This is a genomic window from Paenibacillus sp. ALE2 (assembly GCF_054113385.1).
Genome location: NZ_CM134213.1, coordinates 5,243,529 through 5,301,199, shown reverse-complemented (window position 1 = coordinate 5,301,199; position 57,671 = coordinate 5,243,529). Strand labels below are relative to the sequence as shown.

Here is a 57,671-nt window from a genome sequence, read left to right as displayed (position 1 = left end):
TCAATACAATGGTAGAGTTAGCCCCTCATGATGAGAGGTTTGAAATTTTAACCAGAGAACATCAGATGTATCTTTCTGCTGTCTTTCAGGCGACCCTCGAACGTGGTATTCAATCTGGGGAGCTTGAGGTGACTATGGATGCACGAGCTTTGGCACATACTTTAGTCTCTTTGTTAATCGGGATAACTGTGATGATGAAGTCACGCCCAGCGCGTTCTTTTGTGGATCATGCGGTTGCGACCGCACTTATGTTGCTGGATGGAAAATAATTTAGGACAGGAGAACACTTGGATGCCACACATAAAAGCTATTCAAACACCGCTTGGTGAATTGCATGGACGGGATGCGGTCTATTTGGATCAGGTTCATATGAATTATGTAAAAAAAGAGCTGGTTTTGAAGGGAGAGATTAATGGGAGTTTAGCGCCGGAAGCAGTAGACGATTTTGTACCCTATGAGCTCATATTTACAGGAGTCTATTACTTTAATATGATTGAACTGGATGTGGCTCTAGACATGTCTGAGCAGAAGTATGCGCAAGGTAGCAGTTTTGACGAGCTTACAGATACGCCAATATTAGCGACAATAGCTAGTGCACGGGGGAAAAATCTAAGACACTTTCTGTTGAAAACCTATGACGATATATTAGAAATCGCTTGTAGAGACTATAAGATGACTATATAACAAAGCTGGTTTTTAGAAGAGAAGGAGGATCAATGGATACCCAAATTGAACGATTTAACGTGATCATACGTGTGGTGCAAGGGGATATTACCCGTTGTAAGGCGGATATTATCGTCAATGCAGCAAATACAAGCTTGCTGGGTGGCGGTGGTGTAGATGGTGCGATTCATAGAGCTGGTGGTCCGGCTATATTGGAGGATTGTGTCCGTATCAGAAACAAACAAGGGGGATGTCCGGTAGGAGGCGCGGTTTATACGACGGCTGGCAAGCTGGATGCCCAATATGTTGTTCATACGGTCGGCCCAGTCTGGAATGGTGGCGACCATCAGGAAGAAGAACTATTGGCGACATGCTACCGTCATACACTGCAATTGGCTCTAGAATTGAATGCAAGCAGCATTGCTTTTCCCAATATCAGCACAGGCATCTACCGATTCCCAAAAGAAAAGGCGGCCGAGATTGCTATACAGGAAGTGACATGTTTTGTACAGGAACATGCTGGGTTGAATGAGATTATTTTTGTTTGTTTTGATGCGGAAAATGCTCAGTTATATAGCCGTAAGCTACAGTCACCTAAAGATTAATTTTTTAGTATACATACTTAAGCTCCTCATTTACCTTAATCCAACGAATGAGTTGATGTAAGAGTGCTCAACTGGAGGTGTGTTATGCTGGCTAAGCTGGTAAATAAGATCCCGCGGGATTGGCTTGTATTCATGTATAAGCATACGCCGTTTACTCGATTGAAAAATGCTTTGGTGTACCGGGCACAACATAAATTTTTAATTGCTGTGCTGGGCATTTTCACGAATGAGGCCGGGGAAGTGCTGCTATTAAAGCACGTATACCGGAAGCAGCCGTGGGGGATTCCCGGCGGCTGGATGGAGCTAGAGCAGCCGGAAATTGCCCTGCGGCGCGAAGTCCGGGAAGAAACCGGGCTGGAGGTAGAGATCACCTCATTGGCGCAAGCCCAGTTTGGCCAGTTGCCGAACCGTGTGGATCTTATTTTTACAGGCCGGGTGATCCCGGGCACCTTTCGACCAAGCGCTGAAATCTCCGACATTTGTTATTGCCGCGTAGGGGAATGGCCGGAAGGTTTGCCAACACACCAGAAAAAGCTTATTCAGAAGTTGCTGAAGTAAATGTTCACCCCATGCTCATGTTCAGTCCATGTTATGGAAAATCGGGTTTACAGGCGTTTCAGGAATACGCTGATGCGTTCCAGAGCCATTTCCAACTGTTCACGCGATGACGCATACGAGCAGCGGATAAAACCTTCGCCGCCTGGGCCGAATGCAGAACCGGGAACCGTAATAACTCCTTCTTCTTCCAACAGTCGCTTGGCAAACTGTTCTGAGCTTAACCCTGTGTGCACAATGGAAGGAAAAGCATAGAAGGTACCGTTTGGTTCATGACATGGAAGTCCTGTCTGACATAGGCCGGCAACGAACCATTTTCGACGTTGATTATAGGACTCCATCATACGATCTTTCTCCTCTAGCCCGTTGCGCAGGGATTCAATCGCGGCAATTTGCCCGATAATAGGAGCGCACATGGCTGTATACTGATGGATTTTCAGCATGGCTGAAATCAATTCTTTCGGACCGCATACATAGCCTACCCTCCAGCCTGTCATGGCAAATGCTTTGGAAAAGCCGCTGATGAGCAGGGTGCGTTCTTTCATTCCTGGCAGAGAAGCGAAACTTACATGCTGCTGTCCATAGGTCAATTCAGCATAAATTTCGTCCGATATGACAATAAGATTATGCTCCTCAACCAGACGGGCAATGGGTAGCCAATCCTCATAGGTCATCACCCCGCCTGTCGGGTTGTTCGGATAACAGAGAATAAGCACTTTGGATCGTGGAGTCAGCTTGGATTTGAGCGCCTCAGCTGTCAGCTTAAACTGCTGGTCGGCAGACGTTTCAACCGTTACGGTATGTCCTCCGTTCAAAAATGTGATAGGCGAATACGAAATATAACAGGGTGCTGGTATGAGTATTTCATCGTGTGTTGTGATGAGGGCGCGTAGCGCCAAATCCAATGCTTCACTGCTGCCAACAGTGACCATGATTTCATCTGCCGGGTTATAGGATGTACTGAAGCTGCTCTCCAGATATCCGGCAATTTCCTCGCGAAGCTCAGGGAGACCTGCATTGGGTGTGTATGAGGTTTTACCATTTTCCAGTGCTGTGATACAGGCCTTTCTCACATGTTGAGGGGTTATAAAATCCGGTTCACCGACACCAAGCGATACGATATCTTTTCTGCCTGCACTATATTCAAAAAACCGACGGATACCTGAAGGCGGCATTTCCCGTACAGCCGGAGTCAAAAAATCAGTTATAGATACTGCTGTCGATACATTTGTCATGTTGATTCCTCCTTATTGAAAAACAAAAAAACCCGCCCCTGTAAAAGGGACGAGTTTATACCCGTGTTACCACCCTAGTTTCATTCCATAGGAAATGACACTCTGTTCACGTATCCATCAATACGTGTTCCGGTTAACGCTGGAAAGGCGGCAGAGCTTACTTCAGGTTCAGCCCGCTTCTCAGAGATGGCGTTCAGCTACCCTCGGAATGTTGGCTTTCACCTGCCCCAACTCTCTGCAAATCCGCTGTATAGCTTACTCGTTCTCGTCATTGAAATTTGTTGCCGTATCAATTTAGGTGTAATTATAAGCACAACATTTCAGAATAGCAAGTCTTTTTTTATAATTCTGGAAGACAGAAGCATCATCATTGACGACTGGAAGATTACGTATATAGTGGTATCATGGGGAATTCTGCCCCAAAATTTCACTGCGTTAAGACTATATTGGCTAGAGAGGGATGGTGTCCATATGAATGTATTTGAAGGCTTTAACGAAAAGGTTTTGCCTCAAGGATGGAGGTGGATCAACGAACCAACTGTATGGAGCTTCGATGAATCCAAGGCTTTACAAGTCTCTGCACCTTCACAGGCAGATTTTTTTAGAGATCCGTCCGGCGGAGTTATCAAATCGTCCGCTCCTTTTTTGCATACCACCCTACATGGAGATTTTACAATCTGGACGAGGGTTCGTGTCGATATGAAGCAGCCCTATGATTCAGGATGCTTGATGGTGATGGCGGATGATACTCATTGGGCTAAGGTATGCTTTGAATACTTTGAGAATACCCCCTCGATCCTTAGTGTGGTCACACGGGATACATCCGATGATTGTATATCGGGGGCGATGGATGCTTCTAATCCATATTTGCGAGTAACACGAGCTGGAAATTGCTTTGCCTTTCATTATTCCTCGGATGGTCAACATTGGAAACTGGCCAGATATTTTGGCATGAATGTTCCCAGCCAGCTAAAAGTTGGGGTTGTCGCACAGTCTCCGGTAGGGGAGGGGTGTAATGTTACCTTTGATACTTTGACGATAACAGATCATGTGTTCGAGGATATACGAAACGTGGAATAAATAAAAGCCCTCTTTCTAAATGTGAAAGCGCTATAAGAGAGAACTGAAGAGACGTAAATACGCCGTTATTAGGCAGGAGGTAGATGGAAGTTTGCTGTTAAGAAGGAAGGGTTACAAGCTGCCCGGTTTGTTGGGGGTGATGCTTGTAGCTACGTTGGGCTGTTTCGGACTCATTATGTATCTACAGTCCACAAGCGGGACGAGAATATATCAATTTCTGTACTGGGATATATTCCTGGCATGGGTTCCGGTGTTTATTTCATTGTTCATGGTGGCGTTATACAGATTGCGAAATGCAAAAGTAAGAAATATTCTTTTATTTTTCGCCGCATGGGTATGGTTGTTTTTTCTGCCGAATGCTCTTTATTTAGTGACCGAACTACTACATGCATTCCGTTTGTACGATGTGAATCCTGGTACGCGTTTTTGGTTGAATACTCAATTTTGGCTAATCTTATTTACGTCCTTTTCGGCCGCTGGAATTGGTCTTTTTCTTACATCCCTTTGTGTATTGATGATCCATCGTATGTTGAGGAAGATTTGTTCAGGTTGGCTTGCATGGGCTGTAGTTTTTGTGATGTTATGGCTGGCCAGCATAGGTGTGTATATAGGCAGATTTGCCCGCTGGAATAGCTGGGATGTGTTGCTGCAACCGCTGGTGCTTTTTGCGGATCTTTGGAGATGGGCAGTACATGCAGGGGAGAAGCTTCATTTGCTGTCCTTTAGCTGGCTGGTGTTTGGGATGGCAATCATCTTTTATCTATTTATTTATATCTCTTTAAGTGAAGATTAGGATTTAGGCCGAGGACATGTATTCAATGAATACAGACTTCGGCCTTTTATCTGTGGCGAATTAGGAGTTGGAGTTATCTTCTTCGTGTACATCGTAAAGCACGCGCACAAGCAAATCTTGGCCGAAATTTCCGAATCTTTTACCAAAAATAGTGAGTCCTCCTTTGTTTTGCGATTGATCAGATACGGATAAACGCAGTGTAATATCGCTTTTGTAATCAAGTCCAATATCGTCTATGGTGACTTCTGATATACGGCACCCGTCAATGAAGCTTCCATGCTGGTTGATGCGAATTAACTTCAGCATGCCGTATTGATTCAAGTGTGGGGGCCACCAATCAGGATTGAGGACCCCGGGAACAGCTCCAAAATCGCCTGGGCTCGTCCAGTGACCGATAGCAATATCATTTATATGAAAACAAATATCAGACGGATAGTCCTCACAATAACACGGTGCTTCTGATCCCAGCTCTGCGGAAAATTGAATTTCGGTAAAGGATTGATTCGCTTTTAAGTAGTTAGGAATGCGGTATTCCAGAAAGCCCTCTGCCATCCAGATCATTTCAGAGTCCAGTCGCGCGGGATCTGCAAAATAGCGTGGATCATCAAAATCGCCGATAATGCTGTCTTTGGTCACTAATCCACAAGTAGGAACCGCCTGGTAGTTACTATAATGACCGATACGAATTTCTACCTCATACACATTTTTTTGTTCTCTGCTGCGCAGATCTACCATTAGCTTTTCCTTATTTAAATAGCACATTTTTCGGGTCCCGTGTTTACCGCTTACCGTATTGATTTCCACAAGCCCGCATTCTTCCAGTTTGCGAATATGCATCGTAATGGTGCCGTTGCTCAAATTTAGCTTGCTCGCAATATCATTCATACTTTGTCCTTGAACAGCAAGTAACTCAAGAATTTGAATGCGAATTTCCGAGCCCAGTGCTTTGAAAATATCTAACCCCGACATTAAGTCCTTAATATAAATCATAGCTATAGCCCATCCTTATCTATAAAAAATGTAATGTAAGCGCTTATATTTTTACTTTGATTTATGTTAAAATAAAATCAAAAAGAAGTAAACTGCTTTTCTGTAAATTTTTTTTACTAAAAGAAGAAGAGAGGAAATGGTGTTCTAAAATAAAGCCTTTTTTATAAAATACATCGTATTTAAGTTTTTTAATTAGTATTAATTGCAAAAATATACTTAAAAATGATTTGATTTTGCTTTTTAAGTTACTCCAATCTATGTTTTATAATTATTTAAAAAGATTGAAAAATGCATTGACGAACCGTAGAATGGCGTGCTATATTTTATTTGTAAACGAATTCATTATTGATAAAGGTAAATGTTAATTATATGGTACATGAGAGGGATGATAATCACAGCGGCAATCAACAACGGGTTGTGTACCGCACAGTTAAAGATTAGGCCGAGTGGTATGAAGTTATTTTAACACTTAATGTATGCGGTTTCATTTTAATTTTAGGAGGGGTCGCGTTGACAAAGAAAAAAGGTTTTGCACTAACAATGGTTGTTCTGTTGTTGATGGTTGCTGCACTGGCAGGCTGTAGTGGAGGAAGTTCCAGTAGCGATGGAAGCAAGGAATTGACTTTCATGTTCCGTGGAGGAACGGATGAGCAGAAGGCTTATAAGGATGTTATCAAGAAATTTGAAGAAGAACATCCTGGTGTAAAGGTTAAAATGGTCGTGACGGCAGCAGACCAATATGCTACAAAGCTTAGAGCTGCAATTACAGGTAACAATCTTCCAGATATCTTCTATTATGCCCCTGGAGATTTGAAAGCTTATGTTAACAGTGGGGTGTTGAAGGATCTGACACCTTATATTGAGAAGAGCAAGGATATAAATCTGGATAACATCTGGAAATACGGTGTGGATTTGTATCGCTATGACGGTAAAATGGCCGGTCAAGGAAATATTTACGGTATGCCGAAGGACTTGGGTCCATTCGCTTTGGGTTATAACAAAACCATGTTTGAAAAAGCAGGTGTTCCATTGCCTGACAAAGACAAACCTTATACATGGGATGAGTTCATTAAGGTTAACCAAGAGCTGACCAAAGATACTAACGGTGACGGCAAACCAGATCAATACGGAACAGGCTTTAACGTTCAGTGGGCATTGCAAGCCTTTGTATGGAGTAATGGCGCTGATTGGCTGGATGAGAGCAAAACTAAAGTAACGATTGATGATCCAAAATTTGCGGAAGCGCTTCAGTTCTTTGCTGATATGCAAAACAAATATAAAATTACACCTGGCATTGAACAATCACAAACATTGGACACATATCAACGCTGGATGAAAGGCGAAATGGCGTTCTTCCCAGTAGGGCCTTGGGATATGAGTACATTTGAAAAACTGCCATTCGAATATGATTTGTTGCCTTTCCCAACTGGATCGACTGGCAAACCGGCAACATGGATTGGTTCTCTGGGTATCGGTGTTTCCTCTAAAACAAAATATCCGGATGAAGCTGTAGAATTGGTTAACTATCTGACCACTTCCAAAGAAGGCATGAAGCAGCTCGTAGATGCTAAGGTACAGATTCCGAATCTGCTGGATATGGCTGATGAATGGGCCAAAGATACAAAAACCAAGCCTAACAACAAACAGGAATTTATTGATATCGTAAATGACTATGGACGTTCATTACCAGGTAACTATACGTATAACGCAGAATGGTACGATATTTTCTTCACAGATATCCAACCTGTGCTGGATGGCAAAATTACGGCAGCAGATTATGTGAAGCAAGAACAACCGAAGATGCAGAAACTGCTGGATAAAGCGGTGGAGCAAGAGAAAAAATCACAGAAATAATGCGTAAATAGAGGAAAAAGGATGATGTTAGTGGCTGAATATCATGCTGCTAACATCATCTTCATTCCAAATCAGAAACAGAGGTGAGCCCTGTGATAACCAAATCTAATCTCTACCGCAAAGAGAAGATATATGGATACTTATTTATTCTTCCACCTATTCTCGGTCTGCTAATCTTTACGTTGTTCCCGTTTGTCTATTCGTTATACGGCTCTTTTACAGACTGGGACGGATTAGGACAAATGAACTTTATTGGGTTGGATAATTTTAAGGATTTATTTAGCGACGAACTCTTTTACAAATCGATGTACAATACTCTTTTCTTAATGTTGGGTATTCCAATCGGTCTTGTACTAGCTTTACTGCTGGCACTGGGACTGAATCGCAAGATTCCAGGTACGACAACATTTCGTGTGATCTATTATATTCCGGTCATTTCTTCGTTGGCTGCCGTTTCTATTATGTGGAACTGGGCCTACAACGGAGATTATGGTTTGGTGAACCAATTCCTTGAATTGTTCGGTATTAAAGGACCTAACTGGCTGATGGATAAGGATACAGTCAAACCGGCCCTGATTCTCATGACTGTATGGAAAGGTCTCGGATATACAATGTTGCTGTATCTGGCCGCACTGCAAAGTGTATCTCGCTCTTATTATGAAGCAGCAGAGCTGGACGGAGCTAGCGGATTCCAAATGTTCCGCAATATTACATGGCCAATGGTAAAACCAGTAACCTTCTTCCTGGTCGTTACCAACATTATTGGTGGTTCGCAAATCTTTACTGAAATGAACATTATGACACCTACAGGGGGTCCAGAATATTCATCCGCCTCAATTGTCTTCTATATTTGGGATAAGGCATTCAAAAACCTGCAAATGGGATATGCCTCCGCGATGGCTATGATTCTCGGCATCTTCATTTTTATCGTAACTTTGATTCAATTTAAAATGAATGAAAAATCATCCTTTGATGGGGATTGATTTTCGCGGAAAGGAGTGAGGCTGATTATGTCCCATAGTCAAAAAACGAAAGTTACCAATATCATTATCTTTATTGTACTGGCGATTGGAGCGATTGCGATGATCGCACCGTTGCTTTGGATGTTGTCCACTTCGGTAAAAGAAAAGCAGGATGTCTTTGCACTCCCACCAGTATGGATACCAGAGGTGTTTCAGTTTGGTAAGTACAAGGAAATTTGGGAAGCAGGTCCTCTATTAAGCGGGATCAAGAACAGCGTGATTGTGGCTGTAAGTGTCACGGTTGTGGGTACCTTCACATCTAGTGTAGCTGCTTTTGCATTCGCAAAGCTGAGATTCCCTCATAAAAATAAACTGTTTTTGGCACTCATCGCATCCATGATGATTCCTTACCCAACAGTTATGATTCCACAGTTTATGATGTTCTCCAAACTTGGCTGGATAGATACGCTGTTGCCTCTGATCGTTCCCGGCTTGTTCGGTAATGTAGTCATGATCTTTTTCTTGCGGCAATATTTGCTCAGTATACCAGATGCTATTATCGAAGCTGCTAAAATTGACGGAAGCTCTTACTTCCGACTTTATTCGTCGATTACGTTCCCGCTCATTAAGCCGGCAGTGGCGGCACAGCTTATTTTATGGTTTATGGGAATTTGGAACGATTACTTGGCACCGATTATTTACTTGAACTCACCAGAAACGCAGACATTGCAGCTGGTTATCGCGAATTTTAATGCGACTTACGCCATTCAGACGGACTATCCGCTTATTATGGCAGCTTCCATAATAGCCTTGTTACCTGTGTTGATTATATTCCTAATCTTCCAGAAACAAATTATTGAGTCGGTTGCCATTTCTGGTGTCAAGGGTTAATTGAAACTTGCACTTGGACAATTCGGATGAATGATGTAACGCAGTCACCCTATGTACTGAGTAAAGGAAGGAGGAGAATTACAGTTATGGTTATGCTGCTAATGCTGGGTCTATCCGGCTGTGGGGATAACACTCCGGACCCTGTATATCCGCAGGCTCCGCCTCCTGATCACTTGTATGATCAAAGTACGATAGACGATGAACAGCGCTGGACTATTAACAATGCTCATGACCCAGCGATTATCAAAACTGATCAGGGATATTATGTCTATTCGACGGATGTAAAGACAGGTGGAGAATTGAGGCCGGGTGTTATGGTGCGCAAATCGACCGACCTGATTCACTGGAGCTGGGTTCAATATGCTTTACCCGGCATTCCAAAGGAAGCGGGGGCATGGTCATCAGCAACGAATCTGTGGGCCCCGGACATTATAAAGATGGGTGATACCTATCGAATGTATTATTCTGCTTCCACATTTGGCAGCACACGATCAGCTATTGGGTTGCAGACATCCAACTCCCCGGAAGGTCCTTGGAAGGATGAGGGGCTGGTTATTAAAACGGATGAGCATGACAAGCTGAATGCAATTGATGCTAATCCAGTATTGGATGCCGATGGAAATCCATGGATGGTATACGGATCCTTTTTCGGCGGGATTTATGTCACACCGCTTGATCCGCAGACTGGAAAGCTCAAGGAATCTGGCTATGGTAAAAATATCGCTGCCAGAGATCGGGCAACCGAGGACGGAGCTGTGGAAGGACCGTACATTGTGTACAATCCTGTGTTCCGTAAATACTACTTGTTCGTCTCGTATGATTCTTTATTCGAGGACTACAATGTTCGCGTAGCCCGCTCGGATTCTATCACAGGTCCGTACGTGGATATAAATGGACATGATATGGCGGATACCAGTTATTTGCCTCAATATGAGATTGGGAACAAGGTGCTGGGTGGTTATCGTTTCAGCGAAGGAGAAGGCTGGGTTGCGCCAGGTCATAATTCCGTGCTGAAGGACGGAGACGATTACTACATTGTTCATCATGCACGGGGAGAAACGGATAAGAGCTGGCCTTACTTGCATGTGCGCAAAATATTATGGACGGCTGATGGTTGGCCTGTCGTATCGCCGGAGCGGTATGCGGGCGAAAAGGAGCAGGATATACCCAAAAGGTTATTATCCGGCAACTGGGAGCGCATCGTGATAAGGCAAGAAGTAGACGGTCAGGTGGAAGCTGAACCGCTTCGTCTGGAAGCTGGAGGGCGGGCAACCAGTGGTTCTCTGGAAGGTCACTGGAGTTTTGATGGTAGACGTACGCTAACAATGAATTGGAGCAATGCGTCCGAAGGGTCAAAGGAAGAATTGCTTTTGCTTCCTTCATGGGACTGGGAGCTTGGTCGTCCTACTTTAATTTTTACGGGTATGAATGAAAAGGGAATTTCTATTTGGGGAAAACGTATCAGCGATTAATCATATGAACTACATATTACACATAGAGGAGAGAAAAACCATGAATCAACCTGTATCTTTTAATAATCCGGTCATTGAGCAACGTGCAGACCCTTGGGTTTACAAGCATAGTGATGGGTATTATTATTTTACTGGATCTGTGCCAGAGTATGACCGCATTGAGGTTCGGCGGGCACGTACTATTCAAGGCTTGAATACAGCAGAACCAGTGGCAGTGTGGCATAAATATGAAACGGGTCCGTTAAGCGCGAACATTTGGGCACCGGAAATTCATTATATTAACGACAAATGGTACATTTATTTTGCAGCAGCTCGTACTACAGAAACGAAGGAAGGTCTGTTCGACCATCGGATGTTTGTGCTGGAAAATGCTTCAGCTAATCCGCTGGAAGGTGAATGGGTGGAAAAGGGACAGATCAAAACTCGCTGGGAGACGTTTGCTCTCGATGCGACAACCTTCCAGCATAATGGCGTTCTATATTATGTATGGGCTCAGAAAGATCCGGACATCGTAGGTAATTCCAATTTGTATATATCAGAAATGAGCAATCCGTGGACGCTGCGTGGTGAGCAGGTCATGATCTCAACACCAGAATATGACTGGGAAGTTATCGGTTTTAAGGTAAATGAAGGAGCAGCCGTTCTGAAACGGAACGGAAGGATTTTTATCAGCTATTCAGCTAGTGCTACAGATCACAATTATTGCATGGGCCTGCTAACGGCAGACGAGAATGCCAACTTACTTGACCCGAAATCGTGGGCAAAGTCTCCTGCGCCAGTATTCTGCACGAATGAGGAGACAGGTCAATTCGGACCTGGTCACAACAGCTTTACTGTTGCTGAGGATGGTAGTGACGTTATCGTATATCACGCTCGTAATTACAAGGAAATTACAGGTGACCCGCTGTATGATCCGAATCGTCATACACGTGTTCAGCGTTTGAACTGGAATGAGGATGGAACACCTGACTTTGGTATCCCGGTACCAGATGGCGTTTCTGTTGGTTAATCCAGTCGAAATATATGCTAGATGATTGACGTTTCACACAGCGACACTATAATTTTATAAACAACGTAGGAAAATAATTTTGCTGCGTATAACAATGGTAATAAGATACCTTCGACCTTAGGGTTGGAAGGTATCTTTTTGCTTTTGGGAGACGGAGGGAAGTTACGGGTACTTTAAATCATGGGATGCGATACACAGAACATGTCAAGCGAATAATTGATACAAATGTTTAATATTTTCCACGAGATGGAAGCTACAAATGTATGGTAAAGTGTAGGGTATACAAGATATTTTCAAAAGTCTCCTGTGCATACCGAATCGAATCACACGAGGTGAGAAAAATGTTACAATCGTTAAAAGCCATTGCTAATTACAGGAAAGAAAGTGATCTGGCCTGGGATACACCGACCTGGCTAAAGCTGCTTGTTTCGGCTGAGGAGCGTATTGTAAATTTGGAGCGCATTCGATCCATAGGTGAGTTAAAGGATGCTAATCCTGTACTGGATTATGTGGAGCGCACATTGCTTATTTTGGACGGACTTCCATTGTCATTCTGGGTTAAAGAGCTACTGGAGGATGTATTGGTATGGTCTGAGACCGCCAAAGGAGGCACAGTCCGCGAACGGCTACGCTGGCAGCATGAGGGCATTAATTTATTTGTACATAATATTGGCTCCTCTCAGCTGTATGTCAGACAGGCTCAAGCAGAGTCCCCTGCATACCCGCGTAACAGCATGACCCGGATTCTGATTGAGACGCATGGATTGATCGGACAGTATATACGGGGAGAAATACCTTTTGCGGAAAATCGACTGCTGCTTGAAATTACTCGTAAGGGCTGGCTGAGCTCGGAGGAATTGGAGCTTGTGTTACGAGCACTGAACGAATGCATTATCGCCGGTGTAGATCCTGCATTATGGGAGCAAGTACGCGGTGAAGTGGAGCAACTCATCGGCTGGATTGCCTGGGATAACGCCCCTGTAGTCTGGAGTGTAAAGGAGCGACTGGAGAGATTGCGGTCGGTTTCGATTCATGAAGGTGAGCCGTTTGAGCAGGCTTACGCCGAGCTGGAGCGGGAGCTGAATGTAGAGAAGGCGCTGGCTCAGCTGGAGAATCGGACACTTTGGTATGTAGAATCAGCTTTGCAGGATTTTTCACTTCAAGAATTGGTTAAGGTATTTTTACTCACGTTGAGGGATGGCACAGGGCAGGAACAGCCTGCAACGGTACGGCATATTAGTTTTGAATCACTTATGAATACGATGTATTATGACTATCGTGGTGTTAAGAAAATTAACGTATACAAAAAAAGAATGATAGAAAAATATTTAAGCGCATTGTCCTGGCAGGACATCACAAAAGGGAAACGGGAGCATAATCCTCATTTGAGCGTAGTCGTAGAGCATAAAGAGGAGCTGCCAAGTACCGTATTTTTTAATTTTGTATTTTCATCAGCTGCTGAAAAATTGATCGACTTTTGTATTGAGGCAGAAAAGACGCCTCTGTATGACAAAGCAGTACTGCTGCTGTTTGATCTGTTCGGATTACGGCGCGATGCCTATGATCGCTTTCACAATGAGGAAACATACCTTACAGATATGAACCAGACCGCCGATTTCAAAAGGGTCATTCTAGATTACGTGACTGGAACCCGTATACTGGATATCGGACCTGGCGGGGGCGTACTGCTGGACCTGATCGAGCAAGAAAGACCGGACTCGAAGCCGTTGGGTCTTGACATTTCTGTGAATGTGATTGAGGCCCTTAAACGTAAAAAGCAATTGGAGCACCGTCGTTGGGATGTCATCAAAGGGGATGCGCTTCAATTAGAAGAGTATGTGGAAACGGAGAGCATGGATACGGTTATTTTCTCTTCGATTCTTCATGAGCTGTATTCCTACATTGAACGAGATGGAAAAAGGTTCAATTCACAAACAGTGGAGGCTGCTTTGCATAGCGCCTACCGTGTACTTGCACCCGGCGGGCGCATTATCATTCGTGACGGTATTATGACCGAACCAGTAGAGCAGCGCAGACGCATTCGATTTTTGGAGCCGGACGGAATGGAATGGCTGCTGCGGTATGCGCAGGATTTTGCGGGTCGCCCCATTGAAATAGAGCGCATAGGTGAGCATGAGGCTGTTTTGCCGGTAAATGATGCAATGGAATTTCTGTATACCTATACATGGGGGGCGGAAGCCTATGTGCATGAGGTACAGGAGCAGTTTGGTTATTTTACTCCGTCACAGTATGAAGAGTGTATTCGTAACACACTTGGACCACAAGCGATTATCCGGTTGAGCCGCCACTATTTGCAGGAGGGCTATGCCGAAGCGCTGTCCAGTCGTGTTGAGTTCATGGATGAGCAAGGTCAGCCGGTTCCTTTGCCAGACAGTACCTGTCTGATCGTAATTGAGAAGCCAAATAACAGGGATGAAGCAACTAAATGATTTATAATTTAAACAAGAGAATGCCTTCTGAGTTGTGCCAAGCGCACTGGGAAGGCATTTTTTTGGAAAATGAATGGAGGTGCGTTCATGTCCGCGCAGGTAGTGATATCCGAATATAATCCGCAGTGGGTAGCAGAGTACATACAAGAACAGGCCAAATTGATAGAGGCTCTCGGAGACGTGTGTGTCGGCGTAGAGCATATCGGTAGTACATCCGTTCCTGGTTTGGGAGCCAAGGCTATTATCGACATTATGGTTGGAGTAGAAGATTTGGCGATGATTCAATCCGAACAGCGAGAGCGTTTACTAGGTATTCAATATGAATATGTACATAAGCCTGATTTTCCAGAGCGAGCTTTCTTTCGCCGTGGAGAATGGGGAGCTGGGACCCATCATTTGCATATTTACAAGTATAAAGGAGAGCATTGGGAAAACCATCTATTGTTCAGAGATTACTTGAGAGCGCATCCTGAGAGCCTGGGAGCGTATGAGACTTTAAAAAAAGATTTGGCTCACCAATTCAATCATGACAGTGCAGCGTATACCGAAGCCAAGGGACCTTTCATTCGGCAGGTGGTTGAGCAAGCGAAGCTTGAAAGACAAAGTAGAGACAAATGAAATTTTAGTACGCGTGGACAAGGTGGAGGAATGATGAAGAATAGGATGCTTGATGCACAGGTAACGCCGAATGGTTTAAAAGACAGAATGATGCTGCTGTCAGCACTGGATATTATATTGTCTCCAGAAGATTGGTTGCGCACGTATCGTATGCAGTCTGAATGGTCTGGTGATGTGTGCCTAGGTGAGGTGAACAACGGCGCTGGAGATACGATTCATATGCTATGGACGCGTGGAGCTGTGCTATTAAAAGGTTTTGACCACGAATCCCCTGTAAGTCCTCATGCAAGAGACGAATATGAGATCTGGCCGGGCATGTATGACGGTGTACCTGATGATATGATGGGGCTTTTAGAAGATGAAGCGCTGGAGAAGGAGGACGTTACCTTTTGTATGTGGAGGGAAGCGGGAGATAAGGAGTGGCGTATGGGCAACGTGAACATTCCTGAGGAATATGACGATGGCTCATCCTTTTTGCTGGGGAAAATTATAGTTACACCGGAGGAATATCAGGATTGGGCTGAAAGTTACTATGAGCTGCCGATTTCTCTAGGGGTGGTAAGGCAGATTTTCAACGGCGTTCCGATCACTGCACAGATGATCTCTGCGCTTCATCCACAGCGTAACGTTAGGGAAGCGATAAAGGAGCTAAAACAGCTTGGCATTCAGGTGCATGAAAGCTAAGAATACAGATTTGTTTTTCTTGACAAGTTTTGTATATAATACAGGAGAAATGGCTGGGCTAATTACCTCGAATTAAAGGAGCTGTGTTGAAGATGTCCAAACGTTTGATTCCTTACATCACGATGGATGGAAATGCAAAAGAAGCAATCGAATTTTATGAAAAGGCATTGGATGCTCAACTGCTTTTTATTCAAACCTTTGGGGAAATGCCGGAAAACCCCGATTTTCCCATTCCCGCAGAGGTCAAGGAACGTGTGGGACATGCCACCCTTAAAGTGGGCGAAACAGAACTCATGTTTTCGGATACCTTTCCCGGATCGCCGTTTAGCAGCGGGAATCAGGTGAGTATCTGTATTACAACCGATAGTGTGGAGCAAGCTCAAAAAATGTTTGATGCTTTACAGCAAGGAGGGCAGGTGGGAATGCCTTTGCAGGCAACCCATTTTAGTCCAGCTTATGGGAATGTAACAGACAAGTTTGGTGTCACCTTTCAAATGTTCACAGAGGCTCGGTCTTAAGAAATGGAAAACGGCTCGGTCCGCTACTTTAGCGATCTGGCCGTTTTTTTGCGTGCATGTCCTCGTCTGAAAAATAAATATACATACATAAAACATGGGGAGTGTTCGGATCTCTTTTTTCATGTATCGCTCAATTCCTAAAATAATTGTTTTAATATTGTTGAAATGGAAACCAAAATATATTATATTAAATTGTTAATGCACCAACGGGTGGGAGGACAGTCCATGAACAAAGAAGAACAGGTCATAATGGGTTTCAGGGACTTATATAACAAGATGGTTTGGCTCAATAAGGACAAGATGGAAGACAGTCTTAAGGGTTATAAGCCTTCTGAAGTACATTGCATGGAATACATTGAAAAAAATGTAGATTCCAACGTGACAACACTTGCGGAGTCCCTTTATATGACTAGCGGTGCCATAAGTAAAATAACTAAGAAGCTCATAAAAAAAGGCCTTATCGAAAGCTACCAGAAGCCGGATAACAAGAAAGAAATTTATTTTAGGCTTACTGAGCAAGGGAAAGTAGTCTATAAAATCCATGAGGAACTGCACAAGGAGTTTCAAGAGCGGGATAAAGCCGTATTTGAGCAGGTAACCGAGGAGCAATTTGACAGTATGCTTAGCTTCTTGGAAAAGTATAGCAGGCATTTGGATGCAGAAATAAAGAAAAAGGATATAGATATCAAGTCGAAATAAATTTGAATAATGAAAATCAAACCACAGGCAGCCGGGTTCTATTGAGAACGGGCTGCATTTTTTTATTATTATTTTGTTTCCAGGGAAGAAAAAATGTGATACGATAATTTTGTTTCCTAGGAAGTAAAAACGCAACTTTTGAGGGGAGAATTTAAGTGTTCAAATTTAGATCACACCATAAACAGACCACAGAACAAACCGTAGATAAACACGCTTTAATATTCGGCCTTATCTCTGTGTTTCTTTGCGGAATAAGCTTCAGTATTATAATACCTGTCGTCCCATTCTTAGTGCAGCCTTATACAAGCAATCCGGGAGAACAAGCTATAGTTGTTACGCTGCTGACCTCTGCTTATGCATTCTGCGTGTTTTTTGCGGCTCCCGTACTTGGAGCTTTGAGCGACAAATATGGCCGTCGACCCTTGCTCTTAGTCTGCCTTTTGGGTTCCGCAATCGGGTACTTAGTTTTTGGTATAGGAGGAGCTGTATGGGTACTATTTGCTGGGCGTATCATAGAAGGTATAACAGGTGGGAGCATAAGCACGATCTTCGCCTATTTTGCAGACATCATTCCTCCAGAACAGAGAACTAAATACTTTGGATGGTTGAGTGCAGTTGTAGGTATCGGCACTGTCATTGGTCCAACTCTAGGTGGATTACTTTCCAAGTTTGGTTATTCTGTACCTATGTATTTTGGAGCAATAATCACTTTATTGAATGTTGTTTATGGATTCTTTTTTATGCCTGAGAGCCTTGACAAGAAACATAGACTGAAAGAGATTACCTTTGTAAGACTGAATCCATTTACACAGCTTGCAAACGTACTTTCCATGAAAAACGTGAAAAGGCTACTTGTCTCAGCGTTCTTACTTTGGATACCCAACGGATCTTTACAGGCAGTTTTCTCTCAATTTACAATGGATACCTTCAGTTGGAAGCCTGCACTAATCGGACTTATGTTTTCAATTATGGGTTTCCAAGACATCATTTCACAAGGTTTCATCATGCCAAAGCTTTTAAAAAAACTTAGTGATAAACAGATAGCCATTCTTGGAATGTTCTCCGAGATTATAGGCTACAGTCTTATTGCGCTATCTGCTTTGTTCTCATTCTATCCTCTTATTATCGCCGGAATGTTTATATTTGGTTTTGGTGATTCGATCTTTGGGCCCTCATTTAATGGGATGCTCTCCAAGTCTGTCGATTCTAGTGAACAAGGAAGGATTCAAGGTGGTAGTCAATCTATTCAGGCTTTGGCAAGAATGATTGGGCCTATCATTGGAGGTCAAATCTATGTATCACTTGGTCATGCCACACCCGCTTTTATGGGGATGATTCTTATAGCAGTGGCAATACCCGTTTTATATAAGAGAACGGATGTGAATATGTAAACTACCGCTCGAAGCTTTCCGTAATCACCTGCATAGCAGGTAGTTTTAAGAAAATAATAGGGTTTCAGAACTTAGGAACAAGTTCTGAAACCCTATTATTTTACAGTAACGCCTTGCTAAATTAATTTTACATATGTGTACTTAAACGCCAAAGTTAAAATCATCATCTGTCAGCGGCTCTACATTCATTGCCCGTACATAGCCGTTTCCTTTTTTAGAAAAGAAATCGTGCTGCTTGGTGTGGGTGCTGATGCCGTTGAATACAATGGGATTGACTTCTTCTTCTTCAAAAAGTGGGTCAAAGCCCAGGTTCATCATGGCCTTGTTGGCGTTGTAGCGCAAGAAGACTTTAACATCGTCTACAAGTCCAATAGGGGCATAAATTTGCTCGGTATATTGTTCTTCGTTATTGTGCAAGTAGCGCAGCAAGCCTACCAGCGTCTGGTAGAGGTCACGTTGTTCTTCCTCGTCCAGTTCTGCATAAATCTCCTGTGCCAGTACACCTACATAGACACCGTGAATACTTTCGTCACGCAGGATCAGGTCGATAATTTCCCCGCTGCATGTCAGCTTGCCTTGACCTGCCAGATAGAGAGGGTAGAAGAAGCCGCTATAAAACAAATAGCTTTCTAACAGTACCGACGCAGCCATCGCGAGATACAGGTCTTTCGGTGTATGGATGTTCATATAATACTGACGAATGGTTTCTGCTTTGGTCTGAAGATGCGGATTTTCTTCCACCCAGCGGAATACACCGTCAATTTCTTCCGTGGAAGCCAGGGTGGTAAAGATGCTACTGTACGACTTGGCATGAATTTGCTCCATCATCGCCATAAAGCTTAATACCGCTTTGCGTTGCAGTCCGTCTACATGCTCCATAATTTGCGGCATCCCCACACCGCCTTGAATGGTGTCTAGCAGAGTCAAGCCGCCCAGCACCTTCATGTAGGCTTCTTTTTCGATATCACTGAGGGTTACCCAGGACATTTTATCGTCAGACAGCGGAATTTCATCATCCGTCCAAAATTGCATAATATTCTGATTCCAGAACATCAGTGTGAAATCATCGTCCGAGCGGTTCCAGTTTACGGCTTGTATACCTGTCATTGTTAGCATTCTCCCTTCAGCTTGCGAGATTCCCTAGAAACACACGTAAGATGTTACCGGAGAGTCATCGTATGCTTGACATACGGAAGCTGTATCCGTGAGGGCTTTGTCCAATCCTGTAAAGGTCTGAACCACGCGCTGGATACAGCTTCTAATGCCAAGCATTCATATCTATTCAAAATCTAATTTTATTTTATAGCTTGTTACCATATATGCATTAGATGGAGCAAGTGAGGCACTCTTCCACAGACAGTTTTTTGGTACGTGTGTAGTATAACGATTTAAGTCCTTTATGTGCGGCATACAGATAGCAACGTGCTAACTGACGTGTAGTCACGTCACTGTTCACATGAAGTACAGTCGAAATTCCTTGGTCCACGTGAGGCTGGATTTCGGCAATCAGATCAAGCACTTTGAATTGGTCCATTTGATAAGCGGATTTGTAAAAGAATACATTATCCTTTTGCAAATACGGCATCGGATAGTAAGTCGTCGAATTCGCATAGGTACGAGTCTCGATTTGCTCAACAATTGGCATAACGCTGGACGTTGCATTTTGAATGTACGAAATGCTGGCAGTAGGAGCAATCGCCATACGATAAGCGTGATACAGACCGTTCTTTTTGACGTCTGCTTTTAGTTTGTCCCAATCCGCTTGAGTTGGAATATAAATGTCCTTGAACAGTTCTTGCACACGTGCCGTTGTTGGACGATAATCCGTGTTCAGATATCGGTCAAAATATAGACCTGTCGCATAATCTGATTCCTCAAATCCATAGAAGCTTTGTCCGGCTGCTTTTGCGATTTCCATGCTCTTTTCGATGGAATGATAGTTCATCGTCATGAAGAAGGTACGGACAAAATCCTTCGCTTCATTGCTTTCATACGCAATTTTGTTCTTGGCAAGGTAGCCGTGCAGATTCATGACACCCAGACCAACGGAATGCATTTCACGGTTCGCTTTTGCAACACCTGGGGCATTAGCTACTTGGGTCATATCGCTGACCGAGGTAAGAGCAATCATACCCTCATGAACGGACTCACGGATTTTGCCATGTTCCATCACATTTACAATGTTCAGGGAAGCCAGGTTACAGCTTACATCCCGGCGAATAATATCCTGTTGTCCATAATCTGTAATTTCGGAAGTTTCCTGCAACTGGAAGATTTCCGTACATAGGTTCGACATCTTGACTTGGCCCACGTTTTTAAGAGCATGCGCCTGATTTGCGTTACTTTTGTTCATAATATATGGATAGCCAGACTCCAACTGAATCATGGCAATTTTCGTCAGCATATCACGTGCGCTCATCGCTATTTTTTTCTTCACTCGATCGTCAGCGAGCAGCGTATCGTACATTTCATCCAGATCCATGTCGTCCAAATGTGTTCCATAAGCCTTGAACACACTATAAGGTGCAAATACATGCAGCGGTTCATTATCTTGTGCCAGCTTGTAAAAGCGGTTCGGCACCAGCAATCCGATCGAAAGTGTCTTGAGACGTACTCTTTCATCAGCATTGATTTTTTTACTATCCAGGAACTCCAGCACGTCCCATCCGAAAATGTTGTAATAGGCTGCACCAGAGCCTTTACGTTGACCCATTTGATCCGCGTAGGAGAAACCATCTTCCATCAGCTTCAGCACAGGCATAATGCCTTTTGCTGCGCCTTCTACACCTTTAATTGCCTCGCCGCGTGACCGCAGCTTCGACAGGTTAACCGCAACACCGCCGCCAATTTTGGACAATTGCATGCAAGTGTTCAATACATAGTTGATTGAGTTCAGAGAGTCATCCATTTCGAGCAAGAAGCAGGACACCAATTCCCCACGGCGGCTTTTGCCAGCGTTCAGGAAGGTTGGTGTAGCTGGCTGAAGACGTTGCTCCATCATTGAGCGGGACAACAGGCGCGCCGTATCGGCGTTGCCGCGTCCCAAATGCAGGGCGACAGCAGCCACCCGGTCAGGGTAGTGTTCCAGATAGACTTTACGGTCGTTACTCTTCATTGCATAATCAGTATAAAACTTGGATGCTGCCATATAGGAAGGGAATTTAAAATTATAGCTATGAGTGATATGGAAAATATCATTAATTTCATCAGCTGTATAGCTGTTATAGAAATTTTCGTAATAATCATTCTCAATCATATACAGCACTTGAGCAGCTGTGTCAGCAAACTTCAAACTCCGTTCTTGAACTTCCTTCATAAATTCTGCTACAGCCTCTTGGTCCTTTTCCAATTGGAAAAAGCCGTCTGTATCGCGTTTCATCAACATGTTGTTCAATTCAATATGCCGCAACTCGGCTCACCTCCTGTTTAAAACGCTCCACATCTCCGAACGTTCCAGATAATTCAAATTTGCTAATCACGGGGACATTATAATGGTCGGCAATCAAATCCGCACTTTTGGCAAATTTCTCACCCCAGTTACGGTTGCCGCTTGCAGCTACACCAACAAGGTTTTGTGCATTTTTTTTCAAAAATGAAGATACCCTCTCAGGTATCTGCCCAAACCCGGTTGTATATGTAATGAGTACGTAAGGTTCTTCTATAGTCATCTGCTCCTCAATCTGAACCGCCGGAAGCTTGAGCTTGTTTATAAATCTTTTTACATTGCCGGTCTTGGAATCATAAGCAATCAGCATGGTGTGCAACCTCCTTAACAATTAACGAAAAAAAGAAAACGGCATTGCCAAGAGACCCATCATAGCTGTAATCCCTTGCTGGCTGCGCCATTTAAGATTTTTGACTCTATATTTACATGTATTTTCATACCTTTATCTTCAAGATATCGGGCATAAATACGTTTTTTACACTATATTTAGAGTACATTTTCTATTTTATATCTATATATAGTTTTGTCAATCGGTCTAGAGAGGCTCAGAGGACCCAGATCGGGTGTAAGTCCAAGCAGGGTGCGGAAAAGAGCGAAAGAACTTTTTTTTCGTAAGTATGTTAAAAAAGTATTGGAGTTTTTTAAGCTGAGGATGTACGATTTGTCAATGGGCAATAGAATGGAAAATTTACATTTTACTGTAGAAAGGATGGAGCAAATGGGAAGTGGTTTTATGGCATTTCAACCGTTTAGTATTATCTTTTTTGTCGTGTTTGGACTCATTGCTTTTGTAATCATTATGGGAATTGTCAAATCGATAAGTGCAGGTCTTTCCAATCAAGCAGCCGAACAGGTCCAACGTTCTTGCAAGGTTGTGGATAAGCGAACGAGAGTGCGTGGGGGATCAGGCAATTTTTCAGCTTCGACCGATTACTATATCACCTTTGAATTTGACAGGGGGGAGCGTAAGGAGCTGGAGGTGAAGGATACGGACTTCGGAATGATTGTAATCGGGGATCGCGGGGAGGTTCATTATAAAGGTACACGGTTCCTGGAGTTTGTGAGATTAATGGGAGCGTAAAAGGGGACAGGGTGATAGAGTATTACCAGAACCAATACATAATAGGGAGGAAGCTGACGATGCCACATATCATTGGAGCACGAATTGTATTAAGAGAGTACCGTCAGGAGGATATACCTGATATCCGAAGATGGGTTAATGACCCGGCAATCACACATGGATTAAGCGACGTATTTATCTATCCGCATTCACAGGCTAATAGTGAATCTTTTGTACAGATGATGATTGACGGCAACTCTGAGATCAAGGGCTTTGTCATTGCACATAAAGATACACTGGACTATATTGGACAACTCGATTTATTCAAAATCAACTGGGTAAATCGGCACGCCACCCTTGGGATTGTAATCGGGCGCGACGGTGATCTGGGCAAAGGATATGGGCGGGAAGCGATACGATTGATACAAAAATTTGCATTTCATTCACTGAATCTGCATCGGCTGGAGCTGGAGGTCTATGCGTTCAATGAACGTGCATATCGTTGCTATCTGGCATGTGGCTTTAAGGAGGAAGGCCGACTACGAGAAAAGCTATTCAGGGAAGGACAGTACTATGACATCATTCAGATGGGGATGTTGCGAAGTGAATATGAGGCTGTAGAGCAAGCGAAGGAGCCCTGAAAGTGAGGCCACATAAGCTATTTTACTCCGTCAGCTTTCTTCAATTTTTTATGAGTGAAATCACGGGGACTACACTCATCCTATTTCTGTTAGCTAAAGGACTTTCTCTGCAAAGTGCAAACTTCTTGCTGGTTGTATTCTTTGTAAGTATTTTTCTGTTTGAAATACCAACAGGAGCTATTGCGGACAAGTATGGAAGAAAAATTTCTGTTGTCTTGGGGCTTTGTTGTTTTCTAGTTTACAGTGTGGTGTTCGTTTGGACAGATCATATCGGGCTGCTTGTGTTTGCACAAGTCTTTGGGGGTCTGGCAGTATGCTTGCAATCAGGCTCGTTGGAATCCTGGGTTGTGGAAAATAGTGATAAGCCGATGGAAGTTCTTTTTACAACCTCAAACAGTATACAGTACATTTCGGGATTTATTTGTGGTCTGTTGGGGGCCTTCCTCGCAACATTTAACTATTCACTTCCCTGGGCAGCCAGCATTGTCTCTATTATCTTATGTATTATTCTATGCTGCTTTTATATGAAAGAGAAGAATACTACCCATATAAAAGCATCTGCTACTCGTATTACAACGATTATCGGGGAAAGTGTCCGTATCGGTTTTGAAAATAAGTCGATCTGGATTGTGTTTGTTATTGGTTTATTTATCAGCTTTTCGAATTCGGCGGGGAATACATTTCAACAGCCACGTCTGGTCGGTCTTTCTGAACAAGGAATTTGGATTATGGGATTGATCAAGGCGGGCTATTCACTATGTATGACTTTGGGAAGCTATTTGGTTCGAAAGCTAGGCGCACGTTATAGTGATGTACATATACTCATGTATGCTTGCGGGATGATTGGGATATGGCTCATTTTAGCGGGTGCTTTCAACACGTTTTATCCTGTACTGCTCACCTTTTTAATCTATGAAATTGGGCGAGGGATGTACCCGGTTGCCAAACAAATTTTTCTGAACAAAAGAATCTCTAATGAGTATCGTTCAACACTGCTATCTCTGGATTCTGCCATTTCCCAACTAGGTATGTGTATAGGTTTAATCGTAACAGGAGTCGTAAGCCGTAATTTTACCAATCTTGCTTCAGATCAAACACCTATTCAGATATCTTGGGTGCTGTGTGGTGGGATTGCATTGATTCCAATCTTTTTGTTGCTTTATGTCCACCGGGTGTCCAGGAAAAATAATAGCTGGAAAGAAAAAGTAACAAAACAGAATGTTTAGTGTAAAAAGGGGCTGACAGGTCTTGACTGTCAGCCCTTATATACTCTTAGTAGCAATCAATCTCTACTTCTCCCCATACCATAGCTTCAGACGATTTTGAATCAGGCCAGTGAAGATTTCTTCAGCCTTTGGTACACCCGCCTGATCCAGCTCTTGGAGCATGCGGTCATACACGGCATCGAATTGATCTGGCTTGGCGAGTACGGCCTCAGGAATTCGTTTGCGTACAATGTCCTGCGACTTCTGATAAATAACATTGTAATTTGTATTGGTCGGAACAGGCATGTTGTAGGCAGCACCCCACTCTTTTACCGGAAAATCCTTTTCGTTCGGGAACAGGTCTTTCCATGTCCGAGCTTTATATGCCTGAAGGGATTCTTTTTCCGCTTGGCTATAATTTTCGGTAATCATCTCCGGATAATTGGTTGTGTAATAGTTGCCAGTAGGGTCCTTCACGCTATCGCCGTAATGTGGTCCCCATATCCAATACAAACCGATACCTGATTCTCTGCTAAAAGAAGCGTTATCTTTGTTTTTGCGTTCTTGCACAGCTGCAGGAATGACTCGTTTGCCGTTCTCTACATTGTAATGCTGGCCTTCGATTCCCCAATTACGTAAAATTTGCCCTTCATCGGAGGCCAGGAAGTCCAGAAACTTGATCGCTCGCACTGGATTTTTGCATGAAGTTGTAATGCCAATCCCAGACGCAGTATCGAAACCAATGGGCTGGAGGGAATGATCCTCGTATTGCTCATTTAAAGTGACCGGAAAGTGGGAATAGGTGTATTCATCCTTACCTGCTGCCTTGAGCGCATTTTCGGCATCCTGGTAGTTCCATTCCTGATCAATCAGTCCGATGACACGACCTGCGGCGATTTTGGATTTGTATTGATCACTTTTTTGTACAAAAGTATCCCTATCCAACAGACCTTCATTGTACATATGGTTTAACCAACGAAAATACTCTCGCTCCTCCGGGCGTTTGTAGTGAAGTATGGCTTTGTGTGTTTTAGGATCAATATAATATTCTCCATCGTCTGGTCCACCTGTAGCTGTAACTGCCGGGTTTGTCACAGTAATCTGCATTTTCCAGTCCTCGGCATCGAGTGATAAAGGGATGGTAGGCTGGCCATTGGTAGTAGGGTATTTGGCGACATAATCTTTAAGTGCTTTTTCAAAATCTTGAACGGTGCGAATTTTGGGGTATCCGAGTTTCTTAAGGGCTTGATGCTGGATTTCGAAGCCTGCTTGTGCATCAAACGCGATGTGATCTACGCCCAAATTGGTTGGGATGGTGTAAATGGCGGGATCTTCACTACTATATTTAATACGATTAAAATAATCTCCATACACTTTCTTAATGTTAGGACCGTATTTATCAATCAGGTCGGTTAAGTCAATGAGTGCTCCGGCATCGACCAGCTTTCCAATGTCTCCTTTGGGGTACACGAGATCAGGGTACTCTCCGCTAGCAGCCATTAAGGCAAACTTTTCCTCACCTCGACCGTTAACAGCATGTTCGGCATTTAGTGTAACACCCGTTTTCTTGATAATTTCCTGCCCGACAGCGTCCTTCATGTTATTCCAGTTGGAGCTTGAGTCACCGCCAAAGAACGTTAATGTAATGGGACTGGTGTCATCGGGGTCTTCCTTTTCTGCCGTACTGCCTTTGCTATTCGCGCAGCCCGTTGTAACGAGCAGCAGCAAAGCCAGAAGCAGGATGGAGCATTGTTGTACCGACCTGTTCGTGAACATCTGCAAATCCCCCTTAATAAGTATGATTTACACAATGTAAGTGCTTTCATTAGTAAATTGTAGGAAATAAAGAACCTTACGTCAAGTTATTTATGTTTATTTGTTATGTGTTTTGTTTTTTATTAAGCAAACATATTTAATGAAAGGTGTGGATTTGTGCAAATCCATCGTTTGATGATCTAAAACAAAGTATGCTACGATGGTACCAGTTTATAGGCATACCTGTATATTTAGAAGACTAAGGTAGAAAAAGATTTTGAATAGGGTTGGGTGAGGAGATGCGTGGAAAAGTAACATTGCAGGAAATTGCGGATGCGGCGGGTGTTTCAAAGTTCGCTGTTTCACGTGCACTGTCAGGCAAACCCGGTGTAAGTGAAGAGACGAGGGCGCTGCTGGTTAAGCTTGCTGCCCAGATGGGTTATTTTCGCAGTCATCCCAAAATGACCGGGGTAGAGCCTCGGGACACAGATGCCAGAGAATGGTCGGGTACCGTGCTGGTGTTATTTCCGAATATTCGACACCAGAATCGGGAGTCCAGGTACTGGGGACCTGTATTTGAAGGGATTTCCGAGCGTCTGAACCGCAAGGGATTGGATATGATCACGTTAACGGAGCCTTCAACTGATGATATGTTTTCTTTGCTGAACCCGGAGGGCATTAAAGGGATTATCACAGTAGGAACAATTTCAACTACGTTGTTGCTGAACATTTATCGAATGGGTATTCCAGTCGTCATGGTGGATCATTGGGACTCTGCATTTTTAAGTGATGCGGTGTTTACGGATAATCGCACATGCATGAATGAATTAATGAAGGATTTGCTGTGTAAGGGTTATGCCCACTTTCAGTTTGTGGGTCATATTGACGACGCTCACAGTTTCTATGAACGTTGGGAAGCTTTTCGGTCCGCACTGGAAATGAGCGGAGTAGAATTACGGCAGAACAAAGCCCTTATTTATGGGGGAGCGCAGGCACTTGCCGAGGAAATGGACAAGTTGCCCGAGGATGAGCTGCCAGAGGTTTTTGTTTGCGCTAATGACGTGACTGCTTCGCAAGTCGTGGAAGTGCTGAAAGGAAAGGGGATTGACGTTCCGAGGCGGTGCGGGGTGACTGGGTTTGACGATACGAATGATCAAATGCCGATCTATGCCACGGTGAGAGTGGATAAGGAACTGTTGGGGATGCGAGCGGTGGACCAGTTATTATGGCGCATCATGAATCCAAGCTCGCCTGTGGAAAAAAAGCTGCTGCACGCTGATCTACTCATACGGGAAGTTCACGCGCCACGGATCAGCCGGGAAAATGATGATCGTGATCGTTCCTTTAGCACAATTAAATATAGTTGATGTGCGGATATGTGGGATGAATTCGATCCGCAGTGAAGACGAGGGAAGTCGCTTTTAGCCTGTTTAGGGGTAGAGGGCGACTTTTATTTTGTGTTTTACCGGTTGTTCCAAAAAAACAATTGACTAACTTGTTAGCTTGATGTTATTTTTGTTATGTTAATGAGTGATCCAGATGTTCCCAATCATCCTTATAGGGAGGCTTGCGACGATGATTAATGTAATAGGATTGGATGGCTGGAGGTTTAGGGAAGCACAAACTGATGAGTGGCTCAGTGCGAAAGTGCCGGGTTGTGTGCATACCGATCTTTTGCAACATGGTAAAATTCCTGACCCTTTTATCGGTATGAACGAGATAGAGGTACAGTGGGTTGATAAGCAGGATTGGATATACGAAGCCTATTTTGAGATAGATGCAAATCAGCTTCAATGTCAATGTGTAGAGCTGGTGTTGGAAGGCCTGGACACATACGCAGATGTAAGAGTAAATGGTCAAGCTGTCTTATCGGCCAATAATATGTTTCGGGTATGGAGACAGGATGTGAAGGCATTTGTTCAGCAAGGGAAAAATCGGCTTGAAATCCATTTTCGCTCTCCGATTACGGAAGATGTGCCTAAGCTGGAAAGGTTGGGCTATGGACTTCCCGCACCGAATGATCAGTCCGAGATAGGTGGCTTGTCCGATAAAAAAGTAAGCGTTTTCGCTCGTAAGGCTCCCTATCACTATGGCTGGGATTGGGGACCAAGGCTGGTGACGAGCGGGATCTGGAGAGAGGTTCGGCTTGAAGCTTGGTCTGGTCTGACTATGAGAGACCTGTTTATTCGACAGGACGAAGTGAGTACGGAGAGGGCTGAACTCACGGCAGTAGTAGAGATTGAAAATGCAGATGAGATTAGAGATGTCGAGTTGTGTATTTCTGTTGACGGCGGGGTATGGTCCAAACCGGTTCGCCTGCGGAAGGGAAAGCAAACAGTGGAGCTGGGGCTGGTGATAAAGGAGCCGAAGCTGTGGTGGTGTCGTGGACTGGGAGAGCCGCATCAGTATACGTTTGTAGCCGAATTGAAGGAGCAGGCACAGGAAGCGGTGATTGCGGAAAAATCAGTGAAAACGGGACTGCGATCGATTCGTCTTGTACGTGAGCGGGATACGGCAGGCGAAAGCTTCTATTTTGAACTGAATGGAATCCCCGTGTTTGCTAAAGGAGCCAACCATATTCCGAATGACAGCTTTGCTGCCGAAGTTACGTTGGAACGATATCGGCATGAAATTGCCAGTGCAGCCGCCTCCAATATGAATATGTTGCGGGTGTGGGGTGGCGGTATTTATGAACAAGACGTATTTTATGACTTGTGTGATGAACACGGCTTGCTCGTGTGGCAAGATTTTATGTTCGCATGCAGCATGTATCCGGGGGATCAGGCTTTTTTGGACAATGTGACGCAGGAAGCCGAAGATAACATCAAGCGATTGCGCCATCATCCTTGCATTGCGTTATGGTGCGGCAATAATGAGATTGATTCTGCGTGGGCCCATTATGAAGAAAATGCGGGCTGGGGCTGGAAAAAGGCCTACACGCCTGAGCAACGGGAACGCCTATGGGATGATTATGAGACGCTCTTTCACCGGATTTTACCGGAGGCGGTAAATACCTGGGCTCCGCAGACGGCATATTGGCCCTCCTCACCGCTAATTGACCTGACCGGAGATCGAAACCAGCATGCTCATCCGTCCTCAACAGCAGGAGACATTCATTATTGGGGAGTATGGCATGCGTCTGAGCCGTTTGAGAATTATCACATACATGTGGGCCGTTTTATGAGTGAGTATGGTTTTCAGTCCTTTCCTGAATACAAGTCTGTTCGCACGTATGCGGAAGAGAAGGATTTGGAACTGGAATCTGCGGTGATGCTGGCACATCAAAAAAACGGTTCAGGCAATCGGTTGATTCAAGAATACATGGGACGGTACATGCGGCAGCCCAAGGATTTTACATGTTTTCTTCTCATGAGCCAAGTTTTACAGGCAGAGGCGATGAAAATGGCTATAGAGGCCCATCGTCGTCACAAGCCCTATTGCATGGGGACATTATACTGGCAGATGAATGACTGCTGGCCCGTTGCCTCTTGGTCGAGTATGGACTATTTTGGTCGTTGGAAGGCGCTTCAATATACAGCTAAACGCAGCTTTGCCGATGTGCTCTTGAGTGCAGTAGATACGGAACAGGGGAGTAAAGAACTGCATCTGGTTAACGATACGCTAGAGCCGATAGCAGGTACGCTGCGGCTGACGCTTTTGCATATCCGTGGCAGTCAGGCTATTCGTGATGAGAACGTTAAGGTAGAACAGCCGGCGGGCGGCGCAGGGATCGTACATATACTGCCTACCGACCAATGGCTGAATGGCCTGGATCGTACGGAGCATATGCTGGTCGCACGTCTGATACAAAACGGTGAACAGGTGGCCTCCAGCGAAATTTATTTTGCAGGCACGAAAGAGATGGATTTACCTCTGGCGAAAATTGAAGTGACAGAGATACAGGGAAGTGGGGGCAGTAGGTTCATGCTCTGTTCGGATACACTTGCTAGACATGTGTGGTTGACCGCAGAACAGGAGGGGATTTTCAGTGACAACCACCTGGATCTGGCGCCTGGTATTCCCAAAACGGTGGAATTTCTGACCTTGCGTAACGGTGCCTCCGCATTTGAGGCAGCTGCGCCAGGTGCATTGACGGTACAATCATTGGTCAATTGGATACAAGGGTAGAGGACGGTAAAAGCTTATCCGCCTTGAATACAGTAAGCATCTGTCTCCCGGGGACATGAGGTCAACTTCGGGAGAACAGATGTTTTTTTATCTTCATTTTATGCAGAGTGGAGCGCTTCCATTGAGCTTGAAGCCATTGTGGTGTACACTGTCCAGAACAGGTGTAAATTGGAACGTCAGGAAGGATGGACGGTTACAAGGAGGGAAAGTAACATATGTATGACCGTTTAAGATCGTTAAATTATCCAGTCAAACTTTATATTTTTATCGCACTGGCCTTATGCTCCGTAATCAGTACATTGTGGATCATTAACGTGCGATTGCCCTCAGGGGGCCGCCCTTATTTTTTTATTTGGTGGAATATGATGCTGGCCTGGATTCCTATGCTGCTGACGCTTTTGCTAGATGTCATTCATTGCTCGTGGAGACGGGGAACGAGGACATTTATGCTCTGGATCATAGGGGCTGGCTGGCTTTTCTTTTATCCCAATATACCCTATTTGATTACAGATTTGCTGCATGTATTCGCCAGATATCCATTTCTCGGGGAGCAGCGTTTTTGGGGCAATCCGTACTTTTGGAATCATGTATTAGGGATGCTGCTGGTAGCTGTGCTCGGCCTCACCATGGGGGTTGTATCGCTTGAATCCGTACGACAATTGGTGCAGCGTGCTCGAGGCGGGCTTGTCAGCTGGTTGTTTATGCTGGCGGTACTCCTGCTAAGTAGCCTGGGGATTTATATTGGTCGTTTCTTTCGAGGAAACACATGGGATATTGTGTCTGCGCCGTCCCAGTTGTACACACAAATATCTTCCATATGGGCAGACTCTTTGCAACGCACGCATTTCGTGGAGTTTAGCGGGATGGTATTCGTGATTATGCTCGTTAGCTATGTATCCACGATGTGCGTGGTCTGGATGGGGAACAGCCGCCGGGACGAATGGCATCGCTGGTGATTACGATGGGGCTGAGTGGCTAATTATCATCATAAGATAAAATGTAAAGGCAAAGGAGGAATAGCTACAATGAACGGACAGAACCGATCTGATATCCGCGCTGGTCTTCAGGTGGATATTGTGCTTAAAAAGGATCAGCCCACGGGTAAGCTGACGCGAGGAACGGTGAAGGATATTTTGACCAATTCCCCGCGTCATCCGCATGGAATCAAAGTACGTTTGGCAGACGGGCAGGTTGGACGTGTCAAACATATTGTAATGAAAGAAGGATAGAGCTGTAGGCTTAGGAGGGATGATGTATGAATCAGGCAACGGCATGGTCTAAAAATGATCGTTACCCGCTTGTTTTACTTGTACTGCTGGTGCTTGCTCTCATTTGGTCCTTGGTTCGTCCGGCGGATTATTTTACATGGGTACTGGAAGTTCTCCCAGCCGTTTTGGGAGTTGTACTGCTGGCGGCTATTTACCGTCGATTTCGGTTTACCAATCTGGTATACACCCTCATCTGGCTACATGCATTGATCCTGATTGTCGGCGGGCACTATACCTATGCTGAAATGCCGCTATTCAACTGGATTCGGGATACGTTTGGGCTGGAGCGCAATTATTATGATCGACTTGGGCATTTTGCGCAAGGTTTTGTGCCTGCACTCATTGTCAGGGAAGTGCTGCTACGTAAGACGACTTTGGGAAGCGGGAGCTGGCTCACTTTTCTAACGGTTAGTGTATGTCTTGCGATCAGTGCTGTGTACGAACTGATTGAGTTTGCCGTTGCCAAGGCAACCGGTACAGCGGCAGAGGCCTTTTTGGGAACACAGGGAGATATATGGGATACTCAATGGGATATGCTTCTTGCGTTCATCGGTGCCCTGACAGCGGTGATTTTGTTAAGCGGGGTACATAACAAGCTGCTTAAGCAGCTAAAGGTGTAGCAGAGTTTCTTGAAAGTCCAATATTTTTGAGGGCTATATTCGCGTCACAGGGTAGCTGTCGAGATGTAGGGTCGCTGCATCCATGTAGCTGTCCAGCAGCCGCTCAAAAATACGGTCCCATGTCTGCTCCAGACTGTATGCTCTACCGGTTCTGGACAGAAAGTCGCGAAGTGGGGCATCCTCGTACAACAGGAGTACAGCTTTGGCAAATGCAGCGGCGTCCCCAGCTGGACACAGTAGCCCTGTTTTCCCATCGATTATATTGTCTTTGACCCCGCCTTCATTCGCGCCAATCACGGGTGTGCCGCTGGCCATAGCCTCCAACACGACGTTACCAAAGGTTTCCGTAGTGGAGGGAAAGAGGAATACATCGGCTGCAGCGTAGAGTTCAGCTAATTCCGGTCCTTTTACAAAACCAAGCCAGTGAACTGCGTGCTCTGGCACCCCGATATCTGCTGCAGTTTTGTACTTAAACAATGGGCCATCTCCTGCAATGACCAGTACTGAGGCTGCGCGGACGTCGTCGGGTAACTGGAGATAGGAATCCAGTAACGTGTCTATCCCCTTTTCCGGTGCAAGTCTGCCCACATATAAAATCACAAATGCGTCTGCACGAACACCCCATTTTTCCCATATCGCTTCGCGATTCACTGTGGGCTGGAAGCGGTCGGTATCAATTCCTCTACCCCAGATTTCGAGCTGTCCCATTCCTTTATTGCGTAACAATTCCATGGTTGACCGAGAGGGGACATATACCCTTTCACAATGTCTGTGAAACCAGAGCATGTATTTCCATAATGCAGGTTCAAGCCAGCGAAGCTTGTAGTATTCGAGGTATTTATCAAAGTGGGTGTGATAGGAGGCGACGAGTGGAATATGGTGTTTGGCAGCGTAGCTTGTTCCATACAAGCCAAGGTTAAACGGAGTAGCGACATGAATTAGATGCGGGGAAAAGGCTGACAGGCGCTCGTTGATTTGTTTGGCATTAGGGATCGCAAGTCTGCATTCCCGGTACAATAAAAAGGGAATACTTCGAAATCGCTCCACGCCCGGCCCCGAGGACAGATGATGATCTGCCTCCGGTGCGAAGACAAGCGTAGATACCCCATGTGTCTCCAAATAGCCAATCCATCGTTCCAGTGTCAGAGCAGCGCCATTGACATCAGGCGTATACGTGTCAGTAAATAATGCGACTCGAAGCATGCCTTCATTCCTCCTCCGCCATTCTCATTTATCCTATGATGTTCCAGGGGAGTCCGCTTGGAGGCTCCGGCTTTTATTGTGTCATGATTTTGTTTACGGGCTTGCTGGGTTTTGTAAAAGATGGCCTGCGGACAGGCGCTCTTCTCAGATTTTACTAATCCATGGCACGATAAGTTTCTCTTGTGAGGTTGATGCATATAGGTTAATTCTGTTGATATGTATCCTAGTAGGAGCTGTACATTTCATAAATATTCCTGATCTCCGATGGTTTTGGGTAATAATAAAACATGGACTTTGTCTTGAAATTTCATTATAGTAATTCGGTATGAATAAATTTGAAGGGTAAGCAGGAGGGATGGCTGTGGCTTTTGGAGCACGGGTGTTAAAAACGGGAATCGCAGTGACGCTCGCCCTTTTTCTGAGCACGCTTTTGAACACCCATTCGCCTGTGGGGGCAGCGATAGCCGCTATTTTTGCCATGCAACCGTCGATATATAGGTCGTGGCGTTATTTTCTGGATCAACTCCAAACAAGCACATTAGGTGCAATCATGGCGTTGCTGGGCGGAATGGTATTTTCGAATGAGCCGATTGCGGTCGGACTGGTATGTGTATTGGTACTTATGATATGTCTGAAAATAAACATGGCTGATACGGTTGGATTGACACTTGTGACCGTTGTTTCTGTCATGGAAGCTTCAGGAGACTGGAAATTTGCAGTAACCCGCTTTGCGCTGACTCTGATCGGGATTGTGTCTGCTTTTGTCATCAACATTACCGTTTTTCCTCCCAAACCGAAAAGGCAGTTTATCAATCAGATTCAAAATGTATTTAACAGCATGTCCTTGCTGCTGCGAACTGCCATTTCCGATGAGATTAAGGAGTCTGTCTTTAGAGAGGAAAAAGGAAATTTGGAGGGAGCTATTAAATCACTCTCGGATAAATATCATTTGTTCGAAGAGGAGCAGAAAAAGCTCAAGCGCACCAAGTTCAGTCAGACGAGACAAATGGTCGTATACAAACAAATGCTCGAAAGTTTGCACAAAGGTTACGAGGTCTTGGATGCGGTGGAAAGGCACTACTTCCAATCTTTACGTCCAGAGGGAACAGATGCGTTTTTTGACGACCATCTGGAGCGGCTGATTCGTTTCCACGAGCACGCTCTGCTGAAATTCGAAAATAAACTGAAACCAAATGAGGATGAAAGTGAATTGTTCCAGCAGGCTAACGGTGATTTTATGAAGCATGCAATTACACGTTTTGACCATTGTCAGGAGGGAATGCTACGGCTTTCCATCGTAGCTGCGACGATGTACGACTATGGTCATCAACTGGAGCGATTGAGCAGACTGGCCGACCATATTCATCCTGTGGAAGAGAGCCGATAGGCGATTTCGGAAAAAAGAAAAGGCGACCGTATTCATCAATCAGATGGACGGTCGCTTTTTTATGTAATGAATTTAATAAAGTAGGAACAGCCTAATGGAAGGTTGCCAGAAAGCACAAAAAAAGCCCACTGGTTGCGAACAGGGACTGAACTTGCTACAATAGAGGATGCTATGTTTTACATAGTAAAACCGTATTGCATAAGTTGTTAACACATTACTTGTTACATTATAGCATGCTTCAAAGGAATAGTCAATTTTCCCGGATCAGGGGGATGCGATGAGTATGCCCGGGTCCATAATAGAGCATAGTTTGTACGCAAGGGAGCCCTGCGCGGAGCAGGAGGAAACGGAACAGGAGCGATGTCAGTGACTACTGAGCAGCAATGGAATGAGGAACAACAAAGAGTAGAAGATGTGACCGCAGTCATTAGCGGGCGTATTCGGAAGCTGGAGACAGAGGTTGGTTCTGTGCGAGGCGATGTCGTCGATATGCGTAAAGACTTCTGGGATGAGGTAACGATCAATTTCAGTGAGGCGGATGATGTGGGAGAGACGTCCACCAGTTTGCGTCAGCAGTCTGAGATTTTGTCTGAGCGGGAACGAAGACACAAGCATTCCACTGAGGCGTTAGGTCGTTTGAAAAAGTTGCTTGACTCACCTTATTTTGCACGTATTGATTTTGCTGAGGAAGGGCAGACTGCGGAGCGTATTTATCTGGGGATTGCCTCCCTGCTGGATAACCAGGATGAGGAATTTCTGATCTACGACTGGCGCGCACCTATTTCGAATCTTTATTACGATAACATGCCAGGTCCCGCTTCTTATAAGACCCCAGCAGGAGAGATGGAAGGAGAACTGACGCTCAAACGCCAATTCTCGATCCGTGACGGACAGATCCGCTTTATGTTCGATACCGGCGTCACCATTGGAGACGAACTCCTTCAAGCCGTATTAAGCCGGAGCTCGGATGCTCAAATGAAAAGCATTGTCGCCACCATTCAAAAGGAGCAGAATCGCATCATTCGTGATGATCGAAGCCGGATGCTGATAGTTCAGGGAGCGGCAGGAAGCGGCAAAACCTCCGCTGCGCTTCAGAGAGTAGCATATTTGCTATACAAGTATCGGGATCACTTGCGAGCAGATCAGGTCGTGTTATTCTCGCCAAACCCCATGTTCAACAGTTATGTTTCGACAGTATTGCCTGAATTGGGTGAGGAAAATATGCTTCAGGCCACATTTCAGGAATATTTGGAACGGCGTTTGGGCCGGGAGTTTCAGCTAGAAGATCCTTTTGAGCAGCTGGAATATGTGCTATCAGCGTCGTCACAGCCTGGGTATGAGGCTAGGATGGAAGGTATCCGCTTTAAGTCATCCAAGACGTTCTTACATGTTATTACAGGCTACAAAGCGCACCTGGAACAAAAGGGAATGCGTTTTAAACCGGTTCGTTTTCAGGGACGTGAGGTGATTTCAGTAGAGCAATTGGCAAGCAAGTTTTATGGATTTGACTCGGCTGTGCGGCTGGCGAACAGATTGGAGCTGCTGCGTGATTGGATGCTCAAAGAACTGGCTCGCTTTGGTAAGGAAGAATGCTCCGCTCCTTGGGTGGACCAGCAGATGGATCTGATGGAGCCGGAGGATTATCAGCGTGCATATAACCGCATGCGCCGGAAATCCAAGAATAAAGGCGATACCTTCGACGACTTTACGCGTGAAAGAGAAATATTGGCGCGTATGGTGGTCAGTGATCGCTTAAAGCCCCTGCGCAAGTGGATTAAGGCACTTCGCTTCGTGGATACAACCCGTCTATACAGCGAGCTGTTTATGAACGAGACGTTATTAAGCGAACTGTCGAATCATGCAGAGCTGCCCGTCAACTGGAGTGAAATTAGTCGGCAAACTCTGAAACGCATTCAGGCTGGAGAACTAGCGTATGAGGATGTGACGCCCTTTTTATATTTGCGTGAGCTGATGCTGGGCTTCCGCTCCAATAGCAACATCCGTCATGTGTTTATTGATGAGGCACAGGACTATTCACCATTCCAGCTGGCGTTCTTCAAACGATTATTTCCACAGGCTAAAATGACAGCACTGGGCGATTTTAATCAGGCTATCTATGCCCATGCTTCGGTGCTTCAGGATGCAGAACCATTGTATGACCTGTATGGAGCAGAACAGACTGAGATGATTTCCCTGACACGCAGCTATCGTTCCACACAGGAGATTGTAGAGTTTACCCGGGGGATGGTAGCAGGAGGGGAGCATATTGTTCCGTTTAACCGTAAGGGTGAGAAGCCTCTGGTAACCGAGGTGAACTCGCGTGAAAAGCTGCATCAACTGATAACTGAGAATGTTACAAAATTGCTGGCAGAGGGTTATGAATCCATAGCGGTGATCTGTAAAAATGCTGATGAAAGCGCGGCAGCCTACGAAGCACTAGAAGGACAACTGCCAGTAAAGCCAAAATTAATTAAGAAAACAACTCCCGCTTTTGAAAAGGGGATTCATATTATTCCGGCCTATCTGGCGAAAGGCGTGGAGTTTGATGCGGTTCTCATTTATGACGGATCGGCCCAAGAATACCAGCGTGAGAGTGAGCGTAAATTGTTCTACACGGCCTGTACGCGAGCGATGCATTTGCTGCATATCTATAGCATAGGGGAGATTACGCCATTCGTGAGTTCGCAGGAATCGGAGACGTATATCCGTAAAGTGAAATAAAGTGACCAGGTTCTTTAGGGGCGGCTGGCAATATTGAGCGTATTCCAGTAACATAAGCAAATAAGCCAAACAGGTAAGAAGCATAAACGGAGGTTACAAACGTAATGGACATGAAAAGAGTATTTCAACGCCCACCGCTGGCGGACTGTGTACCCGAGTTGGTAGCTACAGCTAGAGGGGAGCGCAAGGCATCGCTGGTGATCCGCGGAGGAACGCTGGTCAATGTGGTATCGGGCGAATTGTTACCGGGCATGTCTATTGCTGTGCAAGGCTCTCGTATCGCCTACGTTGGTAGAGACGTTAGCCATACGATTGGAGAAGACACCGTAATCATTGAAGCGGAAGGCCGCTATATGGCACCGGGTTTGCTGGACGGACATTGTCATATTGAAAGCACACAGCTCACCGTAACTGAATTCGCGAAGGCTGTACTGCCGCTGGGCGTGACGGGCGGTTTTTTTGACCCACATGAAATTTCCAATGTGCTCGGTCTAAAAGGGCTTCGTCTAATGCTGGACGAAGCCCGCACGACACCGCTGGCTGCTTACATGCAGGTAGCTTCCTGCGTGCCTTCCACAGGCCCAGAGCTGGAAACGACCGGTGCCTCTTTCGGTCCGGCGGAAGTCACAGAGGCTCTAAGCTGGGGCCCAGATATGATTGGACTGGGCGAAGTAATGAATTTCCCTGGCGTCGTCTATGGTGATGACGTGATGATTGGGGAAATTCAGGCCACGCTGCGCGCCGGCAAGGTGGCGGACGGCCATTTTACATGGGCCTCCGATGATTGGCGGCTGCCGGTCTACGCAGCCGCAGGAATTACGGGCGATCACGAATGTGTCACGCCCGAGGATGTAGCCGAGCGCATCCGGCTCGGCATGTATGCCAAGATGCGGCAAGGCTCCGCATGGCATGATGTGGCCGAGACGATCCGTGCCAGCACGGAAATGGGTCTCGACACGCGCCGCATGATGCTGGTGACGGATGATCGCAGTGCGGAATCCCTGCTCCATGAAGGGCAGATGGACTTCGTGGTGCGTCATGCGATTGCGCAGGGCGTTAAACCCGTGACTGCCTTTCAAATGGCAACGCTGAATACGGCAGAGCGCTTCGGCGTAGCACGGGACATTGGCTCGATTATTCCCGGTGCGATTGCCGATATTATCCTGCTTGATGGCCGCTTAGCCGAAGTGAATGTGACGGCTACCATCGCAGCGGGCCAACTGGTGGCTGAGTACGGACAAATGGTCGCCGACTGGGAAGGCTTTGTTTATCCTGCGGAAGTGATGGACACGGTCCATTTGGGTCGAGAGCTGAGTGCTGCAGATTTTCGTATTGCGGCTCCAGTACAGGAAGGGAATGTACCTGTACGGGTAATTCGTGTCACGGAAAATCATGTGGATACGAAGGAAGTGCGGATGACCGTTCCGGTGCGTGATGGTGAAGTTGCATCAGATCCTGCGCAGGATTTGTGCAAAATCGCCGTTTTCGAGCGGCATCATGCCAGTGGCAGCCACGCGGTGGCGCTTGTGACAGGCGTCGGCTTCACCGAGCCGGCTGCAATTGCCATGACCGTAGCGCATGACAGCCACAACCTGCTCGTCATTGGTAATGATGACGAGCTCATGACCCAGGCGGCGAAGCAGGCCGTTGCCCTGCGTGGCGGCGTGGTGGTTGTATCCGCCTCGGGTGAGACGCGCTTCCCGCTCCCGATCGCTGGGCTGATGTCCCCAGCTCCGTTTGCAGAGGTGGCTGCGCAGTCCGAAAGTATCAGCCGGGCACTTCAGCAATCCGGCTGCATGCTGAACAACGCGCTGATGACACTGTCGTTGCTCGCACTGGTCGTAATCCCTGAAATCCGCCTGTCGGATCAGGGACTTGTCGTGATCGGAGCCGACGGTATACGCAAGGTGTCTCTTTTCGTGGAAGAGGATGCTACGGAAGCCTGATAGAATACGTCGCTGGGGGTTGTCCTGCAGGTCTTACCCAGACCTGAGGGATAGCCCCTGTTTTCTTATATAGTCCGCAAGGTATCTTAAATTCCTTAATCAACGTTTTGTGGGGTGGTGAGCAGATGCAATTATATTATCGTTCATTAGAAAAAATGGCTCATCAAGCTTCAATTATAGATCAGGATTGGAACAGGTTTGTAGAGCAAACCCGTGTGAGGCATGTTCAGCAGGGTACATATCTTATTGAAACAGGGGAACCTGTGAAACATGCTTATTTTTGTTCGGAGGGATTATTCCGGTTGTTTTATACTTTGGCAGATGGTAGAGAATATAATGTTGGTTTTTCACCAGAAAATGATTATGTAACCTCTTATGGCGCTATGGTTCAAGGTAAACCATCCACTTTTACGATTGAGGCCATGGAAGATTCGGTTGTTATTGAAATTCCATATCATGTCCTGAAGGAGCTTATGGATACAAGCCATATGTGGGAAAGATTCGTGCGTAAGAGCGTGGAAAGACTATACATTCGCAAGGAGGAACGAGAACGCGAATTGTTGTATCTTTCTGCTAGGGAACGTTATGATGCCTTTCTTCTCAAGTATCCCGGGTTGGACAAACGAGTTGCACAATACCATATAGCTTCGTACATAGGTGTATCCCCCGTCTCACTTAGTCGTTTGCTGCGCAGCGAGCCGCATTAACCTATGTTAATGCGGCTTGGCAGACAAGCAGCGTACAATAACGATAAATCCATTCAAACTTCACAAAAAAAAGGAGATAGGCATATGCGTTATATGATGATTGTATTATTGGAATTCTACCCTTCCTGGTTGGCTCTTCCTCGGGAAGAACGTCGCAAACATGCGGGAACCTTGCAGGCTCATATTCAGAAGTACAGCGAACATGTTCAGGTTCGTTTTTTTGATGCAGAAGCGCTGCCCGGAAAGGACTATACGGATTTCGTCGTATGCGAAACAGAGGATATGAAGCAATATCACTATATGTGGGAAGAAATTCGTGATTCGGAGCCGTATACTAAAGGGTACATGAAGATTAAAGATGTTTTGATGGGGATGGAAAATGCATTTCAGTCCTATGAGTCCGAAATGCTACAGATGGACAAATAACTCTCCGTACTCCCTTACTATATAAAAGTAGGAGTTGAGTTTGTACAGGCTTTAAACAAGGCGAGTTCCCGTGCTGTTTTTATTCAGCTGGGAATTCGCCTTTTATCTATTAGAGATGATCGCAAGGAAAAATTGTATTATACAACGGTATCACTTATAACCTTCAGAAATCCATTATTTGTTGCATTATTAATTAACTGATTAATAGATTTTGCTGCGCTATCGCTAAACAAGTACCACTCATCTTTGGATACGTCATGAATCAAAAACTTGGGATACCCGACTAAAACTTCGGATGGAAAGGACTGGATTAAAGAATACACGTCAAAACGAGCTAAGCTTTTCCCTTTTGGGTCTAAGAAATCGTATTGTGCATTTTTATAATAAGACCCAGGTGTGTCAATAGTGAAGCTCCAAGAATAGTTTTCAGGTGCTTCGACCTTTTGACCTTTGTTTTTTGTAAAAATATTATAAATGGTTTCATTATATGCATTGCCATGAATTTGCTGAACTACGCCGCCCAATATCATATGGTATTCCTGTTGAAGTGCCTTTACTTGTACACCGTTTATGAACAATGGTTCAGTAGTAATAGTCACTGTAAGGTTGCTGTAATTGACTTTACATCCAAACGCCTCTGCAATAAAACGAAGTGGAACATATATGCGATTGTTTTTCACGTATGGTTTTACATCAAGCAGTATCTTTTTACCGTTTTTCTCCGCTATGCTTCTGTTTATTGCTAATTTTACTTTTATATCGCTCTTAGCGAGAATAACCCCGGAATCGGACCACTCGACGCTAGCCCCCAAACTTTCGCTAATAACACGTAAAGGTACCATTGTACGTTTGTTCTTCATTTCTGGCTTCGCATCGGTTGCAATAGCCACACCGTCAATTTTGATTTGATTTTGTGCTGCATATGTAGTGGACGATGAAATACATAAAAAGATAGCAAGAAAAAAAACAAAGAATGCTTTGTTCATAAATGACTTCTCCTTTTTTAAATAAATTTGTTGCATAGCAACTTTTCACCATATTCAGACGCGACTGGATAAAATTTTGTTGCGCTTTCTTATTCATTAACTTAACGTAACAACGAGTTTATACTATTTAATTAATTTGTATATATTTACCAATGGGTAAATTCTAATCTCCCTGGGGAATTATGTCGATAACATTGAATATTGTTCATAAAATTTACAAAGTAAATGGGGGAAAGTTAATGAGAAAACAGCTAAAAGTTGCGATTTCTCTAGCATGTTTATTGATGTTTATAGGTTGTTCAGCATCACCAGTATCACAGCAGACGACCAAGATTACATTTTTGAATTCCAAATCTGAAATAAAAACCCAATTGGAAGAAGTGGCAAAACAATACAATCAAGAGCATCCGGAAGTATTTTTAGAAATTATTACTGCTCCAGAGGGAACGTCTGCATATCAAAAGCTGATGTCGATGTACGGCTCAGGAAGTCCAGCAACGATGTCGATGCTTGACCCGGGAGACACGCAGACATTCCTGGATAAAGCCGTTGATTTAAGTAAAGAGAAGTGGGTAGCCGATACGATAGAAAATGGACTTGACGCCGTTAAGAAAAACGATGCTGTGCTGGGATTTCCATTTGCAGTGGAAGGCTACGGATTAATCTATAACAAAAAAGTATTGGACAAGGCAACAGGGGGTTCTTTTGATCCTTCTTCGGTGAAAAGTAGAAGCAGCCTTAACTCATTAATGGCCAAGATTCAGCAGTCGGGAGTAGCACCGGTCATGCTTTCACCAATGGACTGGTCTCTCGGCTCTCATCTTTTAGCTCTGTCTTATTCTGTTCAACCCGAAGGTTTTCCAGAGTTTGTTAAAGGTATGCAGAACAACTCCATCGATTTGTCCCAAAACAGTGTAATGTCTGGATGGGTACAAACTTTAGACCTGCTCAAGGATAACAGCATCAATAAGCACTCGCCTTTGGACAGTACGTATGACGATGGAGCCAAAGCTTTGGGAGAGGGCAAGGTAGGGCTTTGGTTTATGGGTAACTGGGCTTGGAATGGAATAAAGAACAATGATACGGCAAATGAGGAATACGGTTTTTTGCCTCTTCCGTTAAATGATAATACGAATGATCCAAACAATTCAAAGATCACAGTTGGTGTGACAAAGTATGTATTCATCGACTCTACAGCTACCACGCCTCAGCAGCAAGAGGAAGCCAAGAAATTTTTAAACTGGCTGGTATACGAAAAGTCCGGTCAGGAACTTTTGGTCAACAAGGCCAATGTTATACCGGCCTTCAAGAGTATTGACTTGGTGCCTACCGATCCCTTGAGTAAATCGATCAAGTCATATTTGTCGAGCGGAAAGACGCTGCCGTTTATGGCAACACTTCCACCTGATCATGGGGCCATCACAGGAGCATCTATCCAAAGCTACATTAGTGGAAAGATAGATAAGGCTGAGCTGTTGCGCCAAATACGCATATACTGGAAAGCTCAGCAGGGATGATATGAGACCAGTCACGGGAAGGAAGATAAGGATGTTTAAATTAACGTTAAAGAAAAAAATAATTAGTGCAGCTCTCATACTGGTTGTCGTACTGTCCCTTTCAAGTGTTATAGGCGTCATTAAGATGTCGGAAATGGGAGAGGCTTCTGATAAGGTAAATAACAGGTCTTTACCTGCGGTTATTCTTCTTCAGGGTATGGATAAGCAGATTACAGAAATCGATAGACTAACTGTTCGATTGATACTCGAAGAGGATGAGACTATTCGCACCACTTATCAAGAAGAACTAACCAAAGCTACAGCTTCAATGGATAAGAGTGTAAATAAATATCAAAGTTTAGCCTCTACAGCGGAGGAAAAAGAACTGTTCACCAACTTTTATGGTCAGTGGGCAATGTATCTTCGCCATCTAAAGGTGGTTTCCGCTGCCATGGAAGAAAACGACAAAGTGATGGCCTACATGATCGTTCATGGAAATTCTTCTATTTATAAGGCGGCATTAGACGATGTAAATAAACTGAAGGTGCTTAATGAGCAGTATGCCACTGAGGCAGCTAATCAATCGAGTCAATCTTACCATTCAGGTAGACTTTTGATGATTTCTTTGACTATCATATGTACGATCCTGGGAATTATCGGTTCTTTTTTACTGGCTCAATCGTTCACTAAGCCCATATTAAGGATAGCGGAACAGATAAAGCTGGTAACGAGGGGGAACCTGCAAGTGGAACCTCTTAGGGTTCGATCCAAAGATGAGGTTGGGGAATTGGCATCCGATTTTAATGAAATGTGCGATTCACTGCGCAACCTTTTAAAGGAAGTTGTGGATAATTCCTTACTGGTTGCTTCTACGGCTGAACAGTTAACGGCCAGTGCAGAACAGACAAGCATTGCTACCGAGCAGATAGCTATAAGTGCCACTCAAGTCGCAGAGGGATCTCAGACACAGCTTGCAGATATTGCTGAAACGCTGAATTACACGGTAGGTGTTTCTAAAAGTGTAGAGAACATAACCAATCGCTTTGTGAATGTAGCTAATCTCACAATCCAAGCACAAGAAAAAGCAAACAACGGGAAAACCCAAATGTCTTCCACTGTCTCTCAAATAAGAGATGTGCATACCAAGGTAACTCAATCCGCTGAAGTAGTAAATATTCTAGGAGAAAAGTCAGCGGAGATTAGACAGATCACAGCTATGATCAGTGATATAGCAGCCCGAACCAACTTGCTTTCACTCAATGCGAGTATAGAAGCTGCAAGAGCGGGAGAGCAGGGAAAAGGATTTGCGGTTGTCGCTTATGAAGTACGCAATTTGTCGGCACAAGCAAGTGAAGCAACCGGCAAGATTTCCTCTCTGGTCAACGAAATCGCATTAAGAACAGACGAAGTTGTCATCTCGATGAATGAAGGTGTTCAATCACTAAATGAAGGTATGATGCTTGTCGAAGGTGTCGGTAACGTCTTTTCTGAAATTGTCGGTGCCGTTGAAGAAGTGAGCGGTGAGGTAGACACTGCCGCTGTAGAAGCAAGATCCGTAAATGAAGGAACCGTTTCTATGGTGGAATCTATGAAGAAAATTGCCGAAATCTCCGAACGTGCAGCCGATTCTACTCAAACAGTCGCAAGCGTAGTCGAGGAAACTACTGCTTCCATGCAGGAAGTGTCTGCAGGTGCTAACATGCTTGCCAAGCGGGCGGAAGAGATGAATCAAACGGTGTCTGTATTCAAAATTTAAAGTAAGTTGGCGGTAGCCTTGGACGAGAAAAACAAGTCCTAGACTACCGCTGTTACCATTAGATTACGAGTGAACGGCTTCAGCTTTTTTAGCAGCTCTTTTCAGATCCTGTTTACGGCGTTCCTCTAGATACCGTTCTCCATTTTTCTTGTCAGCTGTCAGCGTAAAGCAGGAAATGATGGTGAACAGACCGGCAATGGAACCCAGAATAACATAAGTGATCGGGAAATTCAGAACTTCATACATATGTCCGACAATAGGTGAGAAAACAGATACCACCAGGGAGCCCATAAACAAATACAGCAGGTACATGGTGGACGATAAGCGCTGGTCAAAGTTGACGGTAATGTACTTGAAGATGGCGACGAGAATCAGCGGTTTTTCCAGGGAGTGAATCATCTTCATCGCAGCCACCCATATGGAACCGAACGGCAGCGAAGAACCGATAATACGCAATGACATGATCGCTCCGGCAATAATCAATGCCCATTTGGCAGTCGTTTTGTTGACAAACCATGGGGTAACAAACAGGAACACAAATTCCAGGAATACTTGCACAGCACTTAAATCACCAAGGAATTGATTTCCTTCTGCTTTAGAACTGAACTGAGATACGAAATAGGTGGCAAATTGCTGGTCATATACCTCATAAATTTGGGTCACACCAACCATGAATAGCATTAGAAACCAGAACTTTGTGGTGCGTACGAGATGCAGTACGTCAGTGAGCTTCAACGATTCAGTTTTCTGCTGCTCCTGTCCAGAAATTTCGACTTTGGTCAGGAAGATGCAGATCATAGCAACAACGGCAGATACGGAGGCAATCCAGAAGGTCAGATTCACATTGATATTGATGACCCGTCCCGCAACAAAGGTAGCAGCTGCCCACCCGAGTGAGCCCCACATACGAACTCGTCCGTATTCAAACCCATATTTGCGTGACACTTTGTCCATATAGGAATCGACGACACCATTACCTGCATTAAACACCAGGCCGATAAATAGGGCGCCGACAATAGCACCAATGACGAACTGCGTTTGAAGCAATGGACCGTACACATAGATAAAAAAGGGTCCGACGAGCAAAAGAATCGTAAAAAGTATGTACAGCAGATGTTTTCTCAAGCCCAGCTTGTCGGATAAGTACCCAAACAGGGGTTGCATGATCAAGGCGACGATAGAGTTAGCCGCGTATAAAAACCCTGTGTAGGTTTCTGAAATCCCCAGGCTTTGTCCTAGCCAAATGACAAAAAAAGACATGGCGGCAGACCATGTAAACAGATAAGCGAAGTTAAAAACGCTCAAAGACCAATAGTTGCGTTTTGCCAAATTCCTCATGTATAAGCACCCCTTCAAATTGTAGCTGCTCAATGTGTTGACAACGTCATTAAGCATTGTCTGTACTATTAATTGTAAGGAGGATTGAATTGAATCCATAGGGCATTTTCCCAAGATTTCCTGTGCTTATTGCAATCAATTGCCAGGTTGGGTTGTACATAACTTTTCTCATCTTGTAAGAAATAAGTCCTACGTGTAAAATTCTTTATAGTTCATTGAGCTCATTTGGTAGGAGGAGAAACACGGCAAGAAGTAGAATTGTTCTAAGGTCTGGCTGACATGGTCATACTGATAGCACAATAAATTGCTAAAGCAAGGGGATGAAGTGGTTCTTTCGCAAGTACAAAGTTACTTGATACCGTGAACGTATATAGAGTATTGTGTAATGATGAGTTATCGAACCCCACATCTTGAATAACGTTTCACACCGGTCGGGAAGGGTTAGCGGATGGCTATCCCTACTTGGTGCTGCTATAACCCTATGAGCATGTACTACACAAAATAAAAAGAAAATGAATGATAACAAACTGTTGTGATTTCATGGTTGGAGGATTTATTATGTCAAAAAGTGTTTCTTCGTCCTTTATTATTATTATAGGATCGATGCTATTTGCCTTATTTTTTGGTGCAGGGAATCTAATCTTCCCACCTATGCTTGGTCAAATGGCTGGAAAGAATGTGTGGATAGCCAATGCGGGTTTCTTGGTTACCGGAGTTGGCTTACCGTTACTAGCCATCACTGCCTTTGTTTTTTCAGGCAAAAGCAATTTACAAACTTTAGCGAGTCGTGTACATCCTGTATTCGGGATTGTCTTTACAACGATTCTTTATCTAGCCATTGGCCCGTTATATGCAATTCCAAGAACCGGTAGTGTGTCGTTTGAAATTGGTGTCAAGCCTTTTTTTTCAGACCATACAGATCATCCTGTCGCACTTTTTGTATTTACCATTCTTTTTTTTGGGGTTGCATGCTTGTTATCACTTAACCCTACAAAAATTATTGATGTGATCGGAAAGTTTTTAACACCCATTAAATTGACATTCATTGGGATTCTGGTGGTCGTAGCCCTTATTCACCCCATAGGAGCCTTCCAAGCACCTGCCGAAGGCTATACTTCGCACGTCTTTTTCAAAGGCTTTCAAGAAGGTTATTTAACATTGGATGCTCTTGTAGCCTTTATTTTTGGAATTATTATTGTGAATGCAATTAAGGAAAGAGGAGTTACTGCCAAAAAAGAGCTGATGATTATTTGTGCCAAATCGATAACCATTGCGGTTGTCCTCTTAGCATTTATCTATACGTCTCTTGCCTACATGGGAGCTTCTAGCGTTGAAAAACTGGGTGTTTTAGAAAATGGTGCTGAGGTGTTAGCCAAGGTTTCATCCTATTATTTTGGATCTTACGGCTCCATTTTATTAGGCTTAATGATTACAGTAGCGTGTTTAACGACAAGCGTAGGGCTTATTACGTCCTGTTCTTCCTTTTTTCATACCTTGTTTCCGAAAGTTTCTTATAAAAGAATTGCTCTCATGTTATCCATATTTAGTACCATTGTAGCCAATATAGGTTTAACACAGCTCATTAAGGTTTCAACACCAGTGTTAATTGCAATATATCCTATTGCGATTTCTCTAATATTTTTAACATTTTTACATTCCGTGTTTAAAGGAAAATCAGAAGTATATCAAGGCAGTTTAATATTAACCTTCATTGTTAGTCTATTTGACGGCTTGAATGCTGCTGGAATAAAAATCAAAGTAATTAATGACTTTTTTACTCAAATTCTTCCGTTATATGATGTAGGATTAGGCTGGTTAATTCCCTCTGTTTTAGGAGGAGTAGGGGGGTATATATTCTACTATATTAAACGAAGAAAAATTGTCCTTATACTTATGAAGCCCAAAAAATAAATGATTTGCTTATTCGGTGAATTGGACATGTATAACCAAAAGAAAGAACGAACGGAGAACTTGATCTTCTGTTCGTTCTTTCTTTTTGTAACTTTACGCGCAGCTATTCAAAACAAAATCATAAATTTCCGTCTGTTATAGAAAGGACAGCAAGCGCCTGATCTGCTTCGTGCTGCTTGCGGTATAGCGAAGGAGTCAGACCGTTCCATTTTTTAAAGGTTGCAATAAAATAGCTTAGATTTTCAAATCCCACATCCAGCGCAATATCAACTACTTTGCGGTCACTTTGCTCTAGCAACCTGCAAGCCTTCTGAATCCGCTGATAGTTGATATATTCAACCGGACTTTTCTGCACCATCTGCTTGAAGAAACGACAGAAATGTCCCTCGCTCATCCCAACCTCATCTGAGATCTCTCGCAAACGAATGGGCTCATGCGCATGGCTGTTGATGTACGCCAGTGCTTTTTTGATCCGTTCGACCTTGTTGCGTTGACTCGCCATAACCACGTCCTCTCCACTAGCCGGAGTCATGTGCGGGAACAGGCAGGCAATTATGCTATAGAGCTGCGCCTTGGTCGCCAGTTCACGGGCAGGCGCATTCTGTTCATGGCTAGTGATAATACGTTTCAATGCGGTCAATAGCTCCTGCTCCCAAGGCTGCACACCGCGAATGTGAGGGGGAGGGACGAGTTTTTTATTGATAAATGGTTCAATAAACTGCGTCTGAACTGTATCTTGCGTGCGGCTGTGCAGCATATCCGGGTGAAACACCACCGCAGAAAATACACATCGAGGACTTTTTTGTAAATAACCAGCGTGAAGCTCGCCACTGTGTACAAAAAGGGCTTCACCTTCGCTAACCTCCGTATAGACCATATCCGTCTGAAATATAGCGCTCCCCTGTTCTACTACGATAAACTCCATTTCCTCATGCCAATGGGACTCCAATATACTATTTCCGTTCAATTGCTCTACGCTCGGATATACGCTGACTGGATACATGGGATTGCCGTGAATACGGTTTTCTCTTAACATTTCCCTTTGCATTTTACTGATTCCTTTCGGCACACTGATTTATATAGAAAACATCAAAATATTGATACTAAACGTCAAAATAAAAGAAGTAAACCCTTACATAAATCAATATTATTATAGTAAGGATTTCGAAAAAATCCAATCAGCGATTTGGGAACAAGGAATATAAAAGTCGAGATGGAGGAAGAGACAGATGAAATTTACTGATGGCTATTGGTTGGTTCGCAAGGGCTATGAAATACAAAATCCTGCTGACATCCGTGATATCGTGACGGACGATGCTTCCATGACGGTATATGCAGCAACCCACCGGATCGAGCACAAAGGGGATACGCTAAATGGAGCGTTACTGAAAGCGACCTACAGCTCTCCCATGCCGAATGTTATTCGGGTGCGTCTGAACCACCATAAGGGACGGGTACATCATGGACCAGATTTTGAAATTCACACCTTGCCGACAGAGGTGGATATTACGGTGGGTGAGGACGTAGCAGTGCTGAAAAGCGGCGATCTGAGTGTGCGAGTCGGTCGTGGAAAGAGCTGGGACGTAGGCTTTTATGTCAAGGATCGTAAAGTCACGGGCAGTGGGCATCGGGGACCCGGCTATATTACAGACCCGCAGGACCAGCCATTTTTCCGGGAGCAGCTGGAGCTGGGTATGGGGGAGTACGTATACGGCCTTGGAGAGCGTTTCACTCCATTTGTGAAAAATGGTCAGGTCGTTGATATTTGGAATGAAGATGGCGGGACCAGCAGTGAACAAGCATACAAAAACATTCCATTTTATTTATCCAATAAAGGGTACGGTGTATTCGTCAATCATCCGGAAAAGGTATCTTACGAGATTGCATCGGAAAACGTTTCGAAGGTACAGTTTAGCGTTGCTGGCGAATCGTTAGAGTATTTTATTATTGGTGGAGCTAATCCTAAGGAGGTACTGGACAATTATACCAAGCTGACAGGCAAACCTGCATTGCCACCGGCCTGGACCTTTGGTTTGTGGCTGACAACTTCGTTTACGACTGATTATGATGAAGCGACAGTAAACCATTTTGTCGACGGGATGGCTGAACGGGATCTGCCACTCTCGGTATTCCATTTTGACTGCTTCTGGATGAAGGAATACCAATGGTGCGATTTTCAGTGGGATCAAGATATGTTCCCAGACCCAGAAGGTATGTTGCAGAGATTGAAGGCTAAGGGACTCAAAATTTGCGCATGGATCAATCCGTATATTGCAGAAAAGTCCATTTTGTTCGATGAAGGTATGGAGAATGGCTATTTGGTCAAAACAGCTGATGGCAGCGTGTGGCAATGGGACATGTGGCAGGCGGGGATGGGGCTGGTTGACTTCACGAACCCGGCTGCAGTTGCCTGGTATCAGGATAAGCTGAAGGTGCTGATCGATCAAGGCGTGGATTGCTTCAAAACCGACTTTGGTGAGCGTATTCCAACAGATGTAGTTTATTATGATGGCTCTGATCCAATGAAAATGCACAATTACTATACGCATTTGTACAACAAAGCTGTGTTTGATGTGCTGGAGGAAAAGCTGGGCAAAAATGAAGCCGCATTATTTGCACGTTCTGCCACAGCCGGGGGACAACAGTTCCCAGTTCACTGGGGCGGAGACTGCTCGTCCACGTATGAGTCGATGGCAGAGTCCTTGCGGGGCGGATTATCGCTTGGTTTGAGTGGCTTTGGCTTTTGGAGCCATGATATTAGCGGCTTTGAACTAACGGCTGCGCCGGACTTATACAAACGGTGGGTACAGTTTGGATTGTTATCCTCCCATAGCCGTCTACACGGAAATGTGTCATACCGTGTTCCTTGGCTGTTTGACGAAGAGTCAGTCGACGTGGTGCGCAGCTTTACCAAACTCAAATGCTCGCTGATGCCACACCTGTATGCTTCTGCTGTGGAATCCTCGGTGAGGGGACTGCCGATGATGCGGGCTATGGTATTGGAATTCCCGCAGGACCCTACCTGTGCAACGCTGGATTTACAATACATGCTGGGGGATTCCATTTTGGTAGCCCCGATCTTTAATAAAGAAGGCAATGTAACCTATTATGTACCCGAGGGACAATGGACGAATTTGTTAACGAATGAAATCGTGTCTGGTGGTCGTTGGGTCAACGAGCATCATGATTTTACAACCTTACCTGTGCTCGTGAAGCCAAACACATTGTTGGCCATCGGTCATGAGGATCGTCGTCCGGATTATGATTATGCAGATCAAGTGACGCTTCATTTGTTTGAGCTCGGCGAAGGGCAACAGGCTCGTTCGGTTATCGTGAATACATCAGGCGAAGAAGAGCTCACGGTTACTGCCAGCCGTAAGGATTCTGTCATTACGGTGAAGGCAGAAGGTGCCGTTAAACCGTGGTCGTTAGTACTACGCGGTATCCATGAGGCTGTTCAAGTGGAGGAAGGCAGCAGTCTGGCGGGAGAACAAGGGGTAATCATTACACCAGCCACCAGCGGACAACAAGAGCTCACTATTCACTTGGGCTAGTCAGGAGTTCATCTGTAGATGGATAGATTATAATATAGCGATTATATTGCGAAAAAAAGGGGTTGCCTGATACAAACAGGCAACCCCTTTTTAATGTGGCATTCTGAAAGAGAATATCTTCAAATTTAGCTTAGATATCATTCCCTATGCATTCTGTTGAAGTAGTAGTGGTACAAGGTACTGCCGGAAAATATCCACAGGAGTCCGCTTCTTTTTAAATGTATCAGCCGTGAGGACAACTACTAAGTCATAGGACGGGACCACAATAATATATTGCCCACCAAAGCCGAGTGCGTAAAAATAGTCTATTTCGGTTCCTGTTTCTCTCTCATCCGAAAAGGAAGAAGCCCACCAGTGACAGCCGTAATATGCTTTTTGTGGTTTGGAGGCTGGAAGAAATGGACGAGTCGAATATCGGACGGTCTCTGTCTGGATGATCTGCCGTCCTTCCCAGCTTCCTTCGTTCAGATAAAGCCGCCCGAATTTGAGCATGTCCAGCGGTCTGAGATGTAGCCCGAAGCCTCCGGTGTGAGTGCCTTGCGGATCGGTTTCCCAATGATAGTTATCGATACCGAGCGGCTGGAATAATTGCTCCTCGGCAAATTCAGCAACGGCTTGTCCAGAGGCAGAACGTAGCAAGGTGGCCAAAAGTTGAGAACAGCCAGAGCTGTACTCCATTCGCGTACCTGGTATATCCGATAATGGCTGTGAAAGCACAAATTGCACCCAATCGGACGTTTTGCTCATGGTAGGAAAAGAATTTTGTCCCCCAAATTCCGTCCAGTTAAAGCCAGCAGACATCGTCAGCAGGTGTTCAATCGTAATATCACGCTTTCGAGGGTCACTATCTTTGGCCAGCTGGGGGAAAAATTCGAGGATCGGTGTCTCTGGTTTGGGTACCAGTTGTTGATCCATAGCAATACTAACTAATGCGGAAATCACACTCTTGGTACAGGAATTTATTTTATAGAGTTGGTTGGCAATTTGAGGTTCACGGTAGTAATCCATGATCATGTTTCCCTGCTGCTCAATAAGACAGCTGCGGGTTTCCAACTCGTTAAGTACGTGAATAAGCGGTTTGAGCTCCAGACTTTTCATGCAGTTCCTCCTTGAGGCTTTTAGCATACCATTACATAGTATATCATTTTTAACCTTCCAAATCCGACAAGTATAAACGGATAATAGTTTTTATCTTTTTCCCTAATTTGAATTTTTTTGTTTTTTGATATTAAAAAACATATATATGTTCACTTAATAGACACAAATACATTTAAAAATCTATACACTTTTCCGCTTTCATTTAAAAAAACAGACCAATAAAACGATATATAGTAAGTTGAACATTTTATTTTGAAACAACTGGGGGACCAATTCATGAACTTAACAATTAAGGCCAAAATGATTCTCAGCGCGATACTGATCCCAAGTGTGATTGCTGCCATGCTGCTGACCAATTACATTTTAAGTATACATAGTGAGAACGAGTACAAAGATATTATGAATCGTGAAGAGACGATTGCGTATAACTCCAAGTCTCTTCAATTTTTGTTAAACGGGATATCCAATGATGAGCGGGCATATTTGCTGACTCGTGACGAACAGTATGGGAACGAGATCGGAAACAAGCAGAGTGAAGTTGCAAAGTTGCTACAGGAGACAGAAGTTCTACTCAATACAGGCAATGAGGATACAAAGAAGAAGATGACTGAGCTCAAAACAGGGATTAATACCTATATGAATCAGGTTCATAGTCTACTGACTACAGCGGGGTATAAGAGTACAAGAGATGATGCTTTCCCCCCATTTTCTGAATTGCTCGATGATTTTGAAAACGAACGGGTTTTGCGTAAGCAACTTGATACCAAGGTGGTAGCATTTGTCAAGGCGCAGGAAGATATGGTAACGGTGAAAATACAGCAGGCGCACCAAACGATGACGAATACAACTTTGATTACGAGCATTGTAGGGCTTTTGGTTATTATTTACAGCATTGCTCAATCTATCGTTTTGATTCGTTCGATCCGTCCATTACACCATATGAATGAGCAGTTGTTGCAAATGTCTCAAGGTGGAGGAGATTTGCGAAGTCGACTGGATATTACGTCCAAAGACGAAATCGGTATGATTGCGAGCTCCTACAACAAGCTTATTGAAGGGTTCCGCAGTATCATTGTGGATGCTCAGGATACGGCTCGTACATTAACGGTAACCGCAGAGCGTGTTAACGTCAGTACTGAGGAAATGAATCAGGCCAATCGTCATACCTCCGGTGTAATGGAAGAGCTTGCGACGGGCATGGAGCATCAGGTCGATGATATTACACAAACTACAGATACCATGAAAGAACTTGCCTACGAGCTGGAACAGATTGCTGCCACAAGCGAGCAGGTATATGAATTGTCTGATACAGCCGCTAAAGATGCAGAAGCAGGGGAACAATCGATTGGCCAGGCTATGCGTCAGATGGAGAAGGTAAGCGAAAGTGTAGACAGCTCTGCACGTGCTGTACGTTCACTTAGTGAACAGGCGGAGCAGATTGGCATGATCGGATCTGTTATTACCGGATTTGCCAAACAGACTGGAATGCTGGCGCTTAACGCATCCATTGAAGCGGCAAGAGCGGGAGAACAGGGCAAAGGATTTGCTGTTGTGGCCTCTGAGGTAAAAAGATTGTCCGAGCAGGTATCGGTTTCAGCAGCAGAAATCACACAGTTTGTGCAAAACATTCAGGAGCATGTTGGGCATGTCGCTTCCACCATGCAGTCTGGAACAGTTGAAGTGCAATCTGGCGTAAAGGTCATGCAATCCGCTGAAACTGCATTTCGTCAGATTGGAAGTTCCATTCAACAGGTCAGCGAGCAGATTCACAGTGTTAATCGGTCTGTAGAACAAATGTCCGGTGGATCAGAGCGAATGGTGAAGGCGGCGGAACGCATACGTGAAGTAGCGGAGCAGACGGCAGGAGGAACCCAAAGCGTCAGTGCGGCGGCTGAAGAGCAACTGGCTTCCATGGAGGAAATTGCATCGTCCATTCACACTCTGGCGGATATGTCGCAATTGCTGAACGCAAGGGTCGGTGGTTTTAAAGTATAGTCGTATAAATTCCCACCAATGTAAACACAATAACATCTGTTGAACGAATCTGGACAGCTGTGTTATTACTTTTGCAAAGGTGGTAACGGGATGCAACAAAATAAAGGGAATCTGGTTGCATTAGGTTCCATCCCGCTGATGATGACGCTGGGTAATTCCATGCTGATTCCGGTTTTACCGGAAATCGGACGTAAGCTACATGTAAGCTCCTTTCGGATTAGCATGTTGATTACAGTGTATGCGGTGGTGGCCATTTTACTGATACCGATTGCTGGCTATCTATCCGACCGTTTTGGCCGTAAAGCGGTGATTGTTCCCTGTCTGATTCTGACTGTGATTGGAGGGGGCATTTCTGCGGTTGGAGCATGGCTGCTACATGACCTGGCAGCTTACTGGACCATTATTGCAGGTCGTCTACTTCAGGGCGCGGGAGCGGCGGGGGCTTTTCCTATAGTCATTCCACTTGTGGGCGATCTGTATGAGAACGAGGATGAAGCCAGCAAGAACCTGGGAGTAGTCGAGACCTACAACACATTCGGTAAAGTATTAAGTCCGATTCTCGGTGCTGCGCTGGGAGCTGTGCTATGGTTTTTGCCATTGGCAGTGATTCCGGGCCTCTGTCTGATTTCGCTTATTTTGGTCATTTGGCTGATCCATGTACCCAAGCGTAAAAACAAACCGATTAGGTTTCAAGAATTTGTGGGGAATGTGAAACAGGTGCTTGCCGAAAAAGGACGCTGGCTCTATGCTATTTTTGCTATGGGCGGTATTTGCATGTTTGTCATTTTTGGCGTCTTGTTCTACTTATCCGACATACTGGAAAGTCGTTACAACCTCCATGGCGTCTGGAAGGGCTTTGTGCTGGCCATACCGCTTATTTCTCTCTGTCTGTGCTCTTATTTAGGTGGCAAGGTTATTGGCAAGCACAAAAAGCGTATGAAATGGATCGGTTTCGGTGGTTTGGCCATATTGACGATCAGCTTTGCTATTCTCGGATTTTTTCAACATATTTATGCTGTGATTGGCCTGTTTACGCTAGGGGGCGGTGGTATTGGGCTCGCACTCCCTTGTTTGGATGCACTGATTACTAAGGGAATTGAAAAAGAAGAGCGCGGAACCATCACTTCCTTGTACAGCAGTATGCGCTTTGTCGGAGTATCTTTAGGCCCTCCGGTTGTATCCTTGCTGATCGGCAGCAGTGGGCATGGTCTGCTTTTTGGCGTCATGGCCGCAGTGGGGGGGATTGCGGCTCTGCTTATGCTATTTGCGGTCAAGCCAGAGCAGGATGAACCCGCAGGGGGCAAATCCAGTGATCGTAGCCATAAGACTGAGGGAATGACATACGTGTCTCGAGAAAAGCCTCTTTCTTCTAAGCTAAGACACAAAACTCCTGCGAAATATAAATAAATTGCAATTGAAAAAGCTTTGAAATAAAAAAAGCACCCGTTTTCCATGTAAAGCCATGGTAACGGGTGCTTTTGATATTTGAGCAAATATAGTATGGATACTCATTTTAAAGAATAGTCTTACCCCTCCAGAGGAACATTTGTTTTAGGCTTGCGGCTTGCGATAATCTGAATGACGTAAATCAGCAAGAACAGCACAACAAACAGCGACGAAAGACGATACATCCATGCATAATCACTGGCTTTGGCGATAACGCCAAGTATAAGTGCTCCGGCTGCGACTCCAAAATCGAGGGAATTGAGAAACATACCGTTTGCCATGCCCCTCTGTTTAGGTGACACGACCTGAATCATCCAGGTTTGCAAGGTTGGCTGCATAACACCAAACCCGATACCGTAGCAAAGAGCAGACAGATACATAAAGGCGTCACTGTGTGCGTAGGAAAGCAGAATCAGACCACCAATGAGAAACAGGGAACCAGGGATGAGCAGTGCCTTTGCCCCTTTTTTGTCATATATACGGCCCGAGAAGGGGCGCACGATCAGTACAGATACCGCATTAAACAGGAAAAAGTAAGCCGGGTGCGCCAGATTAGCTTCATCTCCATAGAGCGCCATAAAACCGAGCAACCCGCCATATGTGATAGACATCAACATGTTCAACAAGGCGGGAATCCACAATTTACGGTTGAATGCCGGTTTGCGCCCTTCCTCCAAAGGGACCATAGGTGGTTCGACATGCCCCTTAGGCAGTGTGCGAATGAGCCAGTAGGCTAGAGGGAAAATGACAACGATGACAGCAGATGTCGAATAGGCAAGCAGGTTAAAACTGCCGTATTGCAGCATCGAAATACCGATGGTTGGCCCAATAGACATGGCTAAACTAGTGGACAGACTAAAAAATCCCATTCCTTCACCGAGACGTTTGGGAGGGATGACGTCAGTGACCATTGTTGGAAAGGCAGTGCTGCTCATACCAAAGCCAATCCCAAACAGCATACGCATGAGCAGGAGTACCGCAATTGTCGGTGAAACACTGTATCCCAGCGTTCCTGCTAATGCAAACAGCAGTCCAACGAAGATCAGGGCGCTGCGATGTCCTTTTTCCAGCATACGGGCAGAAAAAAGTCTTGCGACAATTGCACTTAAT

At 44.8% G+C, this 57,671-nt stretch carries 48 protein-coding genes and 1 other annotated feature (2 of these 49 cut by a window edge); of the genes, 36 read left to right on the top strand and 12 right to left on the bottom strand.

Features of this window, described 5'->3' with window-relative positions; all coding sequences use genetic code 11:
- The 4 genes from ACXHJ1_RS22750 to ACXHJ1_RS22735 form a co-directional block, all read left to right on the top strand.
- Nucleotides 1–269: the end of a TetR/AcrR family transcriptional regulator gene (locus ACXHJ1_RS22750; protein ID WP_017425814.1), read on the top strand. It extends 319 nt beyond the left edge of the window; only the last 269 of its 588 coding nucleotides appear in the window; its start codon lies beyond the left edge, outside the window; it ends in the stop codon at nt 267–269.
- Nucleotides 270–291: 22 nt separating this feature from the next.
- On the top strand, nt 292–684 hold the full coding sequence (locus ACXHJ1_RS22745) for a hypothetical protein (protein ID WP_016819160.1): 393 nt from the start codon (nt 292–294) through the stop codon (nt 682–684).
- A 32-nt stretch (nt 685–716) separates the two neighbouring features.
- Entirely contained in the window at nt 717–1,268 is a 552-nt protein-coding gene (locus ACXHJ1_RS22740) for an O-acetyl-ADP-ribose deacetylase (RefSeq protein WP_019686933.1), read from the top strand.
- A gap of 84 nt (nt 1,269–1,352) precedes the next feature.
- Nucleotides 1,353–1,826: an NUDIX hydrolase gene (locus ACXHJ1_RS22735; protein ID WP_016819162.1), complete on the top strand. Its 474-nt coding sequence runs from the start codon at nt 1,353–1,355 to the stop codon at nt 1,824–1,826.
- A 47-nt stretch (nt 1,827–1,873) separates the two neighbouring features.
- On the opposite strand, the gene ACXHJ1_RS22730 is transcribed toward ACXHJ1_RS22735, so the two are convergent.
- On the bottom strand, nt 1,874–3,058 hold the full coding sequence (locus ACXHJ1_RS22730) for an aminotransferase class I/II-fold pyridoxal phosphate-dependent enzyme (RefSeq protein WP_016819163.1): 1,185 nt from the start codon (nt 3,056–3,058) through the stop codon (nt 1,874–1,876).
- 42 nt (nt 3,059–3,100) lie between these two features.
- Nucleotides 3,101–3,339 (bottom strand) — a binding site (T-box leader).
- 190 nt (nt 3,340–3,529) lie between these two features.
- Here ACXHJ1_RS22730 and ACXHJ1_RS22725 point away from each other — a divergent pair.
- On the top strand, nt 3,530–4,138 hold the full coding sequence (locus ACXHJ1_RS22725; protein ID WP_016819164.1) for a DUF1349 domain-containing protein: 609 nt from the start codon (nt 3,530–3,532) through the stop codon (nt 4,136–4,138).
- 91 nt (nt 4,139–4,229) lie between these two features.
- Nucleotides 4,230–4,931, top strand: coding sequence for a DUF1361 domain-containing protein (locus ACXHJ1_RS22720; protein ID WP_457905261.1), 702 nt, complete (start codon nt 4,230–4,232; stop codon nt 4,929–4,931).
- Between the two features lie 60 nt (nt 4,932–4,991).
- On the opposite strand, the gene ACXHJ1_RS22715 is transcribed toward ACXHJ1_RS22720, so the two are convergent.
- Complete coding sequence (locus ACXHJ1_RS22715) at nt 4,992–5,921, bottom strand: ArsR/SmtB family transcription factor (protein ID WP_019686934.1); 930 nt, start codon at nt 5,919–5,921, stop codon at nt 4,992–4,994.
- Between the two features lie 510 nt (nt 5,922–6,431).
- Between ACXHJ1_RS22715 and ACXHJ1_RS22710 the strand changes: the two genes are divergently transcribed.
- The 11 genes from ACXHJ1_RS22710 (at nt 6,432) to ACXHJ1_RS22660 (ending at nt 18,469) form a co-directional block, all read left to right on the top strand.
- Nucleotides 6,432–7,775, top strand: a complete 1,344-nt coding sequence (locus ACXHJ1_RS22710; RefSeq protein ID WP_457905260.1) for an ABC transporter substrate-binding protein — start codon at nt 6,432–6,434, stop codon at nt 7,773–7,775.
- 92 nt (nt 7,776–7,867) lie between these two features.
- Nucleotides 7,868–8,758, top strand: a complete 891-nt coding sequence (locus ACXHJ1_RS22705; RefSeq protein WP_016819168.1) for a carbohydrate ABC transporter permease — start codon at nt 7,868–7,870, stop codon at nt 8,756–8,758.
- A gap of 27 nt (nt 8,759–8,785) precedes the next feature.
- Nucleotides 8,786–9,628: a carbohydrate ABC transporter permease gene (locus tag ACXHJ1_RS22700; protein ID WP_430191421.1), complete on the top strand. Its 843-nt coding sequence runs from the start codon at nt 8,786–8,788 to the stop codon at nt 9,626–9,628.
- 86 nt (nt 9,629–9,714) lie between these two features.
- Nucleotides 9,715–11,100 (top strand): family 43 glycosylhydrolase, encoded by a 1,386-nt coding sequence (locus ACXHJ1_RS22695; protein WP_457905259.1) that lies wholly within the window; start codon nt 9,715–9,717, stop codon nt 11,098–11,100.
- 40 nt (nt 11,101–11,140) lie between these two features.
- Nucleotides 11,141–12,109, top strand: a complete 969-nt coding sequence (locus ACXHJ1_RS22690) for a glycoside hydrolase family 43 protein (protein ID WP_457905258.1) — start codon at nt 11,141–11,143, stop codon at nt 12,107–12,109.
- A 341-nt stretch (nt 12,110–12,450) separates the two neighbouring features.
- Nucleotides 12,451–14,559, top strand: coding sequence for a class I SAM-dependent methyltransferase (locus ACXHJ1_RS22685; RefSeq protein ID WP_457905257.1), 2,109 nt, complete (start codon nt 12,451–12,453; stop codon nt 14,557–14,559).
- An 87-nt stretch (nt 14,560–14,646) separates the two neighbouring features.
- The gene (locus tag ACXHJ1_RS22680; RefSeq protein ID WP_457905256.1) at nt 14,647–15,177 is read left to right on the top strand and encodes a GrpB family protein; all 531 of its coding nucleotides are present in this window, start codon (nt 14,647–14,649) and stop codon (nt 15,175–15,177) included.
- A 30-nt stretch (nt 15,178–15,207) separates the two neighbouring features.
- The gene (locus ACXHJ1_RS22675) at nt 15,208–15,861 is read left to right on the top strand and encodes a hypothetical protein (protein WP_457905255.1); all 654 of its coding nucleotides are present in this window, start codon (nt 15,208–15,210) and stop codon (nt 15,859–15,861) included.
- A gap of 92 nt (nt 15,862–15,953) precedes the next feature.
- A complete protein-coding gene (locus tag ACXHJ1_RS22670) occupies nt 15,954–16,379 on the top strand; it encodes a VOC family protein (RefSeq protein ID WP_019686939.1) in 426 nt (141 codons plus the stop codon).
- Between the two features lie 225 nt (nt 16,380–16,604).
- Entirely contained in the window at nt 16,605–17,078 is a 474-nt protein-coding gene (locus tag ACXHJ1_RS22665; RefSeq protein ID WP_016819178.1) for a MarR family transcriptional regulator, read from the top strand.
- A 155-nt stretch (nt 17,079–17,233) separates the two neighbouring features.
- On the top strand, nt 17,234–18,469 hold the full coding sequence (locus ACXHJ1_RS22660) for an MFS transporter (RefSeq protein ID WP_457905254.1): 1,236 nt from the start codon (nt 17,234–17,236) through the stop codon (nt 18,467–18,469).
- A 141-nt stretch (nt 18,470–18,610) separates the two neighbouring features.
- Here the strand turns inward: ACXHJ1_RS22660 and nrdF are convergent, their stop codons facing one another.
- From nrdF to nrdI, 3 genes are all read right to left on the bottom strand, one after another.
- On the bottom strand, nt 18,611–19,576 hold the full coding sequence (gene nrdF / locus ACXHJ1_RS22655) for a class 1b ribonucleoside-diphosphate reductase subunit beta (protein WP_013370558.1): 966 nt from the start codon (nt 19,574–19,576) through the stop codon (nt 18,611–18,613).
- A gap of 217 nt (nt 19,577–19,793) precedes the next feature.
- On the bottom strand, nt 19,794–21,878 hold the full coding sequence (gene nrdE, locus ACXHJ1_RS22650) for a class 1b ribonucleoside-diphosphate reductase subunit alpha (RefSeq protein WP_017425799.1): 2,085 nt from the start codon (nt 21,876–21,878) through the stop codon (nt 19,794–19,796).
- The gene (gene nrdI / locus ACXHJ1_RS22645; protein ID WP_016819181.1) at nt 21,865–22,224 is read right to left on the bottom strand and encodes a class Ib ribonucleoside-diphosphate reductase assembly flavoprotein NrdI; all 360 of its coding nucleotides are present in this window, start codon (nt 22,222–22,224) and stop codon (nt 21,865–21,867) included. The genes nrdE and nrdI overlap by 14 nt, the downstream gene beginning before the upstream one ends.
- 408 nt (nt 22,225–22,632) lie before the next feature.
- Between nrdI and ACXHJ1_RS22640 the strand changes: the two genes are divergently transcribed.
- Genes ACXHJ1_RS22640 through ACXHJ1_RS22630 form a run of 3 tightly spaced genes read left to right on the top strand, consistent with a single transcriptional unit; the run spans nt 22,633 to nt 24,841 of the window.
- The gene (locus ACXHJ1_RS22640; protein ID WP_025364603.1) at nt 22,633–22,995 is read left to right on the top strand and encodes a DUF2500 domain-containing protein; all 363 of its coding nucleotides are present in this window, start codon (nt 22,633–22,635) and stop codon (nt 22,993–22,995) included.
- A 59-nt stretch (nt 22,996–23,054) separates the two neighbouring features.
- Nucleotides 23,055–23,615, top strand: coding sequence for a GNAT family N-acetyltransferase (locus ACXHJ1_RS22635; RefSeq protein ID WP_025364604.1), 561 nt, complete (start codon nt 23,055–23,057; stop codon nt 23,613–23,615).
- A gap of 2 nt (nt 23,616–23,617) precedes the next feature.
- Entirely contained in the window at nt 23,618–24,841 is a 1,224-nt protein-coding gene (locus tag ACXHJ1_RS22630) for an MFS transporter (protein ID WP_457905253.1), read from the top strand.
- Between the two features lie 63 nt (nt 24,842–24,904).
- Here the strand turns inward: ACXHJ1_RS22630 and ACXHJ1_RS22625 are convergent, their stop codons facing one another.
- Entirely contained in the window at nt 24,905–26,596 is a 1,692-nt protein-coding gene (locus ACXHJ1_RS22625; protein WP_016819185.1) for an ABC transporter substrate-binding protein, read from the bottom strand.
- 278 nt (nt 26,597–26,874) lie between these two features.
- Here ACXHJ1_RS22625 and ACXHJ1_RS22620 point away from each other — a divergent pair, with 278 nt between their 5' ends.
- The 5 genes from ACXHJ1_RS22620 (at nt 26,875) to ACXHJ1_RS22600 (ending at nt 32,591) form a co-directional block, all read left to right on the top strand.
- Entirely contained in the window at nt 26,875–27,942 is a 1,068-nt protein-coding gene (locus tag ACXHJ1_RS22620) for a LacI family DNA-binding transcriptional regulator (protein ID WP_457905252.1), read from the top strand.
- Nucleotides 27,943–28,150: 208 nt separating this feature from the next.
- Nucleotides 28,151–30,703, top strand: a complete 2,553-nt coding sequence (locus tag ACXHJ1_RS22615) for a beta-mannosidase (RefSeq protein WP_457905251.1) — start codon at nt 28,151–28,153, stop codon at nt 30,701–30,703.
- Nucleotides 30,704–30,918: 215 nt separating this feature from the next.
- On the top strand, nt 30,919–31,659 hold the full coding sequence (locus ACXHJ1_RS22610) for a DUF1361 domain-containing protein (RefSeq protein ID WP_107734285.1): 741 nt from the start codon (nt 30,919–30,921) through the stop codon (nt 31,657–31,659).
- Nucleotides 31,660–31,728: 69 nt separating this feature from the next.
- The gene (locus ACXHJ1_RS22605; protein WP_016819189.1) at nt 31,729–31,932 is read left to right on the top strand and encodes a YwbE family protein; all 204 of its coding nucleotides are present in this window, start codon (nt 31,729–31,731) and stop codon (nt 31,930–31,932) included.
- A 26-nt stretch (nt 31,933–31,958) separates the two neighbouring features.
- Complete coding sequence (locus ACXHJ1_RS22600; protein WP_457905250.1) at nt 31,959–32,591, top strand: DUF2238 domain-containing protein; 633 nt, start codon at nt 31,959–31,961, stop codon at nt 32,589–32,591.
- Between the two features lie 33 nt (nt 32,592–32,624).
- On the opposite strand, the gene ACXHJ1_RS22595 is transcribed toward ACXHJ1_RS22600, so the two are convergent.
- Nucleotides 32,625–33,794, bottom strand: a complete 1,170-nt coding sequence (locus ACXHJ1_RS22595) for a glycosyltransferase family 4 protein (protein ID WP_457905249.1) — start codon at nt 33,792–33,794, stop codon at nt 32,625–32,627.
- A gap of 355 nt (nt 33,795–34,149) precedes the next feature.
- Between ACXHJ1_RS22595 and ACXHJ1_RS22590 the strand changes: the two genes are divergently transcribed.
- The 5 genes from ACXHJ1_RS22590 to ACXHJ1_RS22570 all read left to right on the top strand — a co-directional run bounded on the left by ACXHJ1_RS22590 (nt 34,150) and on the right by ACXHJ1_RS22570 (nt 40,981).
- Entirely contained in the window at nt 34,150–35,181 is a 1,032-nt protein-coding gene (locus ACXHJ1_RS22590) for an FUSC family protein (protein WP_031463284.1), read from the top strand.
- A gap of 360 nt (nt 35,182–35,541) precedes the next feature.
- Nucleotides 35,542–37,902 (top strand): RNA polymerase recycling motor HelD, encoded by a 2,361-nt coding sequence (gene helD / locus ACXHJ1_RS22585; RefSeq protein WP_457905248.1) that lies wholly within the window; start codon nt 35,542–35,544, stop codon nt 37,900–37,902.
- Between the two features lie 104 nt (nt 37,903–38,006).
- On the top strand, nt 38,007–39,848 hold the full coding sequence (locus tag ACXHJ1_RS22580; RefSeq protein WP_457905247.1) for an adenine deaminase: 1,842 nt from the start codon (nt 38,007–38,009) through the stop codon (nt 39,846–39,848).
- Nucleotides 39,849–39,973: 125 nt separating this feature from the next.
- Nucleotides 39,974–40,555, top strand: coding sequence for a Crp/Fnr family transcriptional regulator (locus ACXHJ1_RS22575; RefSeq protein ID WP_025364613.1), 582 nt, complete (start codon nt 39,974–39,976; stop codon nt 40,553–40,555).
- Nucleotides 40,556–40,639: 84 nt separating this feature from the next.
- Nucleotides 40,640–40,981, top strand: coding sequence for a darcynin family protein (locus ACXHJ1_RS22570; RefSeq protein WP_019686951.1), 342 nt, complete (start codon nt 40,640–40,642; stop codon nt 40,979–40,981).
- A 137-nt stretch (nt 40,982–41,118) separates the two neighbouring features.
- On the opposite strand, the gene ACXHJ1_RS22565 is transcribed toward ACXHJ1_RS22570, so the two are convergent.
- Nucleotides 41,119–41,967 (bottom strand): copper amine oxidase N-terminal domain-containing protein, encoded by an 849-nt coding sequence (locus ACXHJ1_RS22565; RefSeq protein ID WP_457905246.1) that lies wholly within the window; start codon nt 41,965–41,967, stop codon nt 41,119–41,121.
- 239 nt (nt 41,968–42,206) lie between these two features.
- Here ACXHJ1_RS22565 and ACXHJ1_RS22560 point away from each other — a divergent pair, with 239 nt between their 5' ends.
- Nucleotides 42,207–43,484 carry an ABC transporter substrate-binding protein gene (locus ACXHJ1_RS22560; RefSeq protein ID WP_457905245.1) on the top strand — a complete coding sequence of 426 codons (1,278 nt, stop codon included), beginning with the start codon at nt 42,207–42,209 and terminating at the stop codon, nt 43,482–43,484.
- Between the two features lie 31 nt (nt 43,485–43,515).
- Nucleotides 43,516–45,219: a methyl-accepting chemotaxis protein gene (locus tag ACXHJ1_RS22555; protein WP_016819199.1), complete on the top strand. Its 1,704-nt coding sequence runs from the start codon at nt 43,516–43,518 to the stop codon at nt 45,217–45,219.
- A 63-nt stretch (nt 45,220–45,282) separates the two neighbouring features.
- Here ACXHJ1_RS22555 and ACXHJ1_RS22550 read toward each other — a convergent pair whose 3' ends face one another.
- On the bottom strand, nt 45,283–46,557 hold the full coding sequence (locus tag ACXHJ1_RS22550; protein ID WP_103042370.1) for an oligosaccharide MFS transporter: 1,275 nt from the start codon (nt 46,555–46,557) through the stop codon (nt 45,283–45,285).
- A 558-nt stretch (nt 46,558–47,115) separates the two neighbouring features.
- On the opposite strand from ACXHJ1_RS22550, the gene brnQ reads away from it, so the two are divergent.
- Nucleotides 47,116–48,468, top strand: a complete 1,353-nt coding sequence (brnQ, locus tag ACXHJ1_RS22545; protein ID WP_457905244.1) for a branched-chain amino acid transport system II carrier protein — start codon at nt 47,116–47,118, stop codon at nt 48,466–48,468.
- Nucleotides 48,469–48,586: 118 nt separating this feature from the next.
- Here brnQ and ACXHJ1_RS22540 read toward each other — a convergent pair whose 3' ends face one another.
- On the bottom strand, nt 48,587–49,516 hold the full coding sequence (locus ACXHJ1_RS22540; RefSeq protein WP_016819202.1) for a helix-turn-helix transcriptional regulator: 930 nt from the start codon (nt 49,514–49,516) through the stop codon (nt 48,587–48,589).
- A 181-nt stretch (nt 49,517–49,697) separates the two neighbouring features.
- Between ACXHJ1_RS22540 and yicI the strand changes: the two genes are divergently transcribed.
- On the top strand, nt 49,698–52,022 hold the full coding sequence (yicI, locus tag ACXHJ1_RS22535) for an alpha-xylosidase (RefSeq protein WP_457905243.1): 2,325 nt from the start codon (nt 49,698–49,700) through the stop codon (nt 52,020–52,022).
- Nucleotides 52,023–52,166: 144 nt separating this feature from the next.
- Here the strand turns inward: yicI and ACXHJ1_RS22530 are convergent, their stop codons facing one another.
- Nucleotides 52,167–53,120, bottom strand: coding sequence for a serine hydrolase domain-containing protein (locus ACXHJ1_RS22530; RefSeq protein WP_457905242.1), 954 nt, complete (start codon nt 53,118–53,120; stop codon nt 52,167–52,169).
- Nucleotides 53,121–53,396: 276 nt separating this feature from the next.
- Here ACXHJ1_RS22530 and ACXHJ1_RS22525 point away from each other — a divergent pair, with 276 nt between their 5' ends.
- Nucleotides 53,397–55,115 (top strand): methyl-accepting chemotaxis protein, encoded by a 1,719-nt coding sequence (locus ACXHJ1_RS22525; protein ID WP_457905241.1) that lies wholly within the window; start codon nt 53,397–53,399, stop codon nt 55,113–55,115.
- A gap of 90 nt (nt 55,116–55,205) precedes the next feature.
- Complete coding sequence (locus ACXHJ1_RS22520) at nt 55,206–56,522, top strand: MFS transporter (RefSeq protein ID WP_330720431.1); 1,317 nt, start codon at nt 55,206–55,208, stop codon at nt 56,520–56,522.
- Nucleotides 56,523–56,641: 119 nt separating this feature from the next.
- On the opposite strand, the gene ACXHJ1_RS22515 is transcribed toward ACXHJ1_RS22520, so the two are convergent.
- Nucleotides 56,642–57,671: the 3' portion of an MFS transporter gene (locus ACXHJ1_RS22515; RefSeq protein WP_016819207.1), read on the bottom strand. The gene runs 170 nt beyond the window's last position; only the last 1,030 of its 1,200 coding nucleotides appear in the window; the start codon falls outside the window, past its right edge; it ends in the stop codon at nt 56,642–56,644.

What these genes read in the sequence shown, in the direction of transcription:
- ACXHJ1_RS22745 (WP_016819160.1), top strand. Translation starts at nt 292, where the DNA reads ATGCCACACATAAAAGCTATTCAAACACCGCTTGGTGAATTGCATGGA.
- ACXHJ1_RS22740 (WP_019686933.1), top strand. Translation starts at nt 717, where the DNA reads ATGGATACCCAAATTGAACGATTTAACGTGATCATACGTGTGGTGCAA.
- ACXHJ1_RS22735 (WP_016819162.1), top strand. Translation starts at nt 1,353, where the DNA reads ATGCTGGCTAAGCTGGTAAATAAGATCCCGCGGGATTGGCTTGTATTC.
- ACXHJ1_RS22730 (WP_016819163.1), bottom strand. Translation starts at nt 3,058, where the DNA reads ATGACAAATGTATCGACAGCAGTATCTATAACTGATTTTTTGACTCCG.
- ACXHJ1_RS22725 (WP_016819164.1), top strand. Translation starts at nt 3,530, where the DNA reads ATGAATGTATTTGAAGGCTTTAACGAAAAGGTTTTGCCTCAAGGATGG.
- ACXHJ1_RS22715 (WP_019686934.1), bottom strand. Translation starts at nt 5,921, where the DNA reads ATGATTTATATTAAGGACTTAATGTCGGGGTTAGATATTTTCAAAGCA.
- ACXHJ1_RS22700 (WP_430191421.1), top strand. Translation starts at nt 8,786, where the DNA reads ATGTCCCATAGTCAAAAAACGAAAGTTACCAATATCATTATCTTTATT.
- ACXHJ1_RS22695 (WP_457905259.1), top strand. Translation starts at nt 9,715, where the DNA reads ATGGTTATGCTGCTAATGCTGGGTCTATCCGGCTGTGGGGATAACACT.
- ACXHJ1_RS22690 (WP_457905258.1), top strand. Translation starts at nt 11,141, where the DNA reads ATGAATCAACCTGTATCTTTTAATAATCCGGTCATTGAGCAACGTGCA.
- ACXHJ1_RS22685 (WP_457905257.1), top strand. Translation starts at nt 12,451, where the DNA reads ATGTTACAATCGTTAAAAGCCATTGCTAATTACAGGAAAGAAAGTGAT.
- ACXHJ1_RS22680 (WP_457905256.1), top strand. Translation starts at nt 14,647, where the DNA reads ATGTCCGCGCAGGTAGTGATATCCGAATATAATCCGCAGTGGGTAGCA.
- ACXHJ1_RS22675 (WP_457905255.1), top strand. Translation starts at nt 15,208, where the DNA reads ATGATGAAGAATAGGATGCTTGATGCACAGGTAACGCCGAATGGTTTA.
- ACXHJ1_RS22670 (WP_019686939.1), top strand. Translation starts at nt 15,954, where the DNA reads ATGTCCAAACGTTTGATTCCTTACATCACGATGGATGGAAATGCAAAA.
- ACXHJ1_RS22665 (WP_016819178.1), top strand. Translation starts at nt 16,605, where the DNA reads ATGAACAAAGAAGAACAGGTCATAATGGGTTTCAGGGACTTATATAAC.
- nrdF (WP_013370558.1), bottom strand. Translation starts at nt 19,576, where the DNA reads ATGACAGGTATACAAGCCGTAAACTGGAACCGCTCGGACGATGATTTC.
- nrdI (WP_016819181.1), bottom strand. Translation starts at nt 22,224, where the DNA reads ATGCTGATTGCTTATGATTCCAAGACCGGCAATGTAAAAAGATTTATA.
- ACXHJ1_RS22640 (WP_025364603.1), top strand. Translation starts at nt 22,633, where the DNA reads ATGGGAAGTGGTTTTATGGCATTTCAACCGTTTAGTATTATCTTTTTT.
- ACXHJ1_RS22635 (WP_025364604.1), top strand. Translation starts at nt 23,055, where the DNA reads ATGCCACATATCATTGGAGCACGAATTGTATTAAGAGAGTACCGTCAG.
- ACXHJ1_RS22625 (WP_016819185.1), bottom strand. Translation starts at nt 26,596, where the DNA reads ATGTTCACGAACAGGTCGGTACAACAATGCTCCATCCTGCTTCTGGCT.
- ACXHJ1_RS22620 (WP_457905252.1), top strand. Translation starts at nt 26,875, where the DNA reads ATGCGTGGAAAAGTAACATTGCAGGAAATTGCGGATGCGGCGGGTGTT.
- ACXHJ1_RS22615 (WP_457905251.1), top strand. Translation starts at nt 28,151, where the DNA reads ATGATTAATGTAATAGGATTGGATGGCTGGAGGTTTAGGGAAGCACAA.
- ACXHJ1_RS22610 (WP_107734285.1), top strand. Translation starts at nt 30,919, where the DNA reads ATGTATGACCGTTTAAGATCGTTAAATTATCCAGTCAAACTTTATATT.
- ACXHJ1_RS22605 (WP_016819189.1), top strand. Translation starts at nt 31,729, where the DNA reads ATGAACGGACAGAACCGATCTGATATCCGCGCTGGTCTTCAGGTGGAT.
- ACXHJ1_RS22600 (WP_457905250.1), top strand. Translation starts at nt 31,959, where the DNA reads ATGAATCAGGCAACGGCATGGTCTAAAAATGATCGTTACCCGCTTGTT.
- ACXHJ1_RS22595 (WP_457905249.1), bottom strand. Translation starts at nt 33,794, where the DNA reads ATGCTTCGAGTCGCATTATTTACTGACACGTATACGCCTGATGTCAAT.
- ACXHJ1_RS22590 (WP_031463284.1), top strand. Translation starts at nt 34,150, where the DNA reads ATGGCTGTGGCTTTTGGAGCACGGGTGTTAAAAACGGGAATCGCAGTG.
- helD (WP_457905248.1), top strand. Translation starts at nt 35,542, where the DNA reads ATGTCAGTGACTACTGAGCAGCAATGGAATGAGGAACAACAAAGAGTA.
- ACXHJ1_RS22580 (WP_457905247.1), top strand. Translation starts at nt 38,007, where the DNA reads ATGGACATGAAAAGAGTATTTCAACGCCCACCGCTGGCGGACTGTGTA.
- ACXHJ1_RS22575 (WP_025364613.1), top strand. Translation starts at nt 39,974, where the DNA reads ATGCAATTATATTATCGTTCATTAGAAAAAATGGCTCATCAAGCTTCA.
- ACXHJ1_RS22570 (WP_019686951.1), top strand. Translation starts at nt 40,640, where the DNA reads ATGCGTTATATGATGATTGTATTATTGGAATTCTACCCTTCCTGGTTG.
- ACXHJ1_RS22565 (WP_457905246.1), bottom strand. Translation starts at nt 41,967, where the DNA reads ATGAACAAAGCATTCTTTGTTTTTTTTCTTGCTATCTTTTTATGTATT.
- ACXHJ1_RS22560 (WP_457905245.1), top strand. Translation starts at nt 42,207, where the DNA reads ATGAGAAAACAGCTAAAAGTTGCGATTTCTCTAGCATGTTTATTGATG.
- ACXHJ1_RS22555 (WP_016819199.1), top strand. Translation starts at nt 43,516, where the DNA reads ATGTTTAAATTAACGTTAAAGAAAAAAATAATTAGTGCAGCTCTCATA.
- ACXHJ1_RS22550 (WP_103042370.1), bottom strand. Translation starts at nt 46,557, where the DNA reads ATGAGGAATTTGGCAAAACGCAACTATTGGTCTTTGAGCGTTTTTAAC.
- brnQ (WP_457905244.1), top strand. Translation starts at nt 47,116, where the DNA reads ATGTCAAAAAGTGTTTCTTCGTCCTTTATTATTATTATAGGATCGATG.
- ACXHJ1_RS22540 (WP_016819202.1), bottom strand. Translation starts at nt 49,516, where the DNA reads ATGCAAAGGGAAATGTTAAGAGAAAACCGTATTCACGGCAATCCCATG.
- yicI (WP_457905243.1), top strand. Translation starts at nt 49,698, where the DNA reads ATGAAATTTACTGATGGCTATTGGTTGGTTCGCAAGGGCTATGAAATA.
- ACXHJ1_RS22530 (WP_457905242.1), bottom strand. Translation starts at nt 53,120, where the DNA reads ATGAAAAGTCTGGAGCTCAAACCGCTTATTCACGTACTTAACGAGTTG.
- ACXHJ1_RS22525 (WP_457905241.1), top strand. Translation starts at nt 53,397, where the DNA reads ATGAACTTAACAATTAAGGCCAAAATGATTCTCAGCGCGATACTGATC.
- ACXHJ1_RS22520 (WP_330720431.1), top strand. Translation starts at nt 55,206, where the DNA reads ATGCAACAAAATAAAGGGAATCTGGTTGCATTAGGTTCCATCCCGCTG.